Annotated in this window: 57 protein-coding genes and 1 tRNA gene (2 of these 58 only partly in view); 39 read left to right on the forward strand and 19 right to left on the reverse strand. The window is 68.1% G+C overall.

The features are described from left to right. On the forward strand, window positions 1–926 hold the 3' portion of the coding sequence (gene recN, locus ACYX4P_RS07955) for a DNA repair protein RecN (RefSeq protein ID WP_248119566.1). 784 nt of this gene lie to the left of the window's left edge; 926 of the gene's 1,710 nt are visible here — the last part of the coding sequence; its start codon lies beyond the left edge, outside the window; it ends in the stop codon at window positions 924–926. 10 nt (window positions 927–936) lie between these two features. Here recN and ACYX4P_RS07960 read toward each other — a convergent pair whose 3' ends face one another. The 4 genes from ACYX4P_RS07960 to ACYX4P_RS07975 all read right to left on the reverse strand — a co-directional run bounded on the left by ACYX4P_RS07960 (window position 937) and on the right by ACYX4P_RS07975 (window position 4,312). After that, on the reverse strand, window positions 937–1,854 hold the full coding sequence (locus tag ACYX4P_RS07960) for a cobalamin biosynthesis protein CbiG (protein WP_248119567.1): 918 nt from the start codon (window positions 1,852–1,854) through the stop codon (window positions 937–939). 84 nt (window positions 1,855–1,938) lie between these two features. Continuing rightward, window positions 1,939–2,454, reverse strand: coding sequence for a hypothetical protein (locus ACYX4P_RS07965; protein ID WP_248119568.1), 516 nt, complete (start codon window positions 2,452–2,454; stop codon window positions 1,939–1,941). 5 nt (window positions 2,455–2,459) lie between these two features. Beyond that, window positions 2,460–3,245, reverse strand: a complete 786-nt coding sequence (xth, locus tag ACYX4P_RS07970; RefSeq protein WP_248119569.1) for an exodeoxyribonuclease III — start codon at window positions 3,243–3,245, stop codon at window positions 2,460–2,462. A 107-nt stretch (window positions 3,246–3,352) separates the two neighbouring features. Continuing rightward, a complete protein-coding gene (locus tag ACYX4P_RS07975) occupies window positions 3,353–4,312 on the reverse strand; it encodes a hypothetical protein (protein ID WP_248119570.1) in 960 nt (319 codons plus the stop codon). Window positions 4,313–4,436: 124 nt separating this feature from the next. On the opposite strand from ACYX4P_RS07975, the gene ACYX4P_RS07980 reads away from it, so the two are divergent. The 7 genes from ACYX4P_RS07980 to ACYX4P_RS08010 all read left to right on the forward strand — a co-directional run bounded on the left by ACYX4P_RS07980 (window position 4,437) and on the right by ACYX4P_RS08010 (window position 10,119). After that, on the forward strand, window positions 4,437–5,519 hold the full coding sequence (locus tag ACYX4P_RS07980) for an MBL fold metallo-hydrolase (protein WP_248119571.1): 1,083 nt from the start codon (window positions 4,437–4,439) through the stop codon (window positions 5,517–5,519). Then, complete coding sequence (locus ACYX4P_RS07985; protein WP_248119572.1) at window positions 5,516–6,289, forward strand: enoyl-CoA hydratase-related protein; 774 nt, start codon at window positions 5,516–5,518, stop codon at window positions 6,287–6,289. Before ACYX4P_RS07980 ends, ACYX4P_RS07985 begins: the two co-directional genes overlap by 4 nt. A 56-nt stretch (window positions 6,290–6,345) precedes the next feature. Next, a complete protein-coding gene (locus ACYX4P_RS07990) occupies window positions 6,346–6,849 on the forward strand; it encodes a GNAT family N-acetyltransferase (RefSeq protein WP_248119573.1) in 504 nt (167 codons plus the stop codon). 129 nt (window positions 6,850–6,978) lie between these two features. Next, entirely contained in the window at window positions 6,979–7,629 is a 651-nt protein-coding gene (locus ACYX4P_RS07995; RefSeq protein ID WP_248119823.1) for an OmpW/AlkL family protein, read from the forward strand. Between the two features lie 71 nt (window positions 7,630–7,700). Beyond that, a complete protein-coding gene (locus ACYX4P_RS08000) occupies window positions 7,701–8,252 on the forward strand; it encodes a DUF1285 domain-containing protein (RefSeq protein ID WP_248119574.1) in 552 nt (183 codons plus the stop codon). Then, on the forward strand, window positions 8,249–8,905 hold the full coding sequence (locus ACYX4P_RS08005) for a CoA pyrophosphatase (RefSeq protein ID WP_248119575.1): 657 nt from the start codon (window positions 8,249–8,251) through the stop codon (window positions 8,903–8,905). Before ACYX4P_RS08000 ends, ACYX4P_RS08005 begins: the two co-directional genes overlap by 4 nt. After that, entirely contained in the window at window positions 8,902–10,119 is a 1,218-nt protein-coding gene (locus tag ACYX4P_RS08010) for a CCA tRNA nucleotidyltransferase (RefSeq protein ID WP_248119576.1), read from the forward strand. The genes ACYX4P_RS08005 and ACYX4P_RS08010 overlap by 4 nt, the downstream gene beginning before the upstream one ends. 243 nt (window positions 10,120–10,362) lie before the next feature. On the opposite strand, the gene ACYX4P_RS08015 is transcribed toward ACYX4P_RS08010, so the two are convergent. Continuing rightward, complete coding sequence (locus tag ACYX4P_RS08015; protein ID WP_248119577.1) at window positions 10,363–11,313, reverse strand: endonuclease/exonuclease/phosphatase family protein; 951 nt, start codon at window positions 11,311–11,313, stop codon at window positions 10,363–10,365. Window positions 11,314–11,382: 69 nt separating this feature from the next. Here ACYX4P_RS08015 and ACYX4P_RS08020 point away from each other — a divergent pair, with 69 nt between their 5' ends. From ACYX4P_RS08020 to ACYX4P_RS08105, 18 genes are all read left to right on the forward strand, one after another. Beyond that, a complete protein-coding gene (locus ACYX4P_RS08020; protein ID WP_248119578.1) occupies window positions 11,383–11,844 on the forward strand; it encodes a DUF4112 domain-containing protein in 462 nt (153 codons plus the stop codon). A gap of 144 nt (window positions 11,845–11,988) precedes the next feature. Then, entirely contained in the window at window positions 11,989–13,434 is a 1,446-nt protein-coding gene (locus ACYX4P_RS08025; RefSeq protein WP_282438931.1) for a DUF2793 domain-containing protein, read from the forward strand. Beyond that, window positions 13,431–13,586, forward strand: coding sequence for a hypothetical protein (locus ACYX4P_RS08030; RefSeq protein ID WP_248119579.1), 156 nt, complete (start codon window positions 13,431–13,433; stop codon window positions 13,584–13,586). The genes ACYX4P_RS08025 and ACYX4P_RS08030 overlap by 4 nt, the downstream gene beginning before the upstream one ends. After that, window positions 13,583–13,846 carry a hypothetical protein gene (locus ACYX4P_RS08035; protein ID WP_248119580.1) on the forward strand — a complete coding sequence of 88 codons (264 nt, stop codon included), beginning with the start codon at window positions 13,583–13,585 and terminating at the stop codon, window positions 13,844–13,846. Before ACYX4P_RS08030 ends, ACYX4P_RS08035 begins: the two co-directional genes overlap by 4 nt. Beyond that, the gene (locus tag ACYX4P_RS08040) at window positions 13,843–14,226 is read left to right on the forward strand and encodes a M15 family metallopeptidase (protein ID WP_248119581.1); all 384 of its coding nucleotides are present in this window, start codon (window positions 13,843–13,845) and stop codon (window positions 14,224–14,226) included. Before ACYX4P_RS08035 ends, ACYX4P_RS08040 begins: the two co-directional genes overlap by 4 nt. An 8-nt stretch (window positions 14,227–14,234) precedes the next feature. Continuing rightward, the gene (locus tag ACYX4P_RS08045; protein WP_312570774.1) at window positions 14,235–14,462 is read left to right on the forward strand and encodes a hypothetical protein; all 228 of its coding nucleotides are present in this window, start codon (window positions 14,235–14,237) and stop codon (window positions 14,460–14,462) included. A 289-nt stretch (window positions 14,463–14,751) separates the two neighbouring features. Next, window positions 14,752–15,570 (forward strand): flagellin, encoded by an 819-nt coding sequence (locus tag ACYX4P_RS08050; protein WP_248119583.1) that lies wholly within the window; start codon window positions 14,752–14,754, stop codon window positions 15,568–15,570. A gap of 280 nt (window positions 15,571–15,850) precedes the next feature. Then, on the forward strand, window positions 15,851–16,663 hold the full coding sequence (locus ACYX4P_RS08055) for a flagellin (RefSeq protein WP_248119584.1): 813 nt from the start codon (window positions 15,851–15,853) through the stop codon (window positions 16,661–16,663). Window positions 16,664–16,807: 144 nt separating this feature from the next. Next, complete coding sequence (locus ACYX4P_RS08060; protein WP_248119585.1) at window positions 16,808–17,638, forward strand: flagellin N-terminal helical domain-containing protein; 831 nt, start codon at window positions 16,808–16,810, stop codon at window positions 17,636–17,638. Window positions 17,639–17,722: 84 nt separating this feature from the next. Beyond that, complete coding sequence (locus ACYX4P_RS08065) at window positions 17,723–17,995, forward strand: flagellar protein FlaG (protein WP_248119586.1); 273 nt, start codon at window positions 17,723–17,725, stop codon at window positions 17,993–17,995. Between the two features lie 135 nt (window positions 17,996–18,130). Further along, window positions 18,131–18,985: a flagellin gene (locus ACYX4P_RS08070; RefSeq protein ID WP_248119587.1), complete on the forward strand. Its 855-nt coding sequence runs from the start codon at window positions 18,131–18,133 to the stop codon at window positions 18,983–18,985. Window positions 18,986–19,043: 58 nt separating this feature from the next. Then, window positions 19,044–21,743 carry a transcriptional regulator gene (locus ACYX4P_RS08075; protein WP_248119588.1) on the forward strand — a complete coding sequence of 900 codons (2,700 nt, stop codon included), beginning with the start codon at window positions 19,044–19,046 and terminating at the stop codon, window positions 21,741–21,743. A gap of 81 nt (window positions 21,744–21,824) precedes the next feature. Next, window positions 21,825–22,496, forward strand: a complete 672-nt coding sequence (locus tag ACYX4P_RS08080; protein WP_248119589.1) for a hypothetical protein — start codon at window positions 21,825–21,827, stop codon at window positions 22,494–22,496. Then, the gene (locus ACYX4P_RS08085; protein ID WP_248119590.1) at window positions 22,496–22,918 is read left to right on the forward strand and encodes a hypothetical protein; all 423 of its coding nucleotides are present in this window, start codon (window positions 22,496–22,498) and stop codon (window positions 22,916–22,918) included. The genes ACYX4P_RS08080 and ACYX4P_RS08085 overlap by 1 nt, the downstream gene beginning before the upstream one ends. 162 nt (window positions 22,919–23,080) lie before the next feature. Further along, entirely contained in the window at window positions 23,081–23,587 is a 507-nt protein-coding gene (gene ssb, locus ACYX4P_RS08090) for a single-stranded DNA-binding protein (protein WP_248119591.1), read from the forward strand. A gap of 49 nt (window positions 23,588–23,636) precedes the next feature. Beyond that, window positions 23,637–24,053: a thiol-disulfide oxidoreductase DCC family protein gene (locus ACYX4P_RS08095; protein ID WP_248119592.1), complete on the forward strand. Its 417-nt coding sequence runs from the start codon at window positions 23,637–23,639 to the stop codon at window positions 24,051–24,053. Continuing rightward, window positions 24,050–25,351: an SDR family oxidoreductase gene (locus ACYX4P_RS08100; RefSeq protein ID WP_292074676.1), complete on the forward strand. Its 1,302-nt coding sequence runs from the start codon at window positions 24,050–24,052 to the stop codon at window positions 25,349–25,351. The genes ACYX4P_RS08095 and ACYX4P_RS08100 overlap by 4 nt, the downstream gene beginning before the upstream one ends. Next, window positions 25,348–25,818 carry a DUF2269 family protein gene (locus ACYX4P_RS08105; RefSeq protein WP_248119594.1) on the forward strand — a complete coding sequence of 157 codons (471 nt, stop codon included), beginning with the start codon at window positions 25,348–25,350 and terminating at the stop codon, window positions 25,816–25,818. Before ACYX4P_RS08100 ends, ACYX4P_RS08105 begins: the two co-directional genes overlap by 4 nt. Before the next feature lie 4 nt (window positions 25,819–25,822). Here the strand turns inward: ACYX4P_RS08105 and ACYX4P_RS08110 are convergent, their stop codons facing one another. Both ACYX4P_RS08110 and ACYX4P_RS08115 read right to left on the reverse strand, forming a co-directional pair. Then, window positions 25,823–26,203: a type II toxin-antitoxin system VapC family toxin gene (locus ACYX4P_RS08110; protein WP_248119595.1), complete on the reverse strand. Its 381-nt coding sequence runs from the start codon at window positions 26,201–26,203 to the stop codon at window positions 25,823–25,825. Next, window positions 26,200–26,478: a type II toxin-antitoxin system Phd/YefM family antitoxin gene (locus tag ACYX4P_RS08115; RefSeq protein WP_248119596.1), complete on the reverse strand. Its 279-nt coding sequence runs from the start codon at window positions 26,476–26,478 to the stop codon at window positions 26,200–26,202. Before ACYX4P_RS08115 ends, ACYX4P_RS08110 begins: the two co-directional genes overlap by 4 nt. A 96-nt stretch (window positions 26,479–26,574) precedes the next feature. On the opposite strand from ACYX4P_RS08115, the gene ACYX4P_RS08120 reads away from it, so the two are divergent. After that, window positions 26,575–27,513 (forward strand): DMT family transporter, encoded by a 939-nt coding sequence (locus ACYX4P_RS08120; protein WP_248119597.1) that lies wholly within the window; start codon window positions 26,575–26,577, stop codon window positions 27,511–27,513. 29 nt (window positions 27,514–27,542) lie between these two features. After that, window positions 27,543–28,076, forward strand: coding sequence for a DUF1003 domain-containing protein (locus tag ACYX4P_RS08125; protein ID WP_248119598.1), 534 nt, complete (start codon window positions 27,543–27,545; stop codon window positions 28,074–28,076). A gap of 42 nt (window positions 28,077–28,118) precedes the next feature. On the opposite strand, the gene ACYX4P_RS08130 is transcribed toward ACYX4P_RS08125, so the two are convergent. Next, a complete protein-coding gene (locus ACYX4P_RS08130; RefSeq protein WP_248119599.1) occupies window positions 28,119–28,694 on the reverse strand; it encodes a superoxide dismutase family protein in 576 nt (191 codons plus the stop codon). 122 nt (window positions 28,695–28,816) lie between these two features. Here ACYX4P_RS08130 and gyrA point away from each other — a divergent pair, with 122 nt between their 5' ends. The 5 genes from gyrA (at window position 28,817) to ACYX4P_RS08155 (ending at window position 34,889) form a co-directional block, all read left to right on the forward strand. Further along, on the forward strand, window positions 28,817–31,588 hold the full coding sequence (gene gyrA / locus ACYX4P_RS08135; protein ID WP_248119600.1) for a DNA gyrase subunit A: 2,772 nt from the start codon (window positions 28,817–28,819) through the stop codon (window positions 31,586–31,588). A gap of 130 nt (window positions 31,589–31,718) precedes the next feature. Further along, the gene (locus ACYX4P_RS08140; protein ID WP_248119601.1) at window positions 31,719–32,558 is read left to right on the forward strand and encodes an aminotransferase class IV; all 840 of its coding nucleotides are present in this window, start codon (window positions 31,719–31,721) and stop codon (window positions 32,556–32,558) included. A 55-nt stretch (window positions 32,559–32,613) separates the two neighbouring features. Then, the gene (gene coaD, locus ACYX4P_RS08145) at window positions 32,614–33,102 is read left to right on the forward strand and encodes a pantetheine-phosphate adenylyltransferase (protein ID WP_248119604.1); all 489 of its coding nucleotides are present in this window, start codon (window positions 32,614–32,616) and stop codon (window positions 33,100–33,102) included. Window positions 33,103–33,110: 8 nt separating this feature from the next. Next, window positions 33,111–33,986 (forward strand): peptidylprolyl isomerase, encoded by an 876-nt coding sequence (locus ACYX4P_RS08150; RefSeq protein WP_248119606.1) that lies wholly within the window; start codon window positions 33,111–33,113, stop codon window positions 33,984–33,986. Window positions 33,987–34,019: 33 nt separating this feature from the next. Further along, window positions 34,020–34,889, forward strand: a complete 870-nt coding sequence (locus tag ACYX4P_RS08155; protein WP_248119607.1) for a peptidylprolyl isomerase — start codon at window positions 34,020–34,022, stop codon at window positions 34,887–34,889. Window positions 34,890–34,893: 4 nt separating this feature from the next. Here ACYX4P_RS08155 and ACYX4P_RS08160 read toward each other — a convergent pair whose 3' ends face one another. Beyond that, complete coding sequence (locus ACYX4P_RS08160) at window positions 34,894–35,991, reverse strand: Ppx/GppA phosphatase family protein (RefSeq protein WP_248119609.1); 1,098 nt, start codon at window positions 35,989–35,991, stop codon at window positions 34,894–34,896. A gap of 267 nt (window positions 35,992–36,258) precedes the next feature. Between ACYX4P_RS08160 and phhA the strand changes: the two genes are divergently transcribed. Next, entirely contained in the window at window positions 36,259–37,134 is an 876-nt protein-coding gene (phhA, locus tag ACYX4P_RS08165) for a phenylalanine 4-monooxygenase (RefSeq protein ID WP_248119611.1), read from the forward strand. A 3-nt stretch (window positions 37,135–37,137) separates the two neighbouring features. On the opposite strand, the gene astB is transcribed toward phhA, so the two are convergent. Genes astB through ACYX4P_RS08185 form a run of 4 tightly spaced genes read right to left on the reverse strand, consistent with a single transcriptional unit; the run spans window position 37,138 to window position 42,143 of the window. Then, entirely contained in the window at window positions 37,138–38,475 is a 1,338-nt protein-coding gene (astB, locus tag ACYX4P_RS08170; RefSeq protein ID WP_248119613.1) for an N-succinylarginine dihydrolase, read from the reverse strand. After that, a complete protein-coding gene (astD, locus tag ACYX4P_RS08175; RefSeq protein WP_476070242.1) occupies window positions 38,472–39,887 on the reverse strand; it encodes a succinylglutamate-semialdehyde dehydrogenase in 1,416 nt (471 codons plus the stop codon). Before astD ends, astB begins: the two co-directional genes overlap by 4 nt. Next, entirely contained in the window at window positions 39,884–40,891 is a 1,008-nt protein-coding gene (locus ACYX4P_RS08180) for an arginine N-succinyltransferase (RefSeq protein ID WP_292049268.1), read from the reverse strand. Before ACYX4P_RS08180 ends, astD begins: the two co-directional genes overlap by 4 nt. A gap of 1 nt (window position 40,892) precedes the next feature. After that, window positions 40,893–42,143 (reverse strand): hydrolase, encoded by a 1,251-nt coding sequence (locus ACYX4P_RS08185; RefSeq protein WP_476070243.1) that lies wholly within the window; start codon window positions 42,141–42,143, stop codon window positions 40,893–40,895. A gap of 98 nt (window positions 42,144–42,241) precedes the next feature. On the opposite strand from ACYX4P_RS08185, the gene ACYX4P_RS08190 reads away from it, so the two are divergent. Further along, a complete protein-coding gene (locus ACYX4P_RS08190; RefSeq protein ID WP_248119621.1) occupies window positions 42,242–42,784 on the forward strand; it encodes a hypothetical protein in 543 nt (180 codons plus the stop codon). Beyond that, window positions 42,784–43,125, forward strand: a complete 342-nt coding sequence (arsC, locus tag ACYX4P_RS08195; protein WP_248119623.1) for an arsenate reductase (glutaredoxin) — start codon at window positions 42,784–42,786, stop codon at window positions 43,123–43,125. The genes ACYX4P_RS08190 and arsC overlap by 1 nt, the downstream gene beginning before the upstream one ends. A gap of 65 nt (window positions 43,126–43,190) precedes the next feature. Here the strand turns inward: arsC and ACYX4P_RS08200 are convergent, their stop codons facing one another. The 4 genes from ACYX4P_RS08200 to ACYX4P_RS08215 all read right to left on the reverse strand — a co-directional run bounded on the left by ACYX4P_RS08200 (window position 43,191) and on the right by ACYX4P_RS08215 (window position 50,735). Continuing rightward, window positions 43,191–47,453, reverse strand: coding sequence for a translocation/assembly module TamB domain-containing protein (locus ACYX4P_RS08200; RefSeq protein ID WP_248119625.1), 4,263 nt, complete (start codon window positions 47,451–47,453; stop codon window positions 43,191–43,193). Beyond that, on the reverse strand, window positions 47,450–49,243 hold the full coding sequence (locus ACYX4P_RS08205; RefSeq protein ID WP_312570796.1) for an autotransporter assembly complex protein TamA: 1,794 nt from the start codon (window positions 49,241–49,243) through the stop codon (window positions 47,450–47,452). The genes ACYX4P_RS08200 and ACYX4P_RS08205 overlap by 4 nt, the downstream gene beginning before the upstream one ends. A gap of 44 nt (window positions 49,244–49,287) precedes the next feature. After that, entirely contained in the window at window positions 49,288–49,554 is a 267-nt protein-coding gene (locus tag ACYX4P_RS08210) for a hypothetical protein (RefSeq protein WP_248119629.1), read from the reverse strand. A 74-nt stretch (window positions 49,555–49,628) separates the two neighbouring features. Beyond that, the gene (locus ACYX4P_RS08215) at window positions 49,629–50,735 is read right to left on the reverse strand and encodes a CaiB/BaiF CoA transferase family protein (protein ID WP_476070244.1); all 1,107 of its coding nucleotides are present in this window, start codon (window positions 50,733–50,735) and stop codon (window positions 49,629–49,631) included. A 95-nt stretch (window positions 50,736–50,830) separates the two neighbouring features. Here ACYX4P_RS08215 and ACYX4P_RS08220 point away from each other — a divergent pair. After that, window positions 50,831–50,907 (forward strand) — tRNA-Lys (locus ACYX4P_RS08220). Window positions 50,908–50,934: 27 nt separating this feature from the next. On the opposite strand, the gene ACYX4P_RS08225 is transcribed toward ACYX4P_RS08220, so the two are convergent. Next, a complete protein-coding gene (locus ACYX4P_RS08225; protein WP_292046941.1) occupies window positions 50,935–52,608 on the reverse strand; it encodes an FAD/NAD(P)-binding protein in 1,674 nt (557 codons plus the stop codon). Between the two features lie 96 nt (window positions 52,609–52,704). Here ACYX4P_RS08225 and ACYX4P_RS08230 point away from each other — a divergent pair, with 96 nt between their 5' ends. Both ACYX4P_RS08230 and ACYX4P_RS08235 read left to right on the forward strand, forming a co-directional pair. Beyond that, complete coding sequence (locus ACYX4P_RS08230) at window positions 52,705–52,905, forward strand: hypothetical protein (protein WP_248119635.1); 201 nt, start codon at window positions 52,705–52,707, stop codon at window positions 52,903–52,905. 61 nt (window positions 52,906–52,966) lie between these two features. Then, window positions 52,967–53,524, forward strand: a complete 558-nt coding sequence (locus ACYX4P_RS08235) for a hypothetical protein (protein ID WP_248119637.1) — start codon at window positions 52,967–52,969, stop codon at window positions 53,522–53,524. Window positions 53,525–53,585: 61 nt separating this feature from the next. Here the strand turns inward: ACYX4P_RS08235 and tgt are convergent, their stop codons facing one another. After that, window positions 53,586–54,493: the 3' portion of a tRNA guanosine(34) transglycosylase Tgt gene (tgt, locus tag ACYX4P_RS08240; protein WP_248119826.1), read on the reverse strand. Its footprint extends 208 nt past the window's final position; 908 of the gene's 1,116 nt are visible here — the last part of the coding sequence; its start codon lies beyond the right edge, outside the window; its stop codon occupies window positions 53,586–53,588.

A 54,493-nucleotide genomic window follows, 5' to 3' on the forward strand; every position in this document is an offset into this window, starting at 1 on the left:
CGGGGGCCGAGGGCGACCATCCGGTCATTCTGAAACTGTCGGCCGCCGTCGAGGCCATCGACCGCACCATGGTCGAGGCGGCCGAGGCCATCGCCGCCGTGGACGCCGCCGCCGACGCCTTCGACTACGAACCCGGTCGGCTGGACAAGGCGGAGGAACGGCTGTTCGCCCTGCGCGCGGCCGCGAGAAAGCTGAACACCACGGTCGACGCCCTGCCGACGCTGCGGATCCGGTTGCGCGAGCAGCTTCGGCTGATCGAGGACGGCGAGGAGGCGCTGACCAATGCCGCCCGCGAGGCCGCGCAGGCGGCCGAAGCCTATGATCTGGCGGCCGAGTTCCTGACCTCGGCGCGGGAGGCGGCGGCCGACCGGCTGACCGCCGCCGTCATGGGCGAACTGGCACCGCTGAAGCTGGAGCGGGCGCGGTTCCGCGTGGCGCTGGAGCGGATCGACGGACGGCGCGGGCCGGAAGGGCTGGAGACCGTACGGTTCCAGATCGCCACCAACGCCGGAACTGACTTCGGCCCGCTGGACGCCATAGCGTCGGGCGGCGAACTGGCGCGGTTCGCCCTGGCCATGAAGGCGGCTCTGGCCAGCCGCGAGGACGTGCGCCAGCCGGTGATGATCTTCGACGAGGTGGATCAGGGCGTGGGCGGCGCGGTGGCGGAGGCCGTCGGATCGCGCCTGAAACGGCTGTCGACTGGCGCCCAGGTCCTGGTCGTGACCCACAGCCCCCAGGTCGCGGCGCGCGGCCATGCGCACTGGAAAGTCAAAAAGGCCGATGCGCCTTCCGAGATCGGCGTGATGACCACCACCACCGTCGTCGCCCTGGACGACCATCACCGCCGCGAAGAGATCGCCCGGATGCTGTCGGGCGCCGCCATCACCGACGAAGCCCGCGCGGCGGCGCGGGCGTTGATCGGATAGGCGTCGGGCCTTAGGCGCCGAGAATCCAGCCTTCTTCGTGTTCGACCTGGGCGATAAGGTCGGGGGTGGCGGTCTTGGGCGGGGCGAAGGCCTTGGCCAGGTCGCCGGCGTCGTCCATCCGGGCCAGGGCCTCTGCGGTGGTGCGCACCTGGGCCTGGTCCTTGAACTCGCCGGGCTCCAGCGTGGTCGCGAACATCGAGGGCCAGACCTCCACGACCAGGGCGGACAGCGGCTCGACGTCGTCGGGCGTCAGTTCCCGCCAGCCCGTGCCGAACGGCCAGACGGCGCCGGATGGTCCCAGGCTTTCCAACAGGCGGCGCACGGCGGGAATGCCGACCAAGGTCTGGCCGCCCACCGCGCCCGCGCCATGCATCTGCCAGACGCTCTTGGGTTGGAGCCGGCCCTTGCGAACCGCGTCCTCGGTGGCGCGGAACTCGGGGATGTCGGCGCCTGCGTCTGCGGGGGGTTTGGTCGTGGTCAGCCAGCGCTGCGCCTGTTTGGCCGGGGCGCCCCAGAACGGCCAGGCCTCGTCGGTCATCAGCCGGTTCATCTTGGCCGCGACCTGGTACCGGTTGTTGGTGTTGTCGGCCTTGTCCACGATGTTGGACGCGATGAATTTCCACATCAACTGCCAAGGGGCCTGCCCGGAGGTGCCGTCCAGATTCAGCCGCGCGGCCGTGCCGGCGGGATAGCCGAAGTTGAAGTCAAGCCCGACCAGAACGCGGTCGCCACGCTTCCTGTGATCGGCCAGGATGGAGGCCAGCAAGGCCTCGCCCTCGGCGCGCGTGGCGACATTGTGGGTCTCTGTATAGAGTCGGAAACGCACGTCGCGCTTGGCCACGCCGATCCACAGCGAGGTGTCGCCCAGCTTCTTGGTTTCGGCGGCGGTCCAGTCGGCGACGACATAGGCGTCGAAAAGGCGGGCCAAGGCGGCCTCCTTGATAAAGGCGTCGGTAGGAATGAGCGGGGCTTCTAACGCCCCATCGCGGCGACCGAAAGGCCCTGTCGCGGATCAGCCCTTCAGCAGGGCCTCCATGTGCGACAGCCAGCGCCGGCCCAGGCGAAGGGCCTCGCCAGGCGAGCCGGTCTGGACGGGCAGGGCGGCGTCCCACAGCGCCAGTTCGAACTCGGGATTGCGGGCGTCGGCGAACATCAGGCGCAGAACCACCTGTTCGGCGTCGGGGGCCAGGACGTCCAGCGACTTGCGCGCCTCGCCGCGCCGGACGCGGGCGACGACATGGCCGTCCACGATGATCTCGCCGCCCTCGACCTCGTCGAAGGCGTAGGCCAGGCCGTGGGCGCCGTTGGCCCACAGCACCACTACCTGTTCGACGTCGAAGTTCAGGGCGCAGGCACGGCCTTCGCCGGGCGACAGGGCCTCCACCTCGGGCGCGGCGCCCAGGGCCTTGAGCATGGCGCGGCGCAGTCGGCGCGGCGGCTCCATCCACCACGACAGCGCCAGGGCCAGGGTCGTCAGCAGGGCCGCCGCCAGGGCGATCAGCAGACCCACCCGCAAGACGTCGGCCATCGGCGTCAGGCCTCCAGGTCCAGATCGACCACCACGGGGACGTGGTCGCTGGGCTTTTCCATGTCGCGGGCGTCGCGGTGGGTCTCGACGCCCCGGCAGCGGTCGGCGGCCTGGGGCGACAGCAGGGCGAAGTCGATACGGATGCCGTGGTCGCGCTGCCAGGCGCCGGCCTGATAATCCCAGAAGGTGTAGGTTCCCGCCGGCTCGCCGCCGATCTCGTGCGCGTCGGCCAAGCCAAGGTTCTTCAGGGCCCGGAAAGCCTGGCGGCTCTGGGGTTGGAACAGGGCGTCGTCGGTCCAGGCGGCGGGGGTCTTGGCGTCCTCGGCCTCGGGGATGACGTTGTAGTCGCCGCACAGGGCCAGCGGCTCTTCGAACCTGAGCAGGGCCTGCGCATGGCGGTTCAGCCGGTCGAACCAAGCCAGTTTGTAGGCGAACTTCTCGGTCCCGATGGGATTGCCGTTCGGCAGATAGATCGCGCCGACGCGGATGGGGCGCGGCGCCTCGATCAGGGCCTCGATATAGCGGGCCTGTTCGTCGGTCTCGTCGCCGGGCAGGCCGCGCCGGAGGTCGGACATCGGATATTTCGACAGCAGGGCGACGCCGTTGTAGCTCTTCTGGCCGTGGGTCTCGACATTGTAGCCCAGGCTTTCGAAGGCCTCGCGCGGGAACTTCTCGTCCACGCATTTGATTTCCTGAAAACAGGCGACGTCGGGGGCGGCCTGTTCCAGCCACGCCAGCACGGTGGGCAGGCGGGCGTTGACGGAGTTCACGTTCCAGGTGGCGATGCGCATGGGGTCAAGGCTTAGGCTGCGTCTCGCGATCCGAAAAGACCGTCGTTCAAAAGAAAAAGGCCGCCGGATCGCCCGGCGGCCTTTCCTTGTCGATATCTGACTGTCGCCTACGGGCGGCCGCCGGCGGGGGCAGGCGCAGCGGCCGGGGCCGTCGTCAGCTTGCAGCCGCCGCCGATCTGCTGGGCGGTGGTGCAAGGGTAGATCTGCTGAACCACGTTCTCGGCGTTCAGGCGGGCGATGACGCCGTCTGCCCCCTCGCACTTGGCTTCATAGAAGACGCCGTTGGCGTTCTGACCCATCAGGCGGGCCTCGGTGACGTTGCAGGGCGCGGCGGCCGATCCGGCCAGCAGCGTCTTCACATAGCCCGCGTTCTCGGCGGTGGTGGTGAAGTCGCACTTTCCGTTTTCGGCCAGAACCTGGATGCAGGGGGTCTTGGTCCAGGCGCCGGCGTCCTGCTTGATCCAGTATCCGGCGGCGTCCGAACAGCCGATTTCATAGACGATCGCGCCGGCTCCGGACTGGCCCAGAATCTTGGCCTGATCGACGGTGCAGGGCACGCCCGCCTGTTTGGCGTATTCGCGCAGGAACTTCTGCGTGTCGGTGTTGGCGGCGATGGTGCATTGGGGGCCGACGTCGGCCGCCGGATCGGCGGCGCGGCGCTGCTCGGCGGTGTGGGCCAGGATGATGCAGCTGGACGCCTCGGGCGGCGTCTTGGTTTCGACCATATAGCCCGGCGCGGCGCCGCAGGCGACTTCATAGACGGTGGTGCCGGCGGCCGTCTTGCCCAGCAGCTTGGCTTCGCTGACCTGACAGCCCGTCGTGGTCAGGGCCATCTGCTCCTGGGCGGCCGCCAGGATTTGCTCGGCGGTGGGGGCGGCCGGCGCACGTTCGCGACGGGGTTCGTTGTTTCGCCCTCTAATACGTGACGGCGTCACGGCCTGGGTGGTGGCCCGTACGCCGTTTTGCGGGTCAGCGGAGTGTGTCTCCGCATCTTGCGCCAGGGCGGGCGCAGCGACCGCCGCGCTGAACAGAAGCGCCGCGACGGCGGCGAGAAGACGGGATTTCATTGGGAAACACCTGGGTTCTGAAGACTGGCAGACTTCGTGACCGCCTATTGGGTCCGGGTCAAGGCGGGTGGACGCGACCGGCAGCGCCAGACTACAACGCGATGCGTTGCGATAGGAGACGGACTTGGCGGACGATGGCGCTGCGGCGGTGACGAGAGATGCGCGGGGGCTGACCTATCCGTTCGCCGGCGTCCCGGCGCCGGGAGAGGCGGTCGAGGTTGCGCGCGGCGTGCTGTGGCTGCGGTTCGCCCTGCCGTTTCAACTGGATCATGTGAACGCCTATGCGCTGCGGGACGGCGCGGGCTGGGTGGTGATCGACACCGGGCTGCGGACGCCAGACACCGTGGCGGCGTGGGAGACGGCGCTGGCGGGACCGCTGGAGGGGCGGCGGATCACGCGGCTGATCTGCACCCATATGCACCCCGACCATATCGGCCTGGCCGGCTGGCTGTGCGAGCGGTCGGGGGCGCCGCTGTGGATGTCGCGGCTGGAATATGTGACGGCCCGGATGTTGATGGCCGAGGAGGCCGGCGATGCGCCCAAGGACGGCGTGCGGTTCTTCCGCGCCGCCGGCTGGACGGAAGATCAGATCGAAAAATGGCGCGGGGACTATGGCGGGTTCGCCAAGGGCGTCGCGCCGATGCCGCGCAGCCATCGTCGGCTGTCGGACGGCGATGCGGTTCGGATCGGCGACGACGACTGGACGGTGGTGATCGGCTCGGGCCACAGCCCTGAGCATGTTTGCCTGTGGCGGCGGTCGGACGATGTTTTCTTGGCCGGGGATCAGATCCTGCCGCGCATATCGTCGAACGTCTCGGTCTGGCCGACCGAGCCGATGGCGGACCCGCTGGGCGACTGGATGGCGTCGCTGGACCGGCTGCGTGGGATAATGCCCGAGGGCGCGCTGATCCTGCCGGCGCACGGCGAGCCCTTTTGCGGCGTTCATGCGCGGCTGGAGGCGCTGAAGCGCGGGCACGAGACGGCGCTGAAACGGCTTGAGCGGACGTTGCGTCAACCGTCTAGGGTGATCGACGGCTTTCCGGCCGTGTTCGGTCGGACGGTCGGAGACGGTGTGCTGGGCATGGCGACCGGCGAGGCTCAGGCGCATCTGAACTATCTGGAAAAGCGCGGGCGCGCCCGACGGACGCGCGACGAGAACGGCGTCGACTGGTGGACCGCCGTCGAACAGGACGAGGAAACGACGTGAGCGAACATATCCGCACCGAACTGGCCGATGGCGTCCTGACCGTGACGCTGAACCGGCCAGACAAGAAAAACGCCCTGACCCAGGCCATGTACACGGGCCTGGCCGAGGCCAGCGAACGGGCCCGGACCGACGATGCGGTTCGGGTGCTGCTGTTCCGGGCGGAGGGCGACAGTTTCTGCGCCGGGAACGATATTCAGGATTTCATCAGCCTAGGATCGCAAACCCAGACGCCTTCCGACCTGCCGGTGTTCCGGTTCCTGAAGTCGCTGGCCGATCTGGACAAGCCGGCCGTGGCCGCCGCCAGGGGGCGCGCCGTGGGCGTGGGCATGACCATGCTGCTGAACTGCGACCTGGTGGTCCTGGCCGAGGACGCCCTGTTGTCCGTGCCCTTCGTCAATCTGGCCATCGCGCCCGAGGCGGCGTCCAGCCTGTTGCTGCCGGCGGTGATCGGCCATCAGCGCGCCTTCGAGATGCTGGCTTTCGGCGAGGCTGTGGACGGGCGCACGGCCCTGGCCTGGGGCATGGCCAATCGGGCGGTTCCGGCCGATCAGGTCGATGCGACGGCGGCGGACCTGGCCGCGAAGGTCGCCGCAAGGGCGCCGAACTCCATCCGCAAGACCAAGCGGTTGATGCGCGATGCCGAGGCGCTGTGGGACCTGATGCAGCGCGAGGGCGAAGCCTTCGTGTCGCAGATGAAGAGCCCCGAGGCGATGGAGGCCTTCATGGCCTTCACCCAGAAGCGGGCGCCGGACTTCTCCAAGGTGGGCTGACCGTCGCAAGACTGCGCCTTGATTTGGCGCAGCTTTGCTTCTAGGTGCGCGCGCCAATGTCGCACGCCCTCGCCATGCCCCCGGCTGTCAGCCGTATCCGAGCCGAAACCCCGGCTGACGCCGAAGGCGTGGAGGCGCTGGTCATGGCCGCCTTCGGGCCGGGACGGTTCTCCAAGACGGCCGAGCGCCTGCGCGAAGGGTCGGCGCCATCGGCCGGTTTCGTGGCCCATGTGGAAGGTCGGGTGATCGGCTCGGTGCGCCTGTGGCCCGTCAGGGTCGGGCCGACGCCGGCCTTGTTCCTGGGGCCCATCGCGGTGGACGCCGGGCGCCGCAGCGACGGCCTGGGCGCCGAACTGATCGCGGCCTGTCTGGATCATGCACGGACCTTGGCCGGGCAGGTCGGCGGGGTGCTGCTGGTGGGCGACCGGGCCTATTTCGAGCGTTTCGGCTTCGTCCCCGCGCCAGAGGTGGTGCTGCCCGGGCCGGTGGATCGTCGGCGCATCCTTTGGCTGGCGACAGGCGCCCCGACCGTATCCGGCGCGGTCGCCATCGGTCGATAAGGATTTTTGCGCTGGATCAAGGCGCGCCCCGCCGACCGCGCGCATCACGCCCCCGACGCCGAAAAGCGGCCGCATCAGGCGGCCTGGACGTCGGGGATAACCGAAGTGAAAGCTTGTAAGTTCGCCATCATGGCCGCCGTCGCGGCGGCCGCCGTCAGCACGCCGGTCCTGGCCCAGAGCGCCGCCGGCGCGAGCGCGGACGCCTGGACTACGCCGCGCGCCGGCGACTGGATCGTCACCGGTCGCCTGACCGATGTCTTCTCTCAGGCGGACGACGCCATCACCACCGCCGCCGGCGCCGACAGCGGCCTGCACGTCGATGTGGGCGACAGCGTCATGCCCACCCTGGGCTTCACCTATTTCCTGACCGACCATCTGGCCATCGAGGCCATTCTGGGCGCCACCCAGCATGAGATCCGCGCCAAGGGCGGCGCCACGGATGTCGCGGTTCACGAAACCTGGGTCCTGCCGCCGGTGGTGACCCTGCAATACCGCCCGCTGACCGAAGGCCGCTTCAGCCCCTATGTCGGGGCTGGCGTGAACTACATGGTCTTCTTCGACGGCAAGGATAAGAACAACTTCAAGGTCAAGCTGGACGACGGCTTCGGCTACGCCCTGCAGGCGGGCGCGGACATCGGCGTCAAGGGACCGTGGAGCCTGAATGTCGACGTCAAGAAGGTGTGGTTCAACACCGACGCCGACATCAACGACGGCGCGTTGAAAAGCGACGTGAACCTGGACCCGTGGGTCGTGTCCGTGGGGTTCGGCCGCAAGTTCTGATCCGTCGACCTCGAGGGCCGAAGGCGTGCTGGACAGGTGACGAACCGATCCGGCGCGCCTAAGTCTTGCGAATGGCGGACGAGGCATCAAAGACCGGGCTGAACGCCCTGGCGCAAGCGGCGAATCAGGCGCCGGGACGGGGCATCCCGCCGGTTCATCTGTGGAACCCCGAGCATTGCGGCGAAATCGACATCGTCATTCGGCGCGACGGCGTGTGGATGCACGAGGGATCGCCTATCGGCCGCACGGAGCTGGTGCGGCTGTTCTCCACGGTCCTGCGCAAGGATCACGACGGCTATCATCTCGTCACGCCCGTCGAGAAGATGAAGATCCGGGTCGAGGACCTGCCGTTTCGGGCGGTGGCCCTGGGGCGCGAGGGTGAAGACCTGTTTTTCACGACCGATGTGGGCGACGAGGTGCGGGCCGGTCCCGACGACCCCATCGAGGTCGAGACTGATCCGGTGACGGGCGAGCCGGCGCCCCGCATCCATGTGCGCCGCAGTCTGTGGGCGCGGATCGCGCGGCCGGTGTTCTACGAACTGGTGGAACTGGCCGAGGAGGTGGACGGGCGGCTGATCGTCCGGTCGGCCGGTCAGGCCTTTTCGCTGGGATCGGTGGCGTGAGCTTGGACACGCTAAAGGCGCGCCTGACGCAGAAGCTGGCGCCGGTCTGGCGGCCGGGGGTGAAGCCCGACCGATCCGATTATGACCTGAACCCCGGCAGTGCGCGGGCGGCGGGGGAACTGCGGCCTGCGGCGGTGTTGATCCCCGTGGTGGCCCGGCCCGAGGGGGCGACGGTGCTTCTGACGCGCCGGGCGGACACCCTCGCGCGGCACACGGGCCAGATCGCCTTTCCCGGCGGGCGGCTGGACCCCGGCGAAAACGCGGTTCAGGCGGCCCTGCGCGAGGCGGACGAGGAGGTGGCCCTCCAACCGTCCGCCGTCCAGGTGCTGGGCCTGTCTGACGCCTATGAGACCGGAACCGGCTTTCTGGTGACGCCGGTGATCGGCTGGCTGGACGCAGCGCCGACCGTCACGCCGTCGCCGGACGAGGTCGCCGAGGTGTTCGAGACGCCGTGGGACTTTTTGATGGATGCGGCCAACCATCGGCGCGACTTCTATGACCTGGACGAGGGGCTGCGGCGCTGGTTCTGGGCCATGCCGTGGGGCGAACGTTACATCTGGGGCGTGACGGCCGGCATTCTGAAGGGGCTGCACGCGCGGTTGTACGGCGACGAGACCCATCCCGCCGCCGCCGCCGACGAGGACGCGGCGTGAGCGTGTCGATGCGCGGTCAGCCGTGGCTGGAGGCGTCGGCCACCCGCGCGGTGATGACGGCCCTGGAGACGGCGGGCGGGCCGGGCTGCGCGCGGTTCGTCGGCGGCTGCGTCAGGAACAGCCTGCTGGACCAGCCCGTCGACGACATCGACATCGCCACCCTACTGACGCCCGCCCAGACGATGGCCGCCCTGAAGGCCGCCGGGCTGAAGGCCGTGCCGACCGGGGTGGAGCACGGCACGGTGACGGGGGTGTCCGAGCGCCGACCCTATGAGATCACCACCCTGCGTCGCGATGTGGAGACCGACGGACGGCGCGCCGTGGTCGCCTTCACCCAGGACTGGGCCGAGGATGCGGCGCGGCGCGATTTTCGCCTGAACGCCCTCTATGCGGATGCGGCGGGCCAGGTGTTCGATCCGACGGGGGGCGGCCTGGCCGATGCGACGGCGGGGCGGATCGTCTTCGTCGGCGAGGCGGAGACGCGCATCCGTGAGGATTATCTGCGTATCCTTCGCTTTTTCCGGTTCTACGCCTGGTATGGAAGGGGCGCGCCCGACGCTGATGGGCTGGCGGCCTGCGCGGCGCTGAAGGCCGGCATGGATCAGCTGTCGGCCGAGCGGGTGTCCAAGGAACTGCTGAAACTGCTGGCCGCGCCCGATCCGCGACCGGCGGTGCAGGCGATGGCCGAGGCGGGGGTGCTGGAGCAGGTGCTGCCGCAGGTCCAGCCGCTGACGCTGTTTCAGGCCATCTGCGATCTGACGCCCGATCCTGTCCTGCGGCTGTCGGCCCTGCTGCCCGCCGAGGCGGCGGCGGTGGCGGACGTGGCGGCGGCGTTGCGCCTGTCGAACGCGCAGCGGGATCGGTTGACGGCGGCGGTAACGGACGGTCCCGTCGTCGCGCCGGACATGGGGGCGGTCCGGGCGCGGGCGGCCCTGTATCGGCTGGGGCGAAGCGCCTTCGAGGATCGGCTGGCGCGGGCCGAGGCGGCGGGGGGCGGCGACGGCTCGGCCCTGAGGGCGCTGGCGGCCGATTGGACGTCGCCGAAGCCGCCGGTCAGCGGTCGCGACCTGGCGCGACTGGGCGTGACGCCGGGACCGGAGACGGGGCGGCTGTTGAAAGCGTTCGAGGACGGCTGGATCGCCGACGACTTTCCGACCGAGGGGCACGAGGCGCGGCTGAAGGCGTTGATCGCGGCTAGAGCCAGCGACGCTTGAGTTGATGCGGGCCTGACAGGGCGTTCATCACAAAGAACACAGCCGGGTCACGCAGATTACGACGAGACCGAACGCGCGTCGGCTGCCAGTCTCTGAAAGCCATCGATGAACCTGCGGCTTCGCCGCCGCAGGACTTCAAGGCTCGCCGAACCGGAACATGTCCCCGTTGTGTTCGCCGTGACAGGGCTATGTCCGTTGTGGCGAACCCTTATGCTTTCAAGTCCCAAACAACCGCCGAACGCTCTAGCCGGCGCGGGTGAACTCGGTGACGACCGGCCGGTGGTCCGAGCCGGTGGGCAGGCCCAGGCGGCGCGTGATCAGGGCTAGGTCAGGCGACCGATAGACCTGGTCGATGGTGATGCCGGCGAAGGCAGGGGCTTGGCTGGGCCAGGTGCCGGGCCAGCCGGGCGCGGGGATCAGGTTCATGTCGGCCTGAATCTGTTTGCCGATCCGCGCGGTCGAGACGCTGTTGAAGTCGCCGGCGGCGATGACGGGATTGGCGGGCGCGGCCAGCCGCCGTTGGGTCAGGGCCATGACCTGGGTGATCTGGCCCCACTGATACTGATAGGGCCAGGGCCGGGTCAGATGCACGGCGAAGACGTTGATCGGCCCGATGGGCGTCTCCACGACGGCGCCGGCCGCGCTGAGGCCGTCCGGCCGGTCGGGCAGGCGCTGGACGATCGGATAGCGCGAGGCGACGATGGACTGGGCATGGTCGCCAGGCCCCCGCATCCGCCTGATGGCGGTGCGGTGGGGATAGCCGGCCAAAAGCGTGTCCAGTTGGGCCGCCGGGGCGTCGCCCACCTCGACCAGCACCAGGATGTCGGCGTCGGCCGCGACGATGGAGCGGCGCATGGCCTCGACGTTGGTGTTGAAAACCCACAGGTTGGCCGAATACAGCCGCACGATAGGCGTGTCCGTCGCGGCCGTCCCGCGCGTCGGCGTCCACTGAGGCCAGACCGCAATCGCCAGCACCAGACAGGCCGCCGCACCCACGCCGGCGGCGGGCCATAGCCGCAGCAACAGACAGACGGCGGTCGCCGCCATGGCCGCCAACAGAGCCGGAGCGGTGAACTGGGCCAGGATGTCGACCCACCGATGGCCGACGCCGCTCAGGGCCGCGATCCCGAACACCGCCAGACCCGCCAGGGCGACGCCGGCCAGTGCGTTGGCCGTCAGCTTGAACAGGGTCATCGGCGCACCGACCTTTCGGATTGAACAAGGGCGCGTCGTCCCGCGTTAGGGCGACGCTTGGAGGGCGATATGGCCGCACGGTCAATCCGCGATATCGAAAACATCTGGTCCAATGTCGAGGGCGTCAAGAAGCTGTCGGACCGGGTCATCGGCATCGGGCCGTTCGGCATGGGTCTGGATGCGTTGCTGACCTGGGTGCCGGTGGTGGGCACGGCCTATACGGTGGGCACCGGCGGCTGGCTGATGCTGCAGGCGGTGCGGGCCAAGGCGACGCCCGCGACCCTGGCGCGGATGGGCGCCTATATGGCCTTCGACGCGGCGACAGGAACGGTGCCGCTGGCCGGTGATCTGGTGGACACCTTCTTTCCGGGCCAACTGATGGCGGCGCGGGCGCTGCAGAAACATATCGAAAGCACCCACTGGGTCGAGGATAGCGAGGCCAACGCCCGCGCCAGCGGCGACCACGATCTTCATGAGGCCAAGGTGCAGCGCGAAAAAGGCTTGAAGCGGATCGTCTATCTGCACGACTGAAATAGGATGGCTGGGGGGCGCGCTCCATCCTATCTGCCGGAATGAAATCGCGTGAAAACAGTAACTTGGCGGGCGCCAGCGACCATCTTCCGGCCTGAGGACGCAACGCAAGCAGACTGATCTCCGACGACAACGGAGATTTCGATGAGCGACGACTTCAGCGCGCGTCTGGCCCTGCCTTATCTGGCGGCGGGGCAGATGCAGAAACATGTGACCCTGAACACGGCCCTGACGCGGCTGGACGCCCTGTTGCAGACGGCGGCGGTCAGCCGGACGACGGCGACCCAGCCGGGCGATCCGGCGGATGGCGACCTCTACATCCTGCCGGCCGACGCCCAGGGCGCGGCGTGGGCGGGGCGAGGCGAGGGCAGCCTGATGCGGTTCGAGGCAGGCGGCTGGACCGCAGTGCCGACGCCCCCCGGCTTGATCGCCGTGGTGCGGGACGAAGCGGTGGTGGTGGTGCGGGACCATGCGGGCTGGACGCCGTTGGGGTGTTGGCTGCGCGAGGCGCAGGGGCTGACCCGGCTGGGGCTGGGGACCACGGCGGATGCGGCCAATCCTTTGGCGGCCAAGCTGAACGCCGCCTTGTTCACCGCACGGACGGTCGAAGAGGGCGGTGACGGCGATTTGCGGCTGACGTTCAACAAACAGGCGGCCGGCGATGTGCTGTCGCTGCTGTTCCAGAGCGGATACGCCGCCCGCGCCGAACTGGGCCTGATTGGCGACGACGATCTGGCGCTGAAGACCTGCGACGAGGCGGGCGTCTGGCGCTCTGTCTTCCGTGTCGATCGCGCCACCGGCCGCGCCGCCTTCGATCAGGGCGCGGTGCGGCGCGAGACGATCCTAGTGAGCGCCGACCGAGACTATTCGCCCCCGGCCTGGGCGCGCTGGATCGAGGCGGTCTGCGTCGGCGGCGGCGGTGCGGGCGGCGCCGGTCTGGCCGGACCCGCGGGAACCGCCCGTTTCGGCGGGGGCGGCGGGGGCGCAGGCGGTCTGAGCCGGGCTCGCTGGGCGGTCGAGGATCTGGACGGCGCCCTGTCGATCACGGTCGGCGCGGGCGGGCAGACCGGGGCGGGCGGCGAAAGCCGGGTCGCGATCAATGGCGTCGTCCTGCTGCGCGCCTCGGGCGGGTCGGCGGGATCGACCGGCGCGGTCGGGGGAGCGGCCGGCGGTTCCGGCGGCCTGGGTCTGCGCCCGGCGAACGGGGGCGGGGCGTCCTCGATCACGGCGTCTGGCGGCGCGGGGGGCGAGAGCCTGTGCCCCGACGGTCCGGGCGGCGGCGCGGGCGGCGGCGGATTGAGCGCGGCCGATATCACACGAGCGGGCGGCGTCGGCGGGTCCGGCGGCTGGTCGACGGCGCGCGCACCGGGCGGGGCTGCGGGTGCGGCGGGCGCGGCGTCCGATCCGACGCTGTCGTTGGTCGGCGGAGGCGGCGGGGGCGGAAACGCCTCGGCCAGCGGCGCAGGGTCGCCGGGCGGCCCCGGCGGCGGGTTCGGGGCCGGGGGCGGTGGAGGCGGCGCGGGTCTGACGGCGGGCGGCGTGGGAGGCGCGGGCGCGGGCGGCGCGGTTCGGCTGACGGTGGTCGGATGAGCCGGCGTAGACATCCGGCCGAGCCGGTCGAGGTGCTGGAGGACGAGGCGTGGGAAGCGCCCGACAGTCTCAGCGATACGGAATGGCGGGCGCAGTCGGGCTGGGACGGCCGCTGCGATCCGGCCCCCTATGACGAGGAGGACGGACGATGAGCGGGCGAGTTCAGAAACCTCTGGCCGAGGGACGCTGGTTGTTTCGGCGCCTCTACGCCTTTGCGGTCAGCGCGGGGCTGTGGGTTCTGCTGATGCAGGTGGTGGGGCGGATGCCGCCGCAGATGCTGCCGCGCACGGCGGACGGTTTGATGGGGCTGCTGGCGCTGATCCTGGTCCTCTACCTGGTGGCGCCGACGGCCCAGCAGCTGATCGCCCTGTCGGCCAATGCGCGGCTAGGGATGCCGGGAGGACGGCCATGAGCTTTCGTCTGTCCGTCCGCTCGCGTGCGCGGCTGCAGGGCGTACATCCGGCCTTGGTCGCCGTGGTCGAGGCGGCCATCGTCCGCTCGTCGGTGGACTTCATGATCACCGAAGGGCTGCGCACGCCCGAGCGTCAGGCGCTCCTGGTCAAGGCCGGGGCCAGCCGGACCCAGCGGTCGCGGCACCTGACCGGCCATGCCGTCGACGTCGCCGCCCTGGTCGAGGGGCAGGTGCGTTGGGATTGGCCGCTGTATGGCCGGATCGCCGAGGCGTTCAAGACGGCGGCGCATGAGCATGAGACGCCGCTGATCTGGGGCGGCGACTGGAAGACGCTGCGCGACGGGCCGCACTTCGAACTGGACCGAAAGGCGTTTCCATGAGTCCGTCCTTGTTGCGCGCTCTGATGCCCCTGGGCTGGCTGGCGGCGGGCGCCGCAGCCGTGGCCTGCCTCGTCGTCCTGCTGGGCGGCTCGGGCCTTCGCTGGGACCCTCTGGACGTTCGTCAGAAGCGTTTGGCGACCGCGCAATATCGGGCTCTCTCAGCCTCGGCCGAGGCGGCGACGCGACCGCGCGCCCTGGCCGTCCTGCCGGCTGAGCCGACGGCGCGCGACGCCTAGAGCGAAACGCTGCTGGTCTAATGGGCCATGCAGGCGGCGCAACGGACCGGGCAGGGCGCGCGGCGATGAAAGCCCTGCAGAAACGACTCGGCAACTTCTGCCGCCCGATGGCCGGACTTGCCGGGTCGTCTCGCCGCTCTCTCAAATAAGTTCAATGAAATCAGGGCGGCGTCAGGTCAGAACACGGTCTGGAAGCTGGCCCCGCCCTTGCTCCTGATGTGACCGAGCAAAACGCTCCTGACGCTAAAATGGCGTCGGACATCACACGAAGTGAACAGGAAAAGCCAAAATGGCTAACAGCATCAATACGAACTACGGCGCCGCCATCGCGCTGCAGAACCTCAATGCGACCAACGCTCAGCTGGATCGCACGCAGAACCGTGTCAACACGGGCCTGAAAGTCGCCACCGCCAAAGATAACGGCGCGATCTACGCCATCGCGACGACCCAGCGCGCCAATATGGGCGCCATGGATGCGGTCAAGAATTCGCTGCAACGCGGCCAATCCATCGTCGACGTCGCCTTGGCCGCCGGCGACACCGTCACCGCTGCGCTCGAAGAGATGAAGGCCCTGGCGGTCAACATCCAGTCGTCGGTCGCCGGCTCCGACGCCGAAGCCGCCTATCTGAAGGATTTCAACGCTCTAGGCGGCGAGATCGACAAGGCGCTGAAGGGCGCCAGCTTCGACGGCGTGAACCTGTGGAACACGACCACGGCGACGAACTTGACCACCAGCGTCAGCGGCGGAACCTATCAGATCGGCTTCGGTGCGGTGGACAAGGCTGCGGCGGCCCCGATCACGGCTGTCTCGGGCGGCGCAGTTGATCGGGCCGGCGCCACGACCACCATCGTCGATGCGGCGATCAAGGAAGTCACCACCAATCTGGCCACCCTGGGCACCCAGTCCAAGTCGGTCGGCCGTCAGCTGACCTTCATCGGCAAGCTGCAGGACGCGACCGAGGCCGGCATCGGCAATCTGGTGGACGCCGACCTGGCCAAGGAAAGCGCCAAGCTGACGGCGCTGCAGACCAAGCAGCAACTGGGCGTCCAGGCGTTGTCGATCGCCAACTCCTCCAGCCAGAGCCTGCTGAGCCTGTTCCGCAACTAAGGCGGCGGTTCGGCCTGACGGTTGGGCGCGGGCCAGTCGCGCGCCCGCCCCCTAAAGCGCGCCTGTGCCTAGGCAAATCTTGCCGGGTGCAGCGGTCGACTCGGCAAGTTCTGCCGAGAAGGAAGGACGGTAAATCATAGGTTAACATGTAACAACAGTGACTTATGCGATTTTCCGCTAGGCCGGCCTGGCCCGGCAATTGCTTCTTACCCACCGAGCAAAAAGCTCCTGGCGTCAAAATGACGCCGGAAATCACTTGAAGTGAAAAAGGACAGCCAAAATGGCTAACAGCATCAATACCAACTACGGCGCGGCCATCGCGCTGCAGAATCTCAACGCCACCAACGCCGCCCTGTCGACGACCCAAAACCGGATCAGCACCGGTCAGAAGGTCTCCTCGGCCAAGGACAATGGCGCGATCTTCGCCATCGCGACGACCCAGCGCGCCAACATGGGCGCCATGGATGCGGTCAAGAACTCGCTGCAACGCGGTCAGTCGATCGTCGATGTGGCCTTGGCGGCGGGCGACACCGCGACCTCGGCCCTGCAGGAGATGAAGGCCCTGGCGGTCAACATCCAGTCGTCGGCAGCCGACTCGGACGCGCAGAAGGCCTATCTGGCCGACTACAACGCCCTGGGCAAGGAAGTCGCGTCTGCGCTTTCGGGGGCCAGCTTCGACGGCGCCAATCTGTGGACCACGGCCGCCGTCACCAACCTGACGACCAATACGTCGGGCGGCACCTATGGGATCGGCTTCGCCGCCGCGCCGTCGGCCGACGCCACCCTGACAGCCGTCAACACGGGCGCGATCACGGCCGCCAATGCGACCGTCACGAATGTGGACGCCGCGATCAAGACCGTGACGACCAGCCTGGCCACCCTGGGCACCCAGTCCAAGTCGGTCGGCCGTCAGCTGACCTTCATCGGCAAGCTGCAGGACGCGACTGAGGCCGGCATCGGCAATCTGGTGGACGCCGACCTGGCCAAGGAAAGCGCCAAGCTGACGGCGCTGCAGACCAAGCAGCAACTCGGCGTTCAGGCGTTGTCGATCGCCAACTCCTCGAGCCAGAGCCTGCTGAGCCTATTCCGCTGAGGCCCGGAGGCGTGATCCGTTTCGACGGCGCGCCAAGGCTTCATCACCGGGGGCCGGCTTCGGCCGGCCGCCGACTACCCCGAGCAAAACGCTCCCGTCGCCAAAAAGGCGACGGCCATCACGAAGTGAAGAAGGACAGCCAAAATGGCTAACAGCATCAATACCAACTACGGCGCTGCAATCGCCTTGCAGAACCTCAACAACACCAACGCTCAGCTGCAGACGACCCAAAACCGGATCAACACCGGTCAGAAGGTGTCTTCGGCCAAGGACAATGGCGCCATCTTCGCCATCGCCACGAGCCAGCGGGCCAACATGGGCGCGCAGGATGCGGTCAAGAACTCGCTGCAACGGGGCCAGTCGGTCATCGACGTCGCCCTGGCCGCGGGCGATACAGCCGTGTCCGCCCTGCAAGAGATGAAGGCCCTGGCGGTCAATATCGCGTCTTCGTCGGGCGACGCCCAGGCGGCCTATCTGGCCGACTGGAACGCGCTGGGCAAGGAGGTCGATTCGGCTCTGAAAGGCGCCAGCTTCGACGGCGTGAACCTGTGGAACACCACCACGGCGACCAATGTCACGACCTCGACGGCGTCGACGGGCAACACCTACCAGATCGGCTTCGGAACGACGGACAAGGCGGCCGCCACGGCGATCACCGACATCACGGCGACCGCCGCCGCTCCGACGGACGCCGCGACCACAGCCGCCTTCGCCACCAAGGTTGACGCAGCCATCAAGGCTATGACCACCGACATGGCGACCCTGGGCACTCAGTCGAAGTCTGTCGGTCGCACGATCAACTTCGTCGGCAAGCTTCAGGACGCGCTGGAATCCGGCGTCGGCAATCTGGTGGACGCCGATCTGGCCAAGGAAAGCGCCAAGCTGACGGCCTTGCAGACCAAGCAACAGCTTGGCGTGCAGGCGCTGTCGATCGCCAACTCGTCCAGCTCGATCCTGCTGGGCCTGTTCCGCTAAGGCGACCGGCCGGGGCGGCCCCGTCGCCCCGGCCGAGCGTCCGTCACCCCCTAGAGGCGCGTGGACCCATTCACGCGGGGAGCCATGACAAACCATGTCGCGAGAGTAACAAGCGTACCCCAGACCGCCTCAACGCCTGCGTCCGGCTCGGTCGCGCATCACCACGCCCGAAACGACAACAGCGACGTCGGCCAGTATCGCCTGACGATCGAGGCGATCGGCAACAACCGCTACGTCTACAAGGTTCTGGACCGGGTGACGGGCGAGGTGATCCGTCAGTTGCCGCGCGAGGACGTGGAGAAGCTGGCCGTCGATCCGACCTATCGCGGCGGCAGGGTGGTCGACACCTCGGTCTGACGACAGGAAACGGTTCTGAAGATTTGAACGCCGCCGGCCTGCCGGACGGCGCAATCATGGTTTCCGGCCCGTTAACACTCCGATCACGACTCATGGTTAACACTGGACGCCACAGAACGTCCGGGGCTTGAAGCCATGACCACCAGCATCCACACCAACACCTCGGCGATGATCGCCCTGCAGAACCTGAATCGAACCAACGATCAGTTGGCCTCGACGCAGAGCCGGGTGAACACGGGGCTGAAGGTTCAGGGCGCGCGTGACAACGCGGCCGTCTGGGCCGTCGCTCAAGGCCAGCGCGCGGATCGCGGATCGCTGGAAGCCGTCGCGACCAGCCTGAAACGCGCGACCTCGATCGCCGATGTGTCGCTGGCGGCCGGCGAGCAGATTTCGGACCTTCTGGTCGAGTTGAAGAGCAAGGCGACCGCCGCCTCCGACGAAAGCGCCACCCTGGCGATGCGGACCTCCTACAACGACGAGTTCCAGGCGCTGTTGAAGTCTGTTCAGTCTTTCGCGGAAAATGCGATCTTCGACGGATCCAACATTCTGGACGGGTCGGCGACCGCCGGCATCAACTTCCTGGCCAGCGCCGATGGTGCGGAAACCATCACGCTGAACCGCCAAAACCTCACCCTGACGGGTCTGGGTCTGGCCGCCAACGCAGCGGCGACGCCCGCCACGACGGCGCCCGATCTGCTGAGCAAGGCTAATGCCGACAACGCCCTGTCGCGGATCAACGCCGCCATCTCCACCAGCACGGCGCGCCTGGCCGAACTGGGCGCCCAGTCCAAGCAGATCGAACGTCACACCACCTATGTCGGCAAATTGTCCGACGCGCTTGAGGCGGGGATCGGCAATCTGGTGGATGCGGACATGGCCAAGGAAAGCGCCCGCCTGACCGCCCTGCAGGTGCAGCAGCAACTGGGCGTCCAGGCCCTGTCCATCGCCAACCAGTCGCCGCAGATCATCCTGTCGCTGTTCAAGGGCTGATCGGGATTTAAGGGTTCGTTATCGGGACGGGCGGCATGATCGACGCGGAGCCGCCTGAATGATCAACAACAGCTATCTGCTGGGTCTGTTCGGGACGTCGACGGGGGCGTCGTCGTCGCCTATCGGCATGGCCGCGCCTGTAAAGGCCAAGAAGACCCAGCCGACGGCGCCGTGGGCCTCCACCGCCGCCGCAGCGGCGCCCAAGGCCAGCGACATGGTGCGCGCCGCGCTGGCCGGGCGGCGACTGATCAACGAGGCCGCCGTCGATCTCGACATGGCCGGCGGCTCGGCCGACTATCGCAAGTTGTTCGCTCTTTATCAGGGGCTTAACGCCCTCAGCGCCTTGGCCGACCGCGCCAACGCCAAGGGCTTGAGCAGCGCCGAAGCCGCCCAGGTCGGCAAGCGGTTCGAGGCGGGCATGGTCGAGATGTCCAACTATTTGAAGTCCGCCGGTTTCGAAGACGTGCGGATGGTGCAGGGCGTGTCCAAGTCCACGGTCAAAACCGGTTTTGCGCTGGAAAAGGCCCAGACCACCTTCACCACGACCCCGATTCACGACGGCGCGCTGAGCGACAGCGTCAAGGCGTTTCAGGGCAACGTGAAGTTCGCTGTCACCATCCGCACCAACGCCGGGACGCAGTCGATCGGGATCGACCTGTCCGACATGGGCGCCACGCCCCGGACGATGGACAATGTGATCGCCCATATCAACGGCGCGCTGGAGGCCGCCGGGGTCGACACCCGCGTCGAGCGTCAGATGATCGAGAGCCAGCCCAAGGTCATCAAGAGCGGCTCCAGGACCATCACCCTGCCGGCTGGGCCGGACCAGTGGGCGCTGCGCGTGCGCGGCGCCGTGGGCGAAACCGTCGGCTTCCAGGCCGTCGATACGTCTGATGCGGTCTATGTGACCCAAGGCTCCGGCGCCAAGGGCGCGGCGCAGCTGCTGAAGTTCCAGGCGGACGGCGGCGCGGCGCCTGGCGCCCAGCAGGGCGTCGACGATCCCTTCTGGGTCGAGGGGCGGGCGGGACAGACCGATCTGCCCGCCGGGGTCGCGGCCGTCCGCGCCAGCGCGCCAGCGCCCGACGGTTCGATCTGGGTGGTCGCCGACCTGACCCAGGGCGCCGCCAACCAGCCGATCAAGGGCGCCCGCGACGTGGCCCTTCTGAAATACGATTCCGGCGGAAACCTGCTCCAAACCAAGCTGCTGGGCGCCGCGTCCATCGCGAACGGCTTCTCCATCGCGGTGGACGCCGATGGCCGGGTCGCGGTGGCGGGGTCCGTCACCGGGGCGCTGGAGCCGGGCAAGAGCGGCGATGTCGCCAACACCGCCGACAGTTTCGTCACGGTCTTCGACGACGACGGCAGGGAGTTGTGGACCCAGCGGCGCGGCGCCAAGGCTGCGGACGAGGCGACAGAGGTCGGTTTCGGCGCGGACGGCATGGTCTATGTCGCCGGGCGCTCCAAGTCCGCCATGCCGGGCCAGGCGGCCCTTGGCGGCTGGGATTCCTATCTTCAGACGTTCCAGGAAAAGCCGGTCAAGATCAACGGCCCGGATGTCGGGGTGAACATATCGACGCTTCAGTTCGGCACCGATGGCGACGATTCCGTTCAGGCCATGACGGTGTCGGGGGCCGACATCTACACTGCAGGGGTCGAGGACGGACGCGCCGTCGTGCGCCGCTTCACCCTGGATGGGGCCGGCGTGCCGACCCTGGCGGCGACGCGCGACCTGGGGCTGGCCAGCGGCGCTATCGCCGGGATTTCGGTCGAGAACGGCCAGGTCGTGCTGACGGGACAGACGGACAATCCCGCCCTGGACATCGGTACGGTGACAAACGCCCACGCGGGCGGGACAGACGTCTTCGTGGCCACGCTGTCGACGGATCTGCAATCCGCCGCCAGCGACCGGCTGACCTATTTCGGCGGGTCTGGCAATGACACCGCCGCCGACGTCGAGATCAAGGACGGCAAGGTCTGGATCACCGGCACGAACCGTGACGCGGGCGCCGCAAAGACCGATCCGACCAGAGCCTATCTGGCCCGGCTGGACCTGGCCACCGGCGCGGTCGAATACAATCAGACCTGGCGCGGGGAGGGGGACCAGGTCACGCCGACCAGCCTCAGCATCGTTTCTGACGGAGCCAGCGTTCTGGACCGGCTGGGCCTGCCGCAGGGCGAGATCATGCAGGCGGACTCCAGACTGCTGACCGTGGCCACCTCGGCGCGCGTCGGCGATCAGTTCAGCATCTCTCCGGCCGGCGGGGGACGCGCCTTCGCCGTGACGATCGAGGCCAAGGACACGCTGGACACCCTGGCCAAGAAGATCATGACGGCCTCCAACCGCCAGCTGAAGGCCACCGTCATCACCGATTCGCGCGTCGCGCCGCCGGTTCAGCGGCTCCAGATCGTGGCCGCCGACAACAAGCAAGGCGCCGTCATCTCGGCCGGGGCGGTGGGCAAGGACGCCTTGGCGGCGCTGGGGCTGTCGCCCGGCTTCGTCGGCAAGACGGGCGACAAGTCGGCCAAGACCTATGGGCTGAACCTGCCCAACACTCTGAACCTGAACGATCCGGCCAGCATCAAGGCCGCGATCGAAGCCCTGGCCCAGGCCATGACGGCGGTGCGATCGGCCTATCGGTCCCTGGGACCGCAGACGGCGCCGACCACCAACACCCAGGCGGGCGGCGGCTCCTCCACCGCCTATCAGCAGACCCAGGCCGCCAACTTCCAGGCCGCCCTGAACCGTCTGACGGCGTGACGCCGCGCAAGCGCGCCCAAGGCGGTTGACGCCCGGCTCCCGCTTGGCCTTATTGGCCTTCCCTTCAGCGAAAGCCCGTTCATGGCCCTTCCGAAAGACAACCGCGTCATCCTGGCGGTCGGCGCCGGCGTGGTGATCGTCGCCGCCGTCGTGCTGGCCCTGATCTTCACCGGCGGCGGCGACAAGCCGACCGAGGCGCCGCCGGCGTCCAAGGGCGGGCTGGTGGTCAATCTGGCCGAGGCGCCCAGCCTGGAGCCGACACGCGAACTGCGCTGCTTCGTCGATGGTCAGTTCGTGGGCATGGCGACGTTGGCGGACTGCGCGCGCCGCAACGGCCTGGCGACGGATGCGCTCGACGTCGGGCTGGATTCGACCGGCGCCCTGGCCGCCGCGCCGACCGCCGCCTTCGCCCCGCCGCCGCAACTGCCCGCCGTGCAGATGACCGAGACCCCGCCGGCCGCCAGTGTGGAACAGACCCCCGCGCCGCGCCCGACGCCTGCCGCTTCGGGCAGCCCGTGCCTGCGTCACACCGGATCCGACTGGCGCACCCTGTCGGGATCCATGAGCCTGAACGCCTGCGTCCAGGCGCTGTATGCCGGAACCTGCGTCGGGCCGGGCGATGCTCAATACGGGCGCTGGGGCGACACCACCCTGCGTCTGGTGCCGCGTCGGGTGGAACAGTCGAACGACAACGCGCGTTTCCGCACCCTGGCCGAGCAGGATCGCAACTGCCAATTTCCGGGAATGAACTGATGCGCCTCGCCGTTCTCGCCGCCGTCGCCGGGGTCGCTGTCCTGGGCGCCTGCTCCAACCAGCCCAAATATGAGTTTGCGGAAGGCGCCTGCTATTTCGTCGCGACGCCGGACAATGCCCCGCCGCGGCTGCAGAAGATCGCCGACGACCAGCCGCAACTGGAGCAATGCGCCGCCCGCCTTGAGGAGATGCGTCTGCGTTTCCTGCGCATGGGCGGGTCGAACCAGGAGATCGCGGGCGCCTATCAGGGGCGGTTCATCTTCATCGACCGAGAGGGCGTCAAGATTGGCAAGAGCCTGACCGGCAGCCGCTTCTTCTCGATGGCGCGCACCGGCGACGGGCGGCTGGCCATACCCGGCGCCATTCAGCGTGACGAGACCGGCCGTCCGGTCGCCGTGGCGTCGGAGCCTGCCGCGAAGTAAAAGTTGCGTGCCGTGAACAAAGGTGGAACATTTCGTTAATCCACCGGTTTGGCGGGTCGGATGTCGAATGCGGCTGGCGGTGATCCGCATCGGCCCTAAGACATCGGGCTGAATTATAGGGCGGGCCAGAGATGCGCCGCCCTTCGAGAAAAGGAAGTTTTCATGGCGGGCAGCGTCAACAAGGTCATTCTGGTCGGCAATCTGGGTCGCGACCCGGAAATCCGCTCCATGCCCAACGGCGACCGGATCGCCAATCTGTCGATCGCGACTTCGGAAACCTGGCGCGACAAGTCCTCGGGCGAGCGCAAGGAAAAGACCGAGTGGCACCGGGTCGTCATCTTCAACGACAACATCGTCAAGGTGGTCGAAAACTATGTGAAGAAGGGCTCGACCGTCTATATCGAGGGCGCGCTCCAGACCCGCAAATGGACCGATCAGCAGGGTGTCGAGAAGTATTCGACCGAGATCGTGGTCAGCCGTTTCAAGGGTGAACTGACCATGCTGGGCGGTCGTTCGGAAGGCGGGTCGTCGGGCGGCGGTTACGGCGGCGGCGGAAACTACGGGGGGCGCGGCGACGACGACTATTCGTCCGGCTTCTCGACCGGCGGGGCCAACAAGCCCAGCGGTCCCAAGGAAAGCTACGACCTGAACGACGACATTCCCTTCTAAGGTCTGACCGGTGGGGCGGGGGGCTTACAGCTATCGTGAGGATCCCGCCGTGCCGGCCTTCCCGGACGACCGGCCGCTGGTGCTGTTCGACGGCGATTGCGCCCTGTGCTCGGGCTCGGCGCGCAAGATACTGAAGCACGACCTGGCGGGCAGCATCCGTCTGGCGCCCACCCAGTCGACGTTGGGGCGGGCGCTGCTGGTCCACTATGGCGTCGATCCCGACGATCCCTATACGATGCTGCTGATCCAGGACGGCGTGGCGTACCAGCGTTCGGACGGCGCGCTGGGCATCGCCGCCCTTCTGCCGTGGCCCTATCGGCTGGCGGTTCTGGGGCGGATCGTCCCGCGCGGGGTTCGCGACACCCTGTATGATTTCATCGCACGCCATCGTCGCCGCCTTCCCGGCGCGACATGGTGCGCCATGCCGCCGCAAGGTGTGGATCTGAGCGACAGGGTGGTGGGATGAGCGGACGGGTCCTGGTGCTGGGCGCGAACGGTTTCATCGGCTCCCACGTCGGGGCGGCTCTGGCCTCGGCCGGCTGGTCCGTGCTGGCCGGCGCGCGCCGCATCGCCGAGCCGGCTCGCCGCGCGCCCGGTTTTGACTGGGTGTCCGCCGACTTTTCACGACTGATCTCGGCCGAGGCCTGGAAGCAGATATTGGACGGCGTGGATGCGGTGGTGAACTGCGTCGGCGTATTGCAGGATGGCGGCGGCGACAGCACCCTCGCCGCCCACGTCGATGGACCGCGCGCCCTGATCGCGGCGTGTCAGGCGGCGGGCGTGCGGCGGCTGGTGCATATTTCCGCCGTCGGCGCGGACGAGGCGGCCGGCACCCCCTATGCCCGCACAAAGGCCGAAACCGAACGACTGGTCGAGGCCAGCGGTTTGGACTGGCTGATCCTGCGGCCATCGCTGGTGGTGGATCGCGCGGCCTTCGGCGGCACGGGGTTGATCCGGGCGCTGGCGGCCTTCCCGGCGTTCAGCCCGGTCGTGGGCGGCGACCAGACCTTCCGCCCGATTCCGCTGGGCGACGTGTGCGCCGCCGTCGTCGCGGCGGTGAAGCCGGGTGCGCCGGCGCGCCAATCGTTTGACATGCCGGGGCCGCAGGCCGTGACCATGGTCGAGACTGTGCGGCTTTATCGCGGCTGGATGGGTCTGAAGCCGGCGCCGGTCGTTCGCGTGCCGCGCGCCCTGGCCGCGCCCGCCCTGGCCGTCGGCGATCTGCTGGGGCGTCTGGGATGGTCGTCGCCGATCCGTACGACCGCCATCAAACAGATGGATCACGATGTCGCCGGCCGTGACAGCGGTTGGGCCCAGGCGCTGGGCGTTCGTCCGCGCGGCTTCACGGACTTTCTGGCCCAGACCCCGGCTTCGGTTCAGGATGTCTGGCACGCGCGGCTGTGGTTCGTGCGGCCGGTCGCCATCCTGACGCTGGGCCTGTTCTGGCTGATCACCGGCCTGATCAGTTTCGGGCCAGGGTGGAACGGCGCCGTCGCCATACTGCATGAGGGCGGTTATGGCCGTCTGGCTGGTCCTGTCGCCTGGTGGGGGGCGTTGCTGGACGTGGTGTTGGGACTGATGCTGTTCGTGCGGCCGTGGACGGCGCGGGTGGCGATCTTCATGTGCCTGGCCACGGTCGGCTATCTGATCGCCGGGACGATCAGCCTGCCGCACTATTGGATCGACCCGCTGGGGCCATGGCTGAAGGTCCTGCCGATGATGGCCCTGTGCCTGTTCGTCGCCGCCACGGACGCCCGCCGATGAGCCTGTATGTCATGCTGAAGATCATCCACATCCTGTCGGGCGCGGTGCTGTTCGGGACGGGGGCGGGGATCGCCTTCTTCATGCTGCGCGCCCATGCGACCCGGGACGCCAAGACGGTGGCGGATGTCGGCAAGATCGTGGTCCTGGCCGATTTCGTCTTCACCGCCAGCGCCGTGGTGGTTCAGCCGATCAGCGGGCTGGGGCTGATCCATCTGCAGGGCTGGTCCTTGACCAGCCCGTGGCTGCTGGCGGCCTATGGCCTCTATGTCTTCGTGGGCGTCTGCTGGCTGCCGGTGGTGTGGATACAGTACCGGATGATGAAACTGGCCGAACAGGCGGCGGGGCAGGGCGCGCCATTGCCGCCTGCCTATAACCGGCTTTTCCGCTGGTGGTTCGGACTGGGCTGGCCGGCCTTTGCGGGCGTCCTGGGCATCTATTGGCTGATGGTCGCAAAGCCCGAGTTCTGATCGCCTACCAGACCGCCTGATCGAAATGGCGCAGGATCATCTGATCCGCCGTGATCAGCCGCGCGCCATCGGCCATGGCGTTGGCCACGATCAGCCGGTCGAACGGATCGCGCGTCCAACCGAACCGACAGGCCGCCTGAGCGACGGCCGACATCGAGGCGTCGGATTGGACCAAGCCGATCTGGTCTTCCAGCGCCGCGATCATGTCCGGGACGGACGGCGGATTTATCCGACCCAATTCGGTGAGGATTTCAAGCTCGACAACAACCAGCGGCGAAATCACGGGAGCGCCGGAACGGCGTAGCAGTCGTTTGGCGACATCGCTCAGGTTCTTGGTCTTGCGCAGATAGAGCCAGGCCACGACCTGGGTGTCCAAATGGATCATTTGTCGCCCAGATCGAACTTGGTGTCGGGGTCCCAGGTCCAGTGGCTTTTGTTCGTGTCGATGTCGTCTGCCCAGTCGTCGGCGCCCTCGCGCACGCCTTGCGCCATATAGGCGTCATAGCGTTCCTCCGGCGTCAGGGCGGGCTTGGGCGCCTCGGCGATCAGCGTCAGTCGTCGACCGCCGCGCCGGATGACCAGCGGCTCGCCGGTGGCCAGCACGCTGTCCACCAGTCGAAAGAGATCCTTGCGCAGGGCGGTCAGGGTGACTTCGGTCATATGTACAGGTTGGTCGTTGAGGCTGTACATGTCAATGCAACGCCGCGACACCTCATGTGAGCGACGAAACCGCCCGCGCCGTGCCATAGACCGCCCATGACCGACGCCGCCCCAGATACCGCGCCCGCACCCGCGCCCCTCCCTGTGAAGCCCCACGCCCTGACCGGACTGGAGATCGCGGCCATTCTGGCGATCATCGTGGTGTGGGGGGTGAACAACGCCGGGGCCAAGCTGGCGACGGAGCATCTCAGCCCGCTGCTGGTCGGGGCGATCCGGTTCGGCATCGCCAGCGCCTGTCTGTTCGCCTTCGTGCGGCCGCCGTTTCCCGATTGGAAAAGTCTGTTGATCATCGTGCTGGTCGGCGGGCCGATCCAGTATGGCCTGGTCTATACGGCCTATTGGCTGGCGCACGACATCAGCCCGGTGACCGTGGCCAACCAGTTGTGGATTCCCTTCACCTCCCTGTTCGCCTTCGCGATTCTGGGCGAACGGTTGAGCCGGGGGGCGCTGGTCGGCATGGGCGTCGCCTTTGTCGGCGTGGCCTGGATGACGCTGGACACCCATGCGTTGCAGGACTGGCGCGCCATTCTGGTGGGGATCGCCGCCGGCGCCGCCTGGGCCCTGGCGACCGTGGTGGCGCGGCGGACCACGTCGATCCCGCCGCTGAAGATGCAGGGTCTGCTGGCGGCCGGGACCCTTCCGGTGCTGGCCTTCGGCTCTCTTGTGTTCGAACACGGTCAGATCGAGGCGATCCGCACGGCGCCGCCGATGGTCTGGGTCTCGCTGCTCTGGGCCGGGGTGGTGTCTTCGGTCCTGGCCACGACCCTGTTGTTCTGGCTGGTGCAGAGGCGTGAGGCGGGGCGTGTGACGCCTTATCTGCTGGCGACGCCGGTGGTTTCGATGGCGATCGGCTGGGGCCTGATGGGCGATGTGCTGACGCCGCAGATCCTGACCGGCTCGGCTATCGCCATGGGCGGAGTGGTTCTGGTCGCTCTGGCCGAACGGGGCTTGCGCGCCGGGGCCGCCAAGGCTTGATCTGATCGGAAACGATGCAGGAGCCGTCCGTGAACCACATCCCCCTCGACGCCGACCACGTCTCTCGCCGCTGGCTGGGCAAGGCGGCGCGAGAACTGCAGGACCCGGAGGCCAGCGTGGTCGCCAGCGCGGCCGACCGCCGCCCGATCTCGGAAGACATCAACGAGACCTTCGACGACCATCAGACCTTCGGCGAGCGTCTGGCGGATCGGGTGGCGGCCTTTGGCGGCTCCTGGCCGTTCATCATCGCCTTCGGGGTGTTTCTTGCCCTGTGGACGGTGATCAATCTGCTGCTGCGCAAAGAGGCGTTCGATCCCTATCCCTTCATCTTCCTGAACCTGGTGCTGTCGATGCTGGCGGCGGTGCAGGCGCCGGTCATCATGATGAGCCAGAACCGGCAGGCGGCCAAGGATCGCCTGGACGCGGGCAATGACTATCAGGTCAATCTGAAGGCCGAGATCGAAATCATGGCCCTTCTGGAGAAGGTCGAGCATCTGACCGCTCGTCAGCAGGAGCAGACCGACATGATCCAGCGGCTGCTGCAAGAGAGAAACGCCCGCTGAACCGGGATTCAGCGGGCGCTCTCGATCCGGTTTTCGGAAACCTCAACTGGCGCTGAGCGCCGCGCAGGCCACACGGTCGCCGGCCCCGCCGATGGGCTGGGTTGTATGGTCGTCGGGATTGGCGTGGATGATGATGGCCGAGCCGTCGGCGTCCCACAGCCACTGGCCGGGGCCTTCGGACGAGATGCGGGCGCGGGTGGTGAACAGTTCGGCGTTCACCTTGCCGTCCGCCCCGGCCCAGACGTTGGGCAGGTCGCCGTCGTCCGGTCCGGCCGCGTTCAGCAGGCCGTGCGGCGCCTTGGGCTCGCCGTGGTTGATGTGGGCGCCGGACGAGGTGAAGGGCGCGGCGCATTCGCCGGTCGCATGGATGTGGATGCCGTGCCAACCGGGCGTCAGGCCCGAGGCCTCGATCTTGATCAACAGGCCGGTCGGCCCCTGACGCAGATCGACGCGGCCGATATTGGCGCCCGCGGCGTTGACGAGAACCGCCTGGCCGGTGGCGCCCACGGGGGCGCGTTCGGCGGCGGCCTGCGGGGCGTTGCCGGTGGCGGCGCAGGCGGTGGTCAGGGCCAGCGGCGAGGCGATCATCAGGGCGGCGGCGAGCGTTTGGACGCGCATATGAAATGTCCTTTCAGAGACGGGCTTTCACGGCGGCGTCGCTTTGCCACCGGGCCCCTGGAATGCTAGAAATCGTCACAGCGGATCACGTTCCGATTCCGGCCGCATAAAGCCACGCTTCCTTGACCGACGACAGCTACGAAAACGCCGCATCCCCGATCAATGGCCGAGGCGGCGGCTCCGACATTTCCACGATCACGATCGAGGACGAACTGAAGCGTTCGTATCTCGACTACGCCATGAGCGTGATCGTGTCGCGCGCTCTGCCTGACGCGCGCGACGGCCTGAAGCCGGTGCATCGGCGCATCCTGTATTCGATGCACGACCTGAACATGACGCCCGAGCGCGCCTATTCGAAGTGCGCGCGCGTGGTCGGCGACGTGCTGGGCCGGTTCCACCCCCACGGCGACGCCTCGGTCTATATGGCCCTGGTGCGGATGGCGCAGCCCTTCTCGATGGGGCTGATGCTGGTCGACGGCCAAGGCAACTTCGGTTCGGTCGACGGCGATATGCCCGCCTCGATGCGTTACACCGAGGCCCGGATGGCGCCCGCCGCCGTCGCCCTGATGACGGACATCGACAAGGACACCGTCGATTTCCAGCCGAACTACGACGAGAAGGAGCTGGAGCCGGTCGTCCTGCCCAGCCGAATCCCGAACCTGCTGGTCAATGGCGCGGGCGGCATCGCTGTGGGCATGGCGACCAACATCCCGCCGCACAATCTGGGCGAGGTCGTGGACGCGGCCCTGGCCCTGCTGGACGACCCGACCATCTCCGACGACGCCCTGCTGGACATCGTGCCCGGTCCAGACTTCCCGACCGGTGGCGAGATCATGGGCCGCACGGCGCCGCGCAATGCGCTGCGCGACGGGCGCGGTTCGGTCGTGGTGCGCGGCCGCGCCTCGGTCGAGGAGATCAGAAAAGACCGCGAAGCCATCGTCGTCACCGAACTGCCCTATCAGGTCAACAAACAGACCCTGATCGAGCGGATCGCCGAAATGGTGCGCGAGAAGCGTCTGGAAGGCATTTCCGACGTCCGCGACGAATCCGACCGTCAGGGGATGCGGATCGTCATCGAGCTCAAGCGCGACGCCTCGGGCGATGTGATCCTGAACCAGCTGTGGCGCTACACCGCCATGCAGAGCTCGTTCGGCGTCAACATGCTGGCGCTGAACCACGGCCGCCCCGAGCAGATGGGCCTGCGCCAACTGCTGGAGGTCTTCCTGGACTTCCGCGAGGAGGTGGTGGTCCGCCGGGTCAAGTTCGAACTGGCCAAGGCCCGCGACCGTGGCCATGTGCTGGTCGGTCTGGCCGTCGCCGTCGCCAATATCGACGAAGTGATCCACATCATCCGCTCCTCGGCCGATCCGACGGAGGCGCGCGAACGGCTGCAGGCCAAGGCCTGGCCTGTCGGGGACATGATGGCCCTGGTCGAACTGATCGCCGACCCGCGCAGCGTCATCGTCGAGGGCGACAAGATCCGCCTGACCGATGAACAGGCCCGCGCCATCCTGGCCCTGACCCTCTCGCGCCTGACCGGTCTGGGCCGCGACGACATCTTCGGCGAGGCGCGCAGCCTGGCCGATACGATCCAGGGTCACCTGACCATTCTGTCGGACCGCAAGAACGTCCTGGCCATCATCCGCGACGACCTGATCGAGGTGAAGGACAGGTTCGCCGTTCCACGTCGCACGCTGATCGGGGAGGGCGACGGCGAGATGGAGGACGAGGACCTGATCCCGCGCGAGGACATGGTCGTCACCGTCACCCACGGCGGCTATGTCAAGCGCGTCGCCCTGAACGCCTATCGGACCCAGCATCGCGGCGGCAAGGGCCGCAGCGGCATGTCTATGAAGGACGAGGACGCCATCACCGGCGTCTTCAGCGCCTCGACCCACACGCCGGTCCTGTTCTTCGCCACCAATGGCAAGGCCTACAAGCTGAAGACCTGGCGCCTGCCGCTGGGCAATCCGCAGTCGCGGGGCAAGGCCTTCGTCAACCTGCTGCCCATCGAGCCGGGCGACAGCATCATGAACGTCCTGCCTTTGCCCGAGGACGAGGCGACCTGGGGCGATTACGACATCATGTTCGCCACCTCGACCGGCGACGTGCGGCGCAACAAGCTGTCGGACTTCGCCACGGTGAACCGCGCCGGCAAGATCGCCATGAAGCTGGAAGGGACCGACCGGATGGTCGGCGTCGGCCTGTGCACCGCCGATGACGATGTGCTGCTGACCACGGCGCTGGGCCGGGCGATCCGCTTCAAGGCCGACGACGTGCGCGTGTTCAAGGGCCGGGATTCGACCGGCGTCCGGGGCGTGCGCCTGCAGGACGGCGACGAGGTCATCTCCATGGCTATCCTGGGCCGCGTCGACGCGACGCCCGAGGAGCGCGCCGCCTACGTCAAACACGCCAACGCCATGCGCAAGGCATTGGCCGGCGCGGACGGCGAAGAGGATGTCGCGGCTCCGGCCGAGGCCGAAGACGAGGTCGCCGACGCCGCTCTGACGGTCGAACGGATCGCCGAACTGGGCGCCGCCGAACAGTTCATCCTGACGGTCACCGAGACCGGCTTCGGCAAGCGGTCCTCGGCCTACGAGTATCGCCGCACCGGTCGCGGCGGTCAGGGTCTGACGGCCCACGGCCTGGGCGGACGCGCGGGCACGCGCCTGGCGGCGGCCTTCCCGGTCGAGGAATCGGACGATCTGCTGCTCGTCACCTCGGGCGGTCAGATGATCCGCACCCGCATGGATCAGGTCCGCATCGTCGGCCGCTCCAGCCAGGGCGTGACCATCTTCCGCACCGGCAAGGACGAGAAGGTCGTCTCGGTCGAACGCCTGCCGGAAAGCGGTGGGGACGATGTGGAGATCGCGGGCGAAGAGGGCGAGGGCTGATCCTCCACCGCGCAGCGGGGGAGGGGGACCATGCGCAGCATGGTGGAGGGGGCGACCCCAAACACTGGCCTTCGGTCCGCCCCCTCCACCACTTCGTGGTCCCCCTCCCCCATGAATGGGGGAGGATGGGTTGAACGCGACAATCCTGATCGACGGTCACCCCGCCACGGCCGATGACTTGGCCCATCAGGCTTTGGTCAACTACGGCGCCTACACATCGTTCTGCGTGGAGCAGGGCGCTGTGCGCGGCCTCGACCTGCATCTGGCGCGGCTGGAGCAGGCGGCGGTCGAACTGTTCGGTGAAAGCCCAGGCGAGGCAGAGTTGCGTCGTCTGATGGCCCAGGCCGTCGAGGGCCACCACGCCTGCTGGCTGCGGGTCAGCCTGTTTTCCCCGGAAATCGGTCATCGCGCCCCGTCGTTCGCCGGTCGGCCGAAAGTCATGACGGCGGTTTCGCCGCCCCCGCCGCCGTTGGCCGTCTCGGTCCGGGTCAAGACGATCGCCTATCAGCGGGAAGCGCCGCATCTGAAACACGTCGCGACCATGGGGTTGACCCGCGCGCGCCGCGCCGCCCGCGCGGATGGCTTCGACGATGCGTTGTTCACCGACGCCGAGGGGCGGGTTTTGGAGGGGGCGCTCTGGAATATCGGCTTCATTCGGGGCGAGCGGATCGTCTGGCCGCAGGGGCCGATGCTCGCGGGCGTGACCCAGGCCCTGATTCAACGCGGCCTGTCTGGCGCGGGTCTTACGTCAGAGACCCGTCCGGTCTCATTGTCCGATATCTCGGCTTTCAACGCCGCCTTCCTGTGCAACAGCGCCACCCCGGCCTGTCCCATCACGGCCATCGACGACACGGCATTCGCCGCCGATCCGGCGATGCTGGACCGGTTGCAGCGCGCGTGGGCGTCGCAGTCGCCGCAAGCGATCGCGGCCCGCGACGATGACGAAGGCGTCAGCCGGCTAGGCCGCTGATTTCGCACCTGCTAAACGACGCCGAACGGCAGGCGACAGGCTGGGGAGACACGCCATGCGCATCGGACTTTATCCGGGCACCTTCGACCCGGTGACGAACGGGCATACCGACATCATCAAACGCGCGCTGAAGCTGGTGGACCGAGTGGTCATCGGCGTGGCGCGCAATGACGAGAAGGGCCCGCTGTTCACCACCGACGAGCGGGTTCGGATGCTGCAGGACGAGGTCGCGGGCCTGGGCGGGGACATCGTGGTCCAGCCCTTTTCGAACCTGCTGATGCATTTCGCCGAGGAACTGAACGCCAATGTCATCATCCGGGGTTTGCGCGCGGTCGCCGACTTCGAATACGAGTTCCAGATGACGGCCATGAACCAGCGCCTCAATCAGGACATCGAGACGGTATTCCTGATGGCCGATCCGCGCCACCAGGCCATCGCCTCGCGGCTGGTCAAGGAAATCGCCCGTCTGGACGGCGCGATCGACAGTTTCGTCAGCCCCGCCATCGCCGCGCGCGTGCGGGACAAGGTCAAGAACGGGATTTGAGAACGACTATGCGTAAGGCGATCATCGCGGCCGGACTCGGCGCCCTTCTGGCCTCCAGCGCGGTCCAGGCCCAGACGGCGGCGCCCGCCGCCGCCCCTGTCGCGGCCCCTGCCGCCGACTGGCGCACCATCGCGCCCGAGAACCTGCTGGTCATCGACACCGCCAAGGGCCGCATCCTGGTGGAGCTGGTTCCGGTGGCGGCGCCCAATCACGCCGAACGCATCCGCACCCTGGCCAATCAGGGCTTCTACGACGGGCTGAAGTTCCACCGCGTCATTCCCGGCTTCATGGCCCAGACCGGCGATCCCAAGGGCACCGGCGAGGGCGGCAGCGAGCTGCCCGACCTGAAGGCCGAGTTCAACTTCCGTCGCGGTCGCGACGCCGGCTTCGTCGCCGTGCCCAACTCGGGCATGGGCGTGCGCGGCCTTGTGAACGATCTGCCGGTCCAGACCCAGCCTGACGCCCAGATGATGGTCACCGCCGACTTCAAGGTGGACGCCCACGGTCTGTTCTGCCCTGGCGTGCTGGGTATGGCGCGATCCGGCTCGCCCGACAGCGCCAACAGCCAGTTCTTCCTGATGATGGGCACCCGCGATCAGCTGGACGGCGTCTATACCGCTTTCGGCCGCGTGGTGTCGGGCCTGGACGTGCTGGACAAGATCAAGAAGGGTTCTGACGCCGAGGACGGCAAGGTGACTGATCCCGACGTCATGACCCACGTCCGCATGGCTTCGGCCCTGGCGGAGGGGCAGCGCCCGACCGTTCGCGTGCTGAACGCCTCCAGCGCGGCATTCGCCGACCGGATCGCCGCAACTCGCACCGCGCGCGGATCGGGTTTCAGCATCTGCGACGTCCAGCCGGTCGCCGAGGTCGTCGGCGGCTGAAGGCCGGATCGACCATCAGGAGGGGTAGGGGACATGGTTCGAAACGCATTGGCGGCGGCGGTCCTGGCCGCCCTTCTGTCAGGGCCGGTTCTGGCGCAGGAAGCGTCGCCGCCTCCGCCCCCGCCGGCCCCCACCGACTGGCGCGCGGTCTCGCCCAGTGATCTTCTGGTCATCGACACGAGCAAGGGGCGCATTCTGGTCGAGCTGGCCCCCGAGCTGGCGCCCGCCCATGTCGAGCGGATCAAGCTGCTGGCCGCGCGTGGGTTTTACGACAATCTGGCCTGGCACCGGGTGATCGACTGGTTCATGGCCCAGACCGGCGATCCGCTGGGCACCGGCGACGGTCAGAGCTGGTATCCCGACCTGAAGGGCGAGTTCACCTTCCGTCGCGGTCCGGACATGGCCTTCACCCCCGTCGCCGCCCCGACCGGCGCCCTGATCGGCTTCGTCCGCTCCGTGCCGGTCCAGACCCAGCCCGACGACCTGATGGCCGGCACCGGCGACAAGAAGGTGCACGGCTGGGGCCTATACTGCCCCGGCGTCGCCGGCATGGCGCGCGACGAAGGCAATGACACCGCCAACAGCCAGTTCTTCCTGATGCGCCAGGCCTATCCGGCGCTGGACAAACGCTACACCGTCTGGGGGCGGGTGGTTTCGGGGCTGGACGTGGTGCGCGCCCTGAAGGCCAGTCCCAACCCGGACGGCATCGTGACCGAGCCGGATCGCATGACCCGCGTGCGTCTGGCCGCCGACCTGCCCCAGGCCGAACGCCCGAAGGTTCAGATGATGAACACCACCTCCGCCGCCTTCCGCGCCTTGGTGGATCAGGCGCGCCAGGCCAAGGGCGCCGACTTCTCCGTCTGCGACATCGACATTCCGGCGCAGGTCACGCCCGGGGCTTAAAGCCTCAGCCGACCGATCCCCGCCCGCGACCGCGCCGGCGTCGACGGCGGCGCGGCGGCTTCTGATCGTCGCGCATCCTTTGCAGCAGCAGGCCTTCGCGCAGGCCCCGGTCGGCAACGCGAACCCGCTCGGACGGCCAGGCGCGCTGGATCGCCTCCAGGATGGCGGCCCCGGCCAGCACCAGATCGGCGCGGTCGGGGCCGATGCAGGCCTCGCGCGCGCGCCCTTCCGGCCCCAGGGCCTTCAGCCGATCCGCTGCCGCCTCGCAGTCGCTGCGCGTCATCCACAAACCATCGACCCGGTCGCGATTATAGCGCGGCAGTTTCAGGTGAATTCCCGCCAGGCTGGTGATCGCGCCAGAGGTGCCGATCAGGTGCGCGTGGTCGCGCCGCAGCAGGTCCAGCATTCCATCGTCCTGGATGCCGCCGGCCGCCAGGGCCGCGCCCATGTCGGCGACCATGGCTTCGTACCAGGGCTCGACCGCGTTTTCCGGCTCCGGGTGACGTTCGGCCAGGGTGACGACGCCCAGCGGCGCCGACATCCAACTGGTGGTGCGCCATTCCGCCTCCTCGCGCTTCAGCCACGACAGTTCGGTGGAGCCGCCGCCCACGTCGATGATGATCACCCCCTCGGCCCTGGGGTCGATCAGGTTCAGGCATCCCTCGACCGCCAGCCGCGCCTCTTCGGCCGGGTCGATGATGCGCAGGCGTAGGCCCGTGCCCTTGCGCACGCGGTCGATGAAGTCCGCGCCGTTTTCGGCCGCGCGACAAGCCTGGGTGGCCACGGCGCTGAGACGCGCCGAATCCACGCCCTTCCTGACGATCCGCTCGGCGCACAAGGCCAAGGCGTCATAGGCCCGGTCCATCGCCTGAGGGTCCAGTCGTCCGGTGCGCGACAGGCCTTCGCCCAGGCGCACGATGCGGCTGAAACTGTCCACTACGCGAAAGCCGTCGCGCGACGGCCGCGCGATCAACAGCCGACAATTATTGGTCCCCAGATCGAGCGCGCCATAGAGCGGCGCATCCCGACCCGACGCATCCCGCGAACGGGAAGGCTGGGACCGCTCGTCGCGCCGTCGGGGCGCGCCGTGGGTCTCCGGCATGGGTCGTCATTCCGATGTGGGCGGTCCAAAGCGGCGCCCGTCCCCATCAGCCTAGCGCGCGAAGATCGTCCGCGCCAAGCCATTCTGTCAGGAAGATGAACGGCCCGGCGGGGCCTGCGTCAGAGGTCGTGGCGTATCAGAACCATGATCCAGGTTCACACAGCCCGACGACGTCAGTTGCTGCTTCACGCGCCCTTGCGGCTGAACAGACGGTGGAAGACGCTGAAAGTCCTTGTTAGACTGAGGAAAAGATCTGAGGAGCGTCCCATGTCCGACTTCGAACATGTTTTTGAACAGCCGCCCGAAGGCGCCGGAGCGGACTGGACCATACCCCAGAACTGGGCCGCCTATACCGAGGTCGAGCATAGGACCTGGGACACGCTGTACGCGCGTCAGATGAAGGTGCTGCCGGGCCGCGCCTGCGACGCCTTTCTGAACGGGCTGAAGGCGCTGGACCTGAATGCGGGCGGCATTCCCGACTTCGAAGTGATCAATCCCAAGCTCCAGGCCCTGACCGGCTGGACGGTGGTCTGCGTGCCGGGGCTGGTGCCGGACGAGGTGTTTTTCGATCACCTGGCCAACCGACGCTTCGTCTCGGGCCAGTTCATCAGGACGCCGGATCAACTGGACTATCTGCAGGAGCCGGACATCTTCCACGATGTGTTCGGCCACGTCCCCATGCTGACCGATCCGGCCTTCGCCGCCTATATGGAGGCCTATGGCAAGGGCGGCCAGCGGGCGGCGTCGCTGGGCATGTTGCCCAATCTGGCGCGGCTGTACTGGTACACGGTGGAATTCGGCCTGATGAAGGAGGCGGGGGCCTTACGCATCTATGGCGCGGGCATCGTGTCCTCCTCGACCGAGAGCGTGTTCGCCCTGGACGACCCGTCGCCCAACCGCCTGGGCTTCGATCTGGAGCGGGTGATGCGGACCCTCTACCGGATCGACGATTTCCAGCAGGTCTATTTCGTCATCGACAGCATTGAAGCCCTGAAGCAGATGACGCTCAAGGACTTCGGTCCTGTCTATGCGGCGCTGAAGGGGCAGGACGATCTGGCGATCGAAACCATCCTGCCGACCGACAGCGTCATCACCCACGGCACCCAGGCCTATGCCGACAAGGGCGGGCGGTTCGCCGCCTGACGGTCAGGCGCGCTGGAACGGATAGAAGTCGGCACCCAGGTCCAGAATGCCGGTCAGTTCGTCCAGCGCCCCGCGCGTCTCGTCCAGCAGGGCCGAATCGGCCAGATCGGCGGGACGGAGTTCGTCGCGATACCAGCGGTTTGCCCAGTCTGACAGGCGCGCGTACAGGGCGTCGGTCAGGCGCATGGCCGGATTGGTCGCCGCCAGCTCCGCCTCGTTCAGCACGACCCGCAGGCGCAGGCAGGCCGGACCGCCGCCGTTCCGCATCGACTGTCGCACATCGACATAGCGCACCGTCCCGATCGGTCCGTTGGAGGCGGCGACCCGTTCGGCGACCGCGTGGCTGCGCGGATTGTCGCGCGTCTCGGTGGGGCAGATCAGGGTCAGGCGGTCCTCGCCCGGAACCTGGATCAGCATGGAGTTGAACAGATAGCTGGATATGGCGTCGGCCAGGGGCAGGTCGGCGTCGGAGACCTCGATGAATTGGGGTTCGAACAGGCCGTCGGCGGCGCGGCGTATGGCGGCCTTGGTTGCGTCGGCGTCCTCGAACGCCAGTTCGTGGAAGAACAGGGTGTCCAGCGCCCCGACGCAGACCACGTCGTTGTGGAATGTGCCGCCCGCGATGGCGGCGCGGGATTGCTGCGCCAGAACGGGCTGCCCGGCCTCATGGCGGCGGACGATGGCCTCAGAGGCTTCGCGCGTCTGGCGGGCGGGGAAGGGGCCGTCCCAAGGCACGAACGCTTCGCGCCCCCAGACCAGCAGATTGACCCCGCGACCGCCATGGTCGGCGCACAGCCGAACGTGGTTGGCCGCGCCCTCGTCGGCCAGATGGGCGACAGCGGGCAGGGCGTCGTGGACGGCGAACCGGCTGGCGTCCGGGAACAGGGCGTCCAGCGCGCGTTTGGTCTGCTGGTGCTCCAGGCTGCGGTGCAGATTGGTGTGCAGGTTGGCGGGGGTGAAATGCACCCGACTGTCGGCGGCGTCGCTGGACGGGGTCACGGTCGCGGCGTTGGCGGCCCACATGGGCGAGGCCGAACAGGCCGCGGCGGCGAAGGATGGTGCGGTTCTCCACGCGCGCTCCAACACCTGTCCATCCGCGCCGGTGAAGCCCAGCGCGCGCAGGAAGGAGATGTTCGGCCGTTCGTGCGGCGGCAGGACAAACTGGGGCAGGTCCAGATCTGCCAGCCGTTTCATCTTGTCCAGACCCTGCAACACCGCCGCGCGCGGGTTGGACGCCTCGCCCTTGTTCAGGCTGGAGGCCAGATTGCCGGGGCTGAGGCCCGCATAGGAATGTGTCGGACCGATCAGACCGTCGGCATTGGCTTCGACGGCGGTGATCATCGCAGCCCCTTGATCTCGCCTTCGATATTGGCGACCGCGTCGGCCTCGAAGCTGGCGACCGGATAGGCGCAGTAGTCGGCGGCGTAATAGGCGCTGGGCCGATGGTTGCCGCTGGCGCCCAGGCCGCCGAACGGCATGTCGCCCGCCGCGCCTGTCGTCGGACGGTTGAAGTTGACCACGCCGGCGCGGATGCGGCGGATGAAATGGTCCCAGTTCTTCGGATCATCGCTGACCAGACCGGCGGACAGGCCATAACGGGTGGCGTTGGCTGCCTGGATCGCAGCGTCGAAGGTCGCAACCCGCGTCACCGACAGGAAGGGCGCGAACATCTCCTCGTCCGGCACATCGACGCCCGTCACATCGATGATGGCCGGTCTGACGAAGGCGCCGGGCAGATTAGCGACCGGTCCAGAGGCGCGGATGACTTTGGCCCCGCTGTCGATCCGGTCCTGCAACGCCTTCAGCGCCGCCTCGGCCGCACGCGCCGAGATCAGCGGCCCGGCATAGGGTTCGGGATCGCTATCCCATGGGCCAAAGATCAGCCGGTCGGACAAGGCGGCGACAGCTTCGATGATCGCATCGCCCTGGGCGCCTTCCGGCACGATCAGGCGACGCGCACACGAGCAGCGCTGGCCGGTGGTGATGAAGGCGGACTGGACCGCGATGCCCGCCACGGCCTGTGCATCCGCCACGTCCCAGACGACCAGCGGATTGTTGCCGCCCAGCTCCAGCGCCAGGATGACGTGCGGATCGTCGGCGAACTTCTTGCGGAAATGCGCGCCCGCCGCGCCAGAGCCGGTGAACATCAGGGCGTCTATGCCGGCGTCCAGAAGGGCCGCGCCCGTCTCGCGCCCGCCCTGGACGACATTGACCACGCCTGTCGGCAGGTCGGCGGCGGCGAAGGCCTCGGCCATCGCCTGACCGACCAGGGGCGTCTCTTCCGACGGCTTGAAAACCACCGTGTCGCCCGCCAGCAGGGCCGGGACGATATGGCCGTTCGGCAGATGGCCGGGGAAGTTGAACGGGCCAAGCACCGCCGCCACGCCGTGCGGACGGTGACGCAGGGTGGCGCGGCCGAAGGCGGTGTCGCTGGTGCGCTCGCCGGTGCGTTCGTCATAGGCGCGGATCGAGATGTCGACCTTGCCGATCATGGCGGCGGCCTCGGTCTTGGTCTCCCACAGGGGCTTGCCGGTCTCGCGGCTGATGGCCTCTGCGATCTGGGGCGCACGGTCCTTCAGCACGACCTGATAGCGTTTGACCGCCTCGATCCGCTCGGCGCGCGGGGCGTCGGCCCAGGCGGGGAAGGCGGCGCGGGCGGCGTCCACGGCGGACTGGACCTGGGCGGGGCTGGCGGCCTCGCCCTCCCAGTTGGTCGCTTCGGTGGCGGGGTCGGTCGAGGTGAAACGGGTCATGATTTTACTCGCACAGTCTCTCCGGCGCGCACCTTCAGCGCGGCGGCGGTTTCGGCGGTCAGGCGAACCGTGTCGCCGTCGATGTCGGCCTTGGCGCGCACGGCGCGGAAGGCTGAGACGTTGTCGGTCGAGATCAGGGCCGGTAGTTCGGCCTCCACCCCATCCGCGATTTCGACCGTTAGCCGCCGCGCATCGCGCACCGTGCGGATATTGTCGCGCCCGCACGAGACGGTCGGCCCGGCATCGAAGATGTCCACCAGTCCGTTGGGACGGAAGCCTTCGCTTTCCAGCAGCGCCATGGCCGGCACCCCTTGCGGATGCACCTTGCCGATAACAGCGCGCGCCGGTTCGGGCAGCAGTTCGACATAGATCGGGTGGCGCGGCGCCAGGTCCAGAATGAATTGTTTGTCGGTCGATCCGGTCATCCGGTCGGCGTGGTCGAAGTCCATCGGGAAGAATTTGTGCGCCACATGGTCCCAGAAGGGGCAGGCGCCATCGGGGGTGAAGACGCCGCGCAACTCGGCCAGCACATTTTCGGCGAACAGTTCGGGCTGGGCGCCGATCAGCATATAGCGCGACTGGCTAAGCAGACGGCCCGCGCCGCCCTTTCGCCGATCCGCCTTCAGGAACAGCGATCCGACCTCGGTCCAGCCGGTGCATTCGTTGACCAGCACCAGCGTCTGGTGATCCAGCTTGACCCCCAGGGATGGCGACTGGACAGTGTTGTTCACCACGCGGAACGAGAAGAAGGGCCGTTTCAGCCCCACCGTCGCCTTGACCGATCCGACCCCGTCGATGTCGCCGGTGTCGCCGTCTTCCAGCATCAGTGTGTACCAGGCCTCTTGCGGCGTGATCTCGCCCCGGAAACTGGCCTGGCTCAGCTCCAGCCGGTCGGACAGGGCGTCAGGGTCTTCGGGCAGGCTGGTGAAGCCGGGACCGGACAGGATGGCCAGTTCCAACAGATGGTCGAGGTCGGCGGGGCCGGCGGGACGGACGACAAGCATTCTACAGAGTTTCCATCCGCAGGGATTTCAGTTTGGCCGCGTCGATCTCGCCCGAGGCGATCTTGCACAGGATCAGGGCGCTGAGCTGGGCGCGTTCGACGAAGCTGTCGGGCCAGGCGAACTCCTGATCCGAATGGATGTCGCCGCCCCGTACGCCCAGGGTGTCGATGTTGGGCAGTCCAGCGGCGTGCAGATTGTTGCCCTCGCACACACCGCCCGACGGCTTCCAGGCGATGGGTTGGCCCAGCAGGGCGCCGGCCTCCCTGAAGGCCTCGAACAGGGCGGTCTGTGCGGCGTCCATCGGCTTGGGCGGGCGGGTGAAGCCGCCGTGCAGGTCCAGCGTCAGACCCTCGAACGGCGGCGTGGCGGCGAGGCGGCGAACCTGGGCGTCGATCCAGTCGGCGGCGGCCTTGTCCGGCACCCGCACATTGAAGCGGACCACGGTGTTGTCGGCGACCACGTTCAAGGCGCCGCCGCCTGAAATCTTGGCGACATTGACGGTGACGCCGTCATGCCGGCCGTTCAGCCCATGCAGGGCGGCGGCGATAATGGCGGCGCCTGCGACCGCGTTGCGGCCCTCGTCGAAGGCGCGGCCTGCGTGGGCGGCGCGGCCGGTGACGATCAGATGATAGTTGCCGCTGCCCTTTCGCGCGCCCGCCAGGGTGCCGTCGGCCAAGGCCGGTTCATAGGTCAGGCCGACATGCCCCCGCGCGCCCATTTCGGCCAGCAGGGGCGCAGACGCAGGCGAGCCGATCTCCTCGTCCGGGCTCAGCAGCACGGTCCAGCCGACGCCGTGGCGGTCGGGGTGGGTTTCGAACGCCTCCAGCGCGGCCAGAAGCACGCTGATCCCGCCCTTCATGTCCGCCACGCCCGGCCCGTTCAGGGCGCCGTCCGCGCGAGTGGTCACGGTCTGGAACCGGCTGTCGGCGGGAAACACGGTGTCGTAATGGCCGGTCAGCACCACCTGGATCGGCGCATCCGGTCGGGCGGTGATCTTAAGCGCGTCGGCGTGGGCCTCGGTCCGCACCCGGCCGTCGTCGGCGACGGTGGTCGAGCCTTGGGTCGGGATGCGCTGCACCACGGCGGACAGGCCGCGCGCTGCGGCGTCCAGCGCATCCAGCACGGCGTTCAATCCGGCGGCGTTTCGGCTGCCGGAGTTGATGTTCGCCCAATCGATGGTGCGCCCGATGATGGCCTCGCGTCGCGCGGCGACGTGGTCGAGGACGGCCTGGTCGGAGGTCAGAATCCGCATCGGCCGGACCCTAGACGGACCGGCGACAAAGGTGAAGGACGGGTCTGTAAGTGAGGCTCGATCATCGCTAGTTTCCGACCGAACAAGAGACTTCTGGCATGAACCGTTCGACCATCGCCCTGTGGCTGCGGGCCATGAACCCGTTGAAGCTGCCGCGCGGCATGGCCGAGGCGCAGCGGTCGGCCAGGTCCATGGTGTTCGGCCTGGCCATCGCCCTGGTCGTCGGCCTGATCCCGACCTGGTGGATGTTCACCTCGGGCTGGTTCGAGACGGCGATGAGCGGCGAATACGCCAAAATGGGTCTGTCGGCCGATCAGGTCGCGATGCAGCGCGAGATGATGAAGGCCATCTTTCCCTTCGCCATCGTTCCCGGCGCCGTCTTCACCGTCCTGCTCTACGGCGTGCTGGGCGTGGTTCAATGGCGGGCGATGACGCGCGCCATCCCCATCGTCATGCTGGCCATGATCGCCTACAGCCTGGTGGCCAATATGGGGATGCGGCTGCTGGCCACGATGCCGACGCCCGACCTGCCGTTGTGGATCACCCTGACGACCTGGCCGGCGGCGGCGATCTCGGCCGTCATCTATGTGGCGTCGCTGCAGGGCGCGATGATGCTGCACCGTCTGCGGAGCGAGCCCTGATGACCGTGGTCCTGTATCACAATCCCAAATGCTCGACCTCGCGCAACGCGCTGGCCCTGCTGCGGGATCGGGGGATTGAGCCGACGGTGGTCGAGTATCTGAAGACCGGCTGGGATCGGGCGACGCTGGAGCGGCTGGCGTCGCGAACCGGCGTGGGCATGGCGGGGCTGATGCGCCGAAAGGAGGCCGAGGCCAAGACCCTGCTCGACGCGGGCGCCGATGACGACGCCTTGCTGGCCGCTGCCCTGGCCCAGCCGATCCTGATCGAACGCCCCATCGTCGAGACCGACAAGGGCGCCGTCGTCGGTCGCCCGCTGGAGCGGGTGCTCGAGGTTCTCTAGCAGGCTCCCACTTTTCCGCTTATCCCTGCGAAAGCCGGGACGAGCGGCAGAGGGGGCGCAACCCGCTAGCGATTACGGCCGCCGCGGTTGGGGCGACGGTCGCCGGCCTCGCGGCTTTCGTGACGCCAGCGGATCGACAGGCTGGTCTGGCCCTGGCCGCCGAATTGCGAAGCGATGGCGACGTTGCGGCGGGGCTGCCACTCCACCTTCACCGCCGCGCCGTTCTGACCGCCGCCGATGACCTCCAGATAGACGTCGTCGGTGATATAGCGACCGCCGGCCACCGTGACCGCCGAGGCGTCGCCGCCGAACGACAGCCGGTCAAGGCCCGCCAGTTCGCGCAGGTTGCCGATCACGTCGAACCCGCCGCCGCCCGCCAGGGCCGCGACACCGGCCGCCAGCTGCGCCGCCTCGAACGCCGACAACTGAGACGCCGACCGTCCGAACAACACCTGCGACAGGATTTCGTCCTGGGGCAGGGAGGGGGTGGAGGTCAGGGCGATCTTCGGCTCGGCCGCCGTGCCGGTGACGTTGATGGTGGCGGTCAGGGCCGCGTCTTCTCGCGTCGCCGACAGGTTCAGACGGATCTGCTTGGGATCGGTCGACAGGGTGACGCGGCCAGTGTCGTCGAACACGAACCGCTTGCCCGCGAACTCATAATCGCCGCGCACCACATTGGCCGAGCCGGTCAGCTGGGGTTCGGCGATGGTGCCGCGCACGCGGGCGTTGACGTCCAGGATAACGTTCAGGCCGCGTCCGTTGACCCGCACCTTGCCGCCCGAAGATCGCAGACTGATATCCATGCCGATCTGCGGGCCGCGCGCCTTCTGCTCGCTTTCGACCGGATCGCCGCCGGGGCGATTGATCTCGACCACGTCCATGGAGACGATGCCGGTCGATCCGGGCAGTTCGGGTTCGATCTTGGCCTCGTCGACCACGATCTGACCGCCCAGCTGGATGTTGCCGTCGGCGCCGCGAACGATGGTGATCGGACCCGACGCCCGCGCCTCGGCGATGTCGTTGTCGATGACCCGGAAGCGGTTCAGCATCAGTTGGGCGTTGGAGCCCGAACCCTGTCGCAGACCCACGCGGCCTTGGCCGGACACGGTCCCGCCCTTGCCGTCGTTGGCGGTGAAGGTCTCGATCTGGGCCGCCGTGTCGTCGAACCGGGTCCGCAGCGTCAGATCGCTCAGCACCAGGCCCACCGCCTTTTCGCGATAGGCGCCCTGGCTCAGGTCGAACCGGCCGTTCAGGCGCGGGGCGTTCAGCGTGCCGCCGATGGTCGCCTGACCCGCCACCTGGCCCGCCAGGCTGCGCTCGCCGCCCAGGAACAGGTCCCAGATCGGCTGGATCTGGCCGTTGATGGACACCCGACCCGACATCTCGCGCGTCCGGGCGATGGCCAGCCGCAGCGGCGCGGCCGACGCCTCGACCGGCAGGACCACATCGGCCGAGGCCTGAACCGCGCCTTCGTCCACCGCCGTCGCCTTGATGCTGAGGCGGTCGCCCTCCAGGGTCGCGTCCACACGACCATTGACGGCCAGGCCACGCGGCGCATCGATGCTGCGCACGTTCTGCAGATCGACATTGGCCGTGCCCGACAGGTCGCCGCCCGCGCCGCGCATGGCCACCTGGCCGGTCACGCTGCCGCGAAGCTCAGGCGAGATGGAGCCCAAATCCACGCGCGTCAGGTCGGCCTGCACCGCCACGGTGCGCGCATCTTGTCTCAGATCGGCCAGCAGCACGCCGCCGCCGACGCCCAGGTCCAGATGCGCCGTCCGGTTCGCCCCGTTCAGGGTGATCGAGGCGGGGCTGCGGGTGGTGAAGGCGACCTCGCGCACCCGACCGCCGCCGCGCAGCGTCAGGCCGTGGGTCGTGTTCTGGCGCGAATAGACGCCCGTGCCGTTGAACTGGGCCGGCGTCGGCCCGCCGACGTCCAGCGCCAGAGTGAAGGGCAGATTGTTCAGCGTGCCGCGCCCCTTGAGGTCAAGGGTGCGGATGATCCAGCTCTGGCCGGCCAGCCGCACATTGCGGCCGTTGACGTCCAGGATGGCGCTGTCCGACCCGCCGCCGTCCGTCAGCCGCACGCGGCCGTTGGCTTCGCCCGAGGCCAGGAAGGCCCCGGCCCGCGCCGTGAAGGTCAGGTCGGCGCTGGACGGGATGTTGTTCGACAGGGCGATGGCGCCCTTGGCCGTCACCCCGCCCGCATCGACGTCCAGATCGCTCAGGCGAATACGCTTGCCGCCCAGGAAGAAGTTGCCCGAGGCGCGGGCCGGTCCATAGTTCGAACCGCTGACCACCGAAATCCGGCCGTCCGAGGCATCGGCGCCCTTGCGGAAGCTCAGGGTCATGTCGGCGTTGTTCAGCGTCAGGGCGCCGGCCGTGACCTGCTGGAAGCCGGCGGTCAGATCGACGCGCGGTTGGGACAAGGTGCCGGTCAGGGCGCCGCGTCCGTTCATGTCGCCGCCGATCTCGACCGGCCCGGCCGCGAACGGTCCGCGCGCGTTCCAGTCCAGCGCCAGCCGCAGACGGCCCGCCGTCTCGATCAGACCCTTGGCGCCGGCCCGTCCGGCCGCGCCGGTCAGTTCGCCGCGCTCGACCTCGATCCGGCCGCCGTTCAGCCGCCCGGCCAGTTGCAGGCGGGGCGTCTTGCCCAGCAGCCGGTCCAGCTCTTCCATGCCGATGGTCAGGTTTCGGCCGCGTCCGTCGAAGTTCAGGACCCACGGCGCGCCGGCCCGCGCCGACGAGGCCCGGATCGGCCCCCCGAAGGCGCCGCGCGCGTCCGGCAGCACCCGCCTGGCGTCCGTCAGCTGCGCCTCGCCCCGGAAGCTCATTCCACCCAGCAGATTGCGCGAGCCGGAGCCTTTCAGCGTCAGCCCCTGGCCCTGCAGATCGACCGTCTTCAGCAGGATGGCGCCGTCCTTCATCCGCGCCGCCTGCATCTGCACGCGGGGCGATGCGCCAAGCAGACCCCCGATGATCCCTTCGCCCGATCCGCCGTTGGCGCGAATGTCGCCGTCAAGATCCATCCGGCCGTTCTTGACCACAAGGTTCAGCGGCCCGGCCATGCGGGTGGCGCGATAGCTGGCCACATTGGCGTTCAACAAGGTCACGGCGCCGTTCAGGCTCCAGTTCTGGGCGTCGCCCTTGAACAGGCCGGTATAGGCGGCCGGCCCGGCCACATCCGATCCAACCAGTCGGCTCAGCGATGCGGTCTGGATGTCCAGCTTGATGCCGTCCGGCGAACTACGATCCGAGTTGCGGATCAGGCCGCGCGCCTCGGACTGGACGTTGTCGGAAATCAGCTTCCAGGCCACGCCCTGGCCCGTCTTGTCCGGCGTGGGGACCATGGCGAAGCCGAAGCGGGCGGTGCGCCCGACCTTGGTCACGAAGGGCGCCAAGAGGTCCGATCCGCTGAAGTCGGCGAAGCCCGAAACGCGCGATCCCTTGTCGCCGAAATGCCCCTGCACGATCAGGGGCGTGAACCGACCTGTCTGGACACGCGCGTTGACCACGTCGGCGTTCAGCACGGCCGTCGCGGAGAAGGGCTGGTCGGGCGAGTAACCCAGCGCCCCGGCCAGCGGTCCGCCCTGTGCCTCGTTGGCGCGCAGGTTCAGGCGCGTGTCCTCAAGCTTGCCGCCGAAACTGGCCGCCAGACGCAGGAAGTCGCCGGGCCGGTTCAGGCTGTCGGCGTTCACGGTCGCGCTCTTGGCGCCGTTGCGCGGCAGGCTGGCGTCGCCCGACAGGCTCCAGCGACCGTATTCCTTTGAGAAGCCTTCCATCAGTTCGACGTTGGCGGCGAATTTGTCGATGCGGACCGAGATCGGCTGCGGGGCGGACGGCTCGTTGGTCGGCGGCTCCACCACCGGGCGACGCAGCACGCGGATGGTCTCGGCCTTGATGTCGTTGGCGTGGAAGCTGCGGTTCAGCAGGGCTAGATAGGACCAGTCCATGCTGAGGTTGTTCGCCTCCAGCCAGACGCCCTGGCTGTCGGCCAGGGTTATGCGGTCGATGGTGAAATCGCGGAGCAGATCGCCCTTCAGCCCATAGACCTTGAGCCGGCCGTAGCGGCTGATCTTCAGATCTTGGATCCGCTCCAGCACCAGCTGCCGCCCGCCATCCGACGCGATGTAGAACCGCCCCGCCACCAGGGTCGCCGCGACCAGCACCAGAAGACCGGCGACGATTGCGCCTGCGATCAAGGCGACGCGCCGGATCAGGCCGCGCTTGCGCGCCCGTTTGGCCGGCGTCGGCTTTGCCGGCGGGGTTTCTTCCGTCACGGCGTCGGGCTGGGCGTCGGGGCCGGTCTCGGGCGGTATGTCGATCAAAACGCCTGCCCGATGCTGATGTAGATCTGGAAGTTGGAATCGCCTTCACGCTTGTTCAACGGCATGGCGACGTCTGCGCGGATCGGGCCGAACGGCAGCATGTATCGCACCCCGACGCCGGCGCCATAGCGCATGTTCGTCAGGTTCGGCGTCTCCTGGAAGCCAACGGATCCAGCGTCCACGAAGGCCACGGCCTGGAAGCTCTGGCCGATCGACTGGCGCGCCTCAAGCGAGGTCTCGAACAGCGACACGCCCCCACGCGGCGTACCGTCGGGCAGTTGCGGATTGACGCCCTGATAGGAGTAGCCGCGCACCGACCCGCCGCCGCCGGAATAGAACAGGCGGTCTGACGGCACGCTCAGTTCGCTGCCGCCGACGATGGAGCCGATCCGCACCCGGCCGGCCAGAATGGTTCGGTCCCCGGCGACCGGCACATAGGCGGTGCCTTGAGTCTCGGTGCGCAGGAACAGGACGTTGCTGTCGCCCGTCACCGCCGTCGGCTGGACCGCCAGATTGACGCGCCAGCCCTTGGTCGGGTTCAGCGGATCGTTGGAATGGTCGATGTAGGCGCTGGTGCGCGCGGTGATGATCGCCAGGTCTCGGTCGAACGTCACCCTCTGCGGCGGCAGGGTGGTGTAGTCGTACCGCGTCTCGCTGTAGCGCCCCGCGTCGAGGCCGATGCCATAGTTGAAATAAGAGGTCTTGCCGATCCGCTGCTGCAGGTCGGCGTACAGCACCGCGGCGGTCCGAAGATAGGCGTCGGTGTCTTCATTGACCACGGCGGCGCCCAGCTTCAGCGTCCGACCCGGCCGACGCCAGTGGGGCAGCGACAGATCGGCGCCGATGCGGCTGTCGATATCCGCCAGTCGTGCTTCCAGCCGCAGCGTATCGGCCCGGCCGAAGCGATTGTAGCGGGTCTGGATCACGTCCACACCCGCGCCCTCGGCGGTGGACCAGGTGGCGCCGGCTTCCAGCACGCGGCGCGGCCGGTCCTGCAGGCTGACGATCACGGGCCTCAGACCCTCGGTCGTGGTCTGGTCCAGGGGCGACAGCGACACGCCGATGCCGTCATAGACGGCGGTGTCCAGCAGCCGCCGCTCCAGTTCCGCCACCTGGTCGGGATCGTAGCGGTCGCCTTCCTTCCACGGCGCCAGGCCGGCGACCCATTCGGGATTTGTGCGGCCACGGCCCAGGACGCGAACGCCGTCCAGTCGCACCAGGCCGCCCGAGGCGATCCGGTATTCCGGCGCGACGGTATAGGCGGCGTGATCCACCACCACGCGACGCGGATCGGCCTTGGCGTCGGCGTAGCCGTCGCGCACCAGGGCCGCGACCAGCCGCCCTTCGCCCGAGATCACGTCCACCGCACGGCCCGGCTCCCCCGCCTTCAGCCCGATGGCGTCGCGACCTTTGGCCTGAGCCTCGGCCTCCGGCGCGGGATCGCTCCAGGCCACTTTGGGGTCGGTCAGAAGGAAGCGACGGCCCGGCTGGACCGACACGATGGCCACCGGGTTGTCGTCGCCCTCGACCAGATCCTCGACCGTGGGCTGGTAGTAACCCTCCGAGCGCAGCAGCGCGGTGGCCGAGGCCACCGCGCTTTCGGCGCGTCTGCGGGCTTCGAACCGGCTTTCCGGCGCGCCGTCGACCTCGCCCACGGCGCGTTCCAGGGCGCGGCGCAGGTCGGCGTCCATATCGCCGCGAATCTGGGCGCGCGGGTCGGCGGCGGCGGCGTGCGCGCAGCCCGAAAAGGCCGCGAGCGCCGCGACCAGCAGGGAAGGCCTGAACGTCAAACTCCATCTTTCGTCAAAGCGCGGCGCGTCGAATCCCGGTTCTCTCAGTAGAACAGGGTTTCGCTTTCGGGTTGGACCGACTGTTCCGACGACCGTTCCTCGGGCGGCAGTCTGTCGCTGGGCGGCGGCGTCGGCGTGGGGTCGCGCACTTCCGGCGCGGGGGCGGGCGGTTGTTCGACCGGAGCGGGCGCTTCCTGCTCGACCTTGACAGGTTCGCGGTCGTCGTCCGACCGGGACGGGCGATCATCGCAAGCCGACAGCGCGAGCGCAGCCAGGGCGGCGGCGGCCAGTAGGGTGTTGGAACGTCTCATTGAATTCCCCGGGTCTTCGCCCTTGCAACGCTCGTCGCGCGCTGGCGTTCCCTTAGCGCCGAAAACCTCTGGGGTCATCCGGCCTGGTCCGATCTCTGGGTCGACCCCTCAGCCGACCACAGGGCCACAGCCTTCTCCAGACGCAGGGCTGAACTATGACCGGGCTTGGATGCCTCGTCGTCGAAGCGCGGCGCCGGACCGGGCAGGCCGTGGTCGAACGCTCCCCTCGCGCGATTGTGCGGGTGGTCCGGCGCCTCGGCCAGGCTCAGGACCGGCGTGACGCAGGCCTCACTGCCCTCGAAATGGTTCGCCCAGTCGTCACGGTCGCGCTGGGCGAACAGATCGGCGAATCGTACGTGCATCGCGGGCCAGCCGGCCATGTCGTATTGAGGCGCCGCATCGGGAGGAAGCTGCAGCCCCTTCAGCAAGGCGGCGTAGAATCGCGGCTCCAGCGCCGCTACGGCCACGAACCCGCCGTCTCGACAAGCATAGCAGCGATAAAAGGGCGCGCCGCCGTCCAGCAGGTTCGCGCCCCGCCGGTCGTTCCACATCCCCTGTCCCCGAAACGCCTGGAAAATGCCGCCGAGCAGGGCCGCGCCATCGGTCATGGCCGCATCCACCACCCGACCCCGACCCGTACTCCGGGCCTCGATCAGAGCCGCCAGCACGCCGACGACCAGCATCATCGCCCCGCCGCCATAGTCGCCGACCAGGTTCAGCGGCGGCGTCGGCGGTCGGTCCGCATCGCCCATGGCGTGCAGCACGCCCGACAGGCCGATGTAGTTCAGGTCGTGGCCCACGGCCTGCGCCAGGGGCCCCGTCTGGCCCCATCCCGTGACGCGCCCGACCACCAGGGCGGGATTTCGGGCCTGCAGGACATCCGGCCCGAACCCCAGCCGTTCCAACACGCCGGGGCGATACCCCTCGATCACCGCGTCTGCGCCGTCGATCAGCGTCAGGATGCGCGCCTGGTCCGCCGGATCCTTAAGATCCACCGGCACGGCGGCGCGCCCGCGATGCAGCACCGCCTCGCCCACCTGATCGAACACGGCGGGCGCCGCTGATTCGCTGCGGGTCAGCCTGAGGACCTCGGCGCCCATGTCGGCCAGCATCATGCCGGCGAAGGTCACCGGCCCCAGGCCGTCGAATTCGATGATGCGGAGGCCGTGAAGTGGTTGCATTCGACATGAGTAGCAGACGCGGCCTTGACCGGAAGGCCGGATTGCAACAGAAGGCGCCCTTCGACGGTTCGGGCGGCGCCTGGACGTCGCTCGGTGCGTCCTTAGCTCAGTTGGTTAGAGCATCTGACTTTTAATCAGAGGGTCCTCGGTTCGAGCCCGAGAGGACGTACCATTTTCATTTGACGCGCGGCCCTTGGGATTAGGCCGCCTCGGCCGTAACCATCCGCGCGATGTCGGGCGGTTGGATGGCTATGGCCTGGGCCAATGCCGATCCGACGACCGCTCCCATTTCATGCGAACTGGTGATGCCTTGGGCGAAGGGGTGGCGGCCCATCAGGAAGGGCAGGCTCAGGCAGAACAGGCGGTCGGGCGGCAGTCGGTCTGTGACCGGATGGAAGGCGTCGTCCAGCGCCACGCCGCGCACCGCTTTGGGCGCATCGGGCGAGATCTGATCCAGGATGACCCCTTGCGAGATCAGGGACGGGAAGGGGAAGGCGTCGGCGGATAGCGGACGTTGGCCCAGAGCCTCCACAAAGACCGGGAAATGCAGCCGCATCCCGTCATACTGCACAGCGGCGCCGCAACCCTCCACCGGCTGGGTGTCCAGGCGATAGTCGTCGCCCAGCGCCAGCACCTGAAGTCGGCCCGCGTCGTGCAGCGCCAGAAGACGGGTGATGGAGGCGTGGGGCACGGCGCCGTAATCGTCCACGAACACCGGTTTCAGCCAACGCTCGAACCGTTCGAACTGGCGACCGTCCAGATGGGGCACGATCGCGCCGATCACCTCGTGCATCCGCAGGATGGCGTCACGCCAGGGAATGGTGAAGCGTCGTTCGTGGTTACGGCGGGCCTCCTGCAGGTTCCGGCGCGCCCAGACGAACGGGTCGGTCGCCGCACGCGCTGCGAAATAGGCCTCTCCAAAGGATTCCACGGTCGCATCTGCAAGTCCGATGGATTGGGCGTAGCCGGGGTCGGCCAGCGTCAGTTCCTGTCGGAACAGATCGAAGGCTTCGTCCAGCAAATCATCGGTCCTGCGCGCGATCAGATCGGCGATGGCCGCCTCGGTGCATAGGGCGAGCGGCGCGTGGGGCAGGGGGAAGTAGAAGTCCGCCTCGGGCAGCAGGCCCTTGCGCGACATCATGGTCAGGCCGAAGGCCTCCGCGCCGCGATGGGGAACGTAGATCAGGTCGCCGCCCTCTTCCTCGACGAAATCGCCGTGCGCCAGAGCCAGGGCCACGGCCGCGTCGATCGCGGTCAGGGAGGATCCGCGGATCCCCACCTGCGCGGCCGGCAGCCCCGACAGTTTCGACGCCGGCCATGGCGACAGGAAGTAGCCGGGTCGCACCTCAGGGTCCGACGGCCATTGATGGCCGGTCGCCAGCACCACATGGTCGAAGGTCTCGTCCGTCACGAATCCCAGATGCGGCGCGACCGTCAGTCTTATGCCCTCCGCCACGTTCGCGGCGTCGATGACGCGACAGGCCGTGCGGACCTCGATGCTGGCGCCCGCAGCCCGGGCGTCGCGCACCAGGGCGGCGAATTGGTCGGCGAAATAGCGGCCCAGAACCAAGCGCGGCAGGAAGGCCCGCGCATCAATCTGATGCGGGGCGACGCCCAAGGCCGCCAGATCGGCCGGAGCTTGACGTTCCAGCCAGGTCAACAGCGTCTCCCGCACGGGCGGGATTTCGATGCTGGCGATATTGGCCAGCATCGCCGGGTCGTTCCAGCCCGGACGATAGGGCGCGCCCATGCCGGCCGTCGGCTGCTGTTCGAAGACGGTGATGTCGACATCCGCGCGACCTTCGGCGAGCAGGGCGGCCAGGGTGTAGATCGTCGTCGGCCCGGCTCCGACGAAGGCGATGGATGGCGTCATTCCCACTGAATGCGCCATCACGACAATGGCGCCATCGCCTTGAAAATTAAGGAAGGCGGTCGCCTTCTTCGGCGCAACTCTGACCAAGCTGTTGGGGTGCAACGCCGACCCTTCCTGATGGCGGTGGCGGTGGGCGCGGCCTGCGACTTCCTGACGCCCCTCGGGCGCCGGTGCAAGACGCTGGTCATGGGGCCGGGGGGCTATCGGTTCGGCGACTATCCCCAGCTTGGCGCCCTCTTGAGCCTGCTGGTTCTGTTTGTCGCGCCGCCGCTGATCCTGCTGTTCTGGCCGCTGTGACGACGCGGTCGCGACCACCCGACCTTTGGCTCTAGCGGCCGGACGTGATCTAAGGGGCCGGATGAAGACAGTTGTTTTTGCGATAGCGGCGGTCGGCGGCGTGGCGTCGATCGGTCTGGCGGGCTGCAACGCCGGGCGCTCGGCCATGGGCGGAGCCGAGCAGGTTGGGGCGGGGTTCGCCGCGGCGGCCACAGCGCCGCTGGAGGACTTCAACCTGCGTCGTCAGATGATCCCGACGGTGCTGCTTCAGGCCGAGGCCAATCCCTACGATCTGCGTAACCTGAACCAATGCTCAACCATCGGCGCCGAGGTCGCGCGGCTGGACGAGGCTCTGGGACCGGACACCGACGAGCCGCCGCGCCAGGACGGCGCCTATCTCAGCGAACGGGCGGCCGATGCCGCGGCCCGGGCCACGCTGGAGGCCATTCGCGGCACGACCACCGACTTCATTCCAGGGCGCAGCTGGATTCGCAGGCTCAGCGGCGCCGAGCAGCATTCCAAGCATGTCCAGTCCGCCATCCAGTCCGGCCGGATGCGCCGCGCCTTCCTGAAGGGGATGGGGATGCAGCGCAACTGCGCCCCGCCCGCCGCGCCCAGCTGGTTCAGGCCGCAGCGCTAGTGGCTTGTTTCCTGCGTCATCCTCGGGCTTGACCTGAGGATGACGGTTTAGAACAGGGCGTCTATCCGTTCGACGTATGCCGCGAATGGAAGTCGCGGCGGAAGGCCTCGAACCGGCCTTCGGCAATCGCCGCCCGCATGGCCGCCGTCAGGGCCTGATAGAAGGCGATGTTGTGCCAGCTGAGCAGCACCTTTCCTAGGATTTCGTCGGCGCGGATCAGGTGGTGCAGATAGGCTTTTGAATACTGCGACGACGGCCCGTCGATGGTCGGATCCAGCGGGTCCTGATCCTCGGCGAAGCGGGCGTTCTTCAGATTCAGCGGGCCGTCCCAGGTCCAGGCCTGACCGTGGCGCCCGGCGCGGGTCGGCAGGACGCAGTCGAACATATCGACGCCCCGATAGACGGCCTCGACCAGATCGACCGGCTTGCCCACGCCCATCAGATAGCGGGGGCGGTCCTGAGGCAGGAACTCGGGCGCGTAATCCAGCACCTCGCACATCGCCTGATGGCCTTCGCCCACGGCCAGGCCGCCGATGGCGTAGCCGTCGAAGCCGATCTCCTGAAGCTGTTCGGACGATTGACGACGCAGGTCTTCGAAGGTCGAACCCTGCTGGATGCCGAACAGGGCCTGATGCTCGCGCGCACCGAACCGCGCCTTGGAGCGCGCGCCCCAGCGGATCGACAGCTCCATCGCCTTTCGGGCCGCGTCCTTCTCCGCCGGATAGGCGACGCACTGGTCCAACTGCATGGAGATGTCGGCGCCGATACGGTCGGCCTGAATCTCGATGGAGCGTTCCGGCGTCAGGACGTGTTTGGAGCCGTCGATGTGGCTGGAGAAGGTCACGGCCTCCTCCTTCACCTTGGAAATCCCGGCCAGGGACATGACCTGGAAACCGCCGCTGTCGGTCAGGATCGGCTTGTCCCAGCCCATGAACCTGTGCAGGCCGCCCAAGCGCTCCATCCGCTCGG

It is taken from the genome of Brevundimonas sp. ABV4_179 (assembly GCF_056311945.1).

What these genes read in the sequence shown, in the direction of transcription:
- ACYX4P_RS07965 (WP_248119568.1), bottom strand. Translation starts at nt 2,454, where the DNA reads ATGGCCGACGTCTTGCGGGTGGGTCTGCTGATCGCCCTGGCGGCGGCC.
- xth (WP_248119569.1), bottom strand. Translation starts at nt 3,245, where the DNA reads ATGCGCATCGCCACCTGGAACGTGAACTCCGTCAACGCCCGCCTGCCC.
- ACYX4P_RS07975 (WP_248119570.1), bottom strand. Translation starts at nt 4,312, where the DNA reads ATGAAATCCCGTCTTCTCGCCGCCGTCGCGGCGCTTCTGTTCAGCGCG.
- ACYX4P_RS07990 (WP_248119573.1), top strand. Translation starts at nt 6,346, where the DNA reads ATGTCGCACGCCCTCGCCATGCCCCCGGCTGTCAGCCGTATCCGAGCC.
- ACYX4P_RS07995 (WP_248119823.1), top strand. Translation starts at nt 6,979, where the DNA reads ATGGCCGCCGTCGCGGCGGCCGCCGTCAGCACGCCGGTCCTGGCCCAG.
- ACYX4P_RS08000 (WP_248119574.1), top strand. Translation starts at nt 7,701, where the DNA reads ATGGCGGACGAGGCATCAAAGACCGGGCTGAACGCCCTGGCGCAAGCG.
- ACYX4P_RS08015 (WP_248119577.1), bottom strand. Translation starts at nt 11,313, where the DNA reads ATGACCCTGTTCAAGCTGACGGCCAACGCACTGGCCGGCGTCGCCCTG.
- ACYX4P_RS08020 (WP_248119578.1), top strand. Translation starts at nt 11,383, where the DNA reads ATGGCCGCACGGTCAATCCGCGATATCGAAAACATCTGGTCCAATGTC.
- ACYX4P_RS08025 (WP_282438931.1), top strand. Translation starts at nt 11,989, where the DNA reads ATGAGCGACGACTTCAGCGCGCGTCTGGCCCTGCCTTATCTGGCGGCG.
- ACYX4P_RS08030 (WP_248119579.1), top strand. Translation starts at nt 13,431, where the DNA reads ATGAGCCGGCGTAGACATCCGGCCGAGCCGGTCGAGGTGCTGGAGGAC.
- ACYX4P_RS08035 (WP_248119580.1), top strand. Translation starts at nt 13,583, where the DNA reads ATGAGCGGGCGAGTTCAGAAACCTCTGGCCGAGGGACGCTGGTTGTTT.
- ACYX4P_RS08040 (WP_248119581.1), top strand. Translation starts at nt 13,843, where the DNA reads ATGAGCTTTCGTCTGTCCGTCCGCTCGCGTGCGCGGCTGCAGGGCGTA.
- ACYX4P_RS08050 (WP_248119583.1), top strand. Translation starts at nt 14,752, where the DNA reads ATGGCTAACAGCATCAATACGAACTACGGCGCCGCCATCGCGCTGCAG.
- ACYX4P_RS08055 (WP_248119584.1), top strand. Translation starts at nt 15,851, where the DNA reads ATGGCTAACAGCATCAATACCAACTACGGCGCGGCCATCGCGCTGCAG.
- ACYX4P_RS08060 (WP_248119585.1), top strand. Translation starts at nt 16,808, where the DNA reads ATGGCTAACAGCATCAATACCAACTACGGCGCTGCAATCGCCTTGCAG.
- ACYX4P_RS08065 (WP_248119586.1), top strand. Translation starts at nt 17,723, where the DNA reads ATGACAAACCATGTCGCGAGAGTAACAAGCGTACCCCAGACCGCCTCA.
- ACYX4P_RS08070 (WP_248119587.1), top strand. Translation starts at nt 18,131, where the DNA reads ATGACCACCAGCATCCACACCAACACCTCGGCGATGATCGCCCTGCAG.
- ACYX4P_RS08075 (WP_248119588.1), top strand. Translation starts at nt 19,044, where the DNA reads ATGATCAACAACAGCTATCTGCTGGGTCTGTTCGGGACGTCGACGGGG.
- ACYX4P_RS08080 (WP_248119589.1), top strand. Translation starts at nt 21,825, where the DNA reads ATGGCCCTTCCGAAAGACAACCGCGTCATCCTGGCGGTCGGCGCCGGC.
- ACYX4P_RS08085 (WP_248119590.1), top strand. Translation starts at nt 22,496, where the DNA reads ATGCGCCTCGCCGTTCTCGCCGCCGTCGCCGGGGTCGCTGTCCTGGGC.
- ssb (WP_248119591.1), top strand. Translation starts at nt 23,081, where the DNA reads ATGGCGGGCAGCGTCAACAAGGTCATTCTGGTCGGCAATCTGGGTCGC.
- ACYX4P_RS08100 (WP_292074676.1), top strand. Translation starts at nt 24,050, where the DNA reads ATGAGCGGACGGGTCCTGGTGCTGGGCGCGAACGGTTTCATCGGCTCC.
- ACYX4P_RS08105 (WP_248119594.1), top strand. Translation starts at nt 25,348, where the DNA reads ATGAGCCTGTATGTCATGCTGAAGATCATCCACATCCTGTCGGGCGCG.
- ACYX4P_RS08110 (WP_248119595.1), bottom strand. Translation starts at nt 26,203, where the DNA reads ATGATCCATTTGGACACCCAGGTCGTGGCCTGGCTCTATCTGCGCAAG.
- ACYX4P_RS08115 (WP_248119596.1), bottom strand. Translation starts at nt 26,478, where the DNA reads ATGACCGAAGTCACCCTGACCGCCCTGCGCAAGGATCTCTTTCGACTG.
- ACYX4P_RS08120 (WP_248119597.1), top strand. Translation starts at nt 26,575, where the DNA reads ATGACCGACGCCGCCCCAGATACCGCGCCCGCACCCGCGCCCCTCCCT.
- ACYX4P_RS08130 (WP_248119599.1), bottom strand. Translation starts at nt 28,694, where the DNA reads ATGCGCGTCCAAACGCTCGCCGCCGCCCTGATGATCGCCTCGCCGCTG.
- coaD (WP_248119604.1), top strand. Translation starts at nt 32,614, where the DNA reads ATGCGCATCGGACTTTATCCGGGCACCTTCGACCCGGTGACGAACGGG.
- ACYX4P_RS08150 (WP_248119606.1), top strand. Translation starts at nt 33,111, where the DNA reads ATGCGTAAGGCGATCATCGCGGCCGGACTCGGCGCCCTTCTGGCCTCC.
- ACYX4P_RS08155 (WP_248119607.1), top strand. Translation starts at nt 34,020, where the DNA reads ATGGTTCGAAACGCATTGGCGGCGGCGGTCCTGGCCGCCCTTCTGTCA.
- ACYX4P_RS08160 (WP_248119609.1), bottom strand. Translation starts at nt 35,991, where the DNA reads ATGCCGGAGACCCACGGCGCGCCCCGACGGCGCGACGAGCGGTCCCAG.
- phhA (WP_248119611.1), top strand. Translation starts at nt 36,259, where the DNA reads ATGTCCGACTTCGAACATGTTTTTGAACAGCCGCCCGAAGGCGCCGGA.
- astB (WP_248119613.1), bottom strand. Translation starts at nt 38,475, where the DNA reads ATGATCACCGCCGTCGAAGCCAATGCCGACGGTCTGATCGGTCCGACA.
- astD (WP_476070242.1), bottom strand. Translation starts at nt 39,887, where the DNA reads ATGACCCGTTTCACCTCGACCGACCCCGCCACCGAAGCGACCAACTGG.
- ACYX4P_RS08180 (WP_292049268.1), bottom strand. Translation starts at nt 40,891, where the DNA reads ATGCTTGTCGTCCGTCCCGCCGGCCCCGCCGACCTCGACCATCTGTTG.
- ACYX4P_RS08185 (WP_476070243.1), bottom strand. Translation starts at nt 42,143, where the DNA reads ATGCGGATTCTGACCTCCGACCAGGCCGTCCTCGACCACGTCGCCGCG.
- ACYX4P_RS08190 (WP_248119621.1), top strand. Translation starts at nt 42,242, where the DNA reads ATGAACCGTTCGACCATCGCCCTGTGGCTGCGGGCCATGAACCCGTTG.
- arsC (WP_248119623.1), top strand. Translation starts at nt 42,784, where the DNA reads ATGACCGTGGTCCTGTATCACAATCCCAAATGCTCGACCTCGCGCAAC.
- ACYX4P_RS08210 (WP_248119629.1), bottom strand. Translation starts at nt 49,554, where the DNA reads ATGAGACGTTCCAACACCCTACTGGCCGCCGCCGCCCTGGCTGCGCTC.
- ACYX4P_RS08215 (WP_476070244.1), bottom strand. Translation starts at nt 50,735, where the DNA reads ATGCAACCACTTCACGGCCTCCGCATCATCGAATTCGACGGCCTGGGG.
- ACYX4P_RS08225 (WP_292046941.1), bottom strand. Translation starts at nt 52,608, where the DNA reads ATGACGCCATCCATCGCCTTCGTCGGAGCCGGGCCGACGACGATCTAC.
- ACYX4P_RS08235 (WP_248119637.1), top strand. Translation starts at nt 52,967, where the DNA reads ATGAAGACAGTTGTTTTTGCGATAGCGGCGGTCGGCGGCGTGGCGTCG.